Annotated in this window: 52 protein-coding genes (2 of these 52 cut by a window edge); 31 read left to right on the forward strand and 21 right to left on the reverse strand. The window is 70.6% G+C overall.

Translation table 11 applies throughout. From position 1 onward, the window contains the following. Positions 1-129, reverse strand: the beginning of a protein-coding gene (locus ACFYW5_RS21730; RefSeq protein ID WP_389418681.1) for a carbohydrate kinase family protein. It extends 786 nt beyond the left edge of the window; 129 of the gene's 915 nt are visible here — the first part of the coding sequence; its start codon is at positions 127-129; its stop codon lies beyond the left edge, outside the window. Continuing rightward, entirely contained in the window at positions 126-1,034 is a 909-nt protein-coding gene (locus ACFYW5_RS21735) for a pseudouridine-5'-phosphate glycosidase (RefSeq protein ID WP_389418682.1), read from the reverse strand. Before ACFYW5_RS21735 ends, ACFYW5_RS21730 begins: the two co-directional genes overlap by 4 nt. A gap of 100 nt (positions 1,035-1,134) precedes the next feature. Between ACFYW5_RS21735 and ACFYW5_RS21740 the strand changes: the two genes are divergently transcribed. Beyond that, entirely contained in the window at positions 1,135-1,563 is a 429-nt protein-coding gene (locus ACFYW5_RS21740; protein ID WP_389418683.1) for a VOC family protein, read from the forward strand. Between the two features lie 33 nt (positions 1,564-1,596). Here ACFYW5_RS21740 and ACFYW5_RS21745 read toward each other — a convergent pair whose 3' ends face one another. Together ACFYW5_RS21745 and ACFYW5_RS21750 are read right to left on the reverse strand one after the other, a co-directional pair. Next, positions 1,597-2,151, reverse strand: a complete 555-nt coding sequence (locus ACFYW5_RS21745) for a methylated-DNA--[protein]-cysteine S-methyltransferase (RefSeq protein WP_389418684.1) — start codon at positions 2,149-2,151, stop codon at positions 1,597-1,599. A 51-nt stretch (positions 2,152-2,202) separates the two neighbouring features. Then, a complete protein-coding gene (locus ACFYW5_RS21750) occupies positions 2,203-3,075 on the reverse strand; it encodes a glycerophosphodiester phosphodiesterase (RefSeq protein WP_389418685.1) in 873 nt (290 codons plus the stop codon). Positions 3,076-3,353: 278 nt separating this feature from the next. On the opposite strand from ACFYW5_RS21750, the gene ACFYW5_RS21755 reads away from it, so the two are divergent. The 6 genes from ACFYW5_RS21755 (at position 3,354) to ACFYW5_RS21780 (ending at position 11,708) form a co-directional block, all read left to right on the forward strand. Continuing rightward, a complete protein-coding gene (locus ACFYW5_RS21755) occupies positions 3,354-4,220 on the forward strand; it encodes an MHYT domain-containing protein (RefSeq protein WP_389418686.1) in 867 nt (288 codons plus the stop codon). A gap of 39 nt (positions 4,221-4,259) precedes the next feature. Further along, on the forward strand, positions 4,260-6,392 hold the full coding sequence (gene uvrB / locus ACFYW5_RS21760; protein WP_389418687.1) for an excinuclease ABC subunit UvrB: 2,133 nt from the start codon (positions 4,260-4,262) through the stop codon (positions 6,390-6,392). Between the two features lie 151 nt (positions 6,393-6,543). Further along, on the forward strand, positions 6,544-7,122 hold the full coding sequence (locus ACFYW5_RS21765; protein WP_250070511.1) for a TerD family protein: 579 nt from the start codon (positions 6,544-6,546) through the stop codon (positions 7,120-7,122). A 58-nt stretch (positions 7,123-7,180) separates the two neighbouring features. Continuing rightward, the gene (locus ACFYW5_RS21770) at positions 7,181-9,178 is read left to right on the forward strand and encodes a TerD family protein (RefSeq protein ID WP_389418688.1); all 1,998 of its coding nucleotides are present in this window, start codon (positions 7,181-7,183) and stop codon (positions 9,176-9,178) included. A gap of 253 nt (positions 9,179-9,431) precedes the next feature. Continuing rightward, entirely contained in the window at positions 9,432-10,433 is a 1,002-nt protein-coding gene (locus ACFYW5_RS21775) for a TerC family protein (RefSeq protein ID WP_389418689.1), read from the forward strand. A 174-nt stretch (positions 10,434-10,607) separates the two neighbouring features. Next, positions 10,608-11,708, forward strand: coding sequence for a calcium:proton antiporter (locus ACFYW5_RS21780; protein WP_389418690.1), 1,101 nt, complete (start codon positions 10,608-10,610; stop codon positions 11,706-11,708). Here ACFYW5_RS21780 and ACFYW5_RS21785 read toward each other — a convergent pair. Together ACFYW5_RS21785 and ACFYW5_RS21790 are read right to left on the reverse strand one after the other, a co-directional pair. Beyond that, entirely contained in the window at positions 11,698-12,969 is a 1,272-nt protein-coding gene (locus ACFYW5_RS21785; protein WP_389418691.1) for an MFS transporter, read from the reverse strand. The genes ACFYW5_RS21780 and ACFYW5_RS21785 overlap by 11 nt on opposite strands. Before the next feature lie 89 nt (positions 12,970-13,058). After that, on the reverse strand, positions 13,059-14,105 hold the full coding sequence (locus ACFYW5_RS21790; protein WP_389418692.1) for a S66 peptidase family protein: 1,047 nt from the start codon (positions 14,103-14,105) through the stop codon (positions 13,059-13,061). 104 nt (positions 14,106-14,209) lie between these two features. Here ACFYW5_RS21790 and aroQ point away from each other — a divergent pair, with 104 nt between their 5' ends. After that, on the forward strand, positions 14,210-14,683 hold the full coding sequence (aroQ, locus tag ACFYW5_RS21795; RefSeq protein ID WP_389418693.1) for a type II 3-dehydroquinate dehydratase: 474 nt from the start codon (positions 14,210-14,212) through the stop codon (positions 14,681-14,683). Positions 14,684-14,946: 263 nt separating this feature from the next. Here aroQ and ACFYW5_RS21800 read toward each other — a convergent pair whose 3' ends face one another. Continuing rightward, positions 14,947-15,603 (reverse strand): MBL fold metallo-hydrolase, encoded by a 657-nt coding sequence (locus ACFYW5_RS21800; RefSeq protein ID WP_389418694.1) that lies wholly within the window; start codon positions 15,601-15,603, stop codon positions 14,947-14,949. A gap of 9 nt (positions 15,604-15,612) precedes the next feature. Beyond that, a complete protein-coding gene (locus ACFYW5_RS21805; RefSeq protein ID WP_389418695.1) occupies positions 15,613-16,299 on the reverse strand; it encodes a maleylpyruvate isomerase family mycothiol-dependent enzyme in 687 nt (228 codons plus the stop codon). 223 nt (positions 16,300-16,522) lie between these two features. Here ACFYW5_RS21805 and uvrA point away from each other — a divergent pair, with 223 nt between their 5' ends. Continuing rightward, positions 16,523-19,567: an excinuclease ABC subunit UvrA gene (gene uvrA, locus ACFYW5_RS21810; RefSeq protein ID WP_389418696.1), complete on the forward strand. Its 3,045-nt coding sequence runs from the start codon at positions 16,523-16,525 to the stop codon at positions 19,565-19,567. Positions 19,568-19,850: 283 nt separating this feature from the next. Here uvrA and ACFYW5_RS21815 read toward each other — a convergent pair whose 3' ends face one another. Both ACFYW5_RS21815 and ACFYW5_RS21820 read right to left on the reverse strand, forming a co-directional pair. After that, the gene (locus ACFYW5_RS21815; protein WP_389418697.1) at positions 19,851-20,774 is read right to left on the reverse strand and encodes a carbohydrate kinase; all 924 of its coding nucleotides are present in this window, start codon (positions 20,772-20,774) and stop codon (positions 19,851-19,853) included. Further along, a complete protein-coding gene (locus tag ACFYW5_RS21820) occupies positions 20,771-21,823 on the reverse strand; it encodes a LacI family DNA-binding transcriptional regulator (RefSeq protein ID WP_389418698.1) in 1,053 nt (350 codons plus the stop codon). The genes ACFYW5_RS21815 and ACFYW5_RS21820 overlap by 4 nt, the downstream gene beginning before the upstream one ends. A 199-nt stretch (positions 21,824-22,022) precedes the next feature. On the opposite strand from ACFYW5_RS21820, the gene ACFYW5_RS21825 reads away from it, so the two are divergent. Then, positions 22,023-22,451, forward strand: a complete 429-nt coding sequence (locus ACFYW5_RS21825; protein WP_389418699.1) for a Rieske (2Fe-2S) protein — start codon at positions 22,023-22,025, stop codon at positions 22,449-22,451. A 33-nt stretch (positions 22,452-22,484) separates the two neighbouring features. Here ACFYW5_RS21825 and ACFYW5_RS21830 read toward each other — a convergent pair whose 3' ends face one another. Next, the gene (locus ACFYW5_RS21830; RefSeq protein WP_389418701.1) at positions 22,485-23,474 is read right to left on the reverse strand and encodes a hypothetical protein; all 990 of its coding nucleotides are present in this window, start codon (positions 23,472-23,474) and stop codon (positions 22,485-22,487) included. 201 nt (positions 23,475-23,675) lie between these two features. Between ACFYW5_RS21830 and uvrC the strand changes: the two genes are divergently transcribed. The 12 genes from uvrC to ACFYW5_RS21890 all read left to right on the forward strand — a co-directional run bounded on the left by uvrC (position 23,676) and on the right by ACFYW5_RS21890 (position 38,803). Next, positions 23,676-25,721, forward strand: a complete 2,046-nt coding sequence (gene uvrC, locus ACFYW5_RS21835; RefSeq protein ID WP_389418702.1) for an excinuclease ABC subunit UvrC — start codon at positions 23,676-23,678, stop codon at positions 25,719-25,721. Then, complete coding sequence (rapZ, locus tag ACFYW5_RS21840; RefSeq protein WP_389418703.1) at positions 25,718-26,719, forward strand: RNase adapter RapZ; 1,002 nt, start codon at positions 25,718-25,720, stop codon at positions 26,717-26,719. Before uvrC ends, rapZ begins: the two co-directional genes overlap by 4 nt. Next, positions 26,716-27,783, forward strand: coding sequence for a uridine diphosphate-N-acetylglucosamine-binding protein YvcK (gene yvcK, locus ACFYW5_RS21845; RefSeq protein WP_389418704.1), 1,068 nt, complete (start codon positions 26,716-26,718; stop codon positions 27,781-27,783). Before rapZ ends, yvcK begins: the two co-directional genes overlap by 4 nt. After that, the gene (gene whiA, locus ACFYW5_RS21850) at positions 27,774-28,763 is read left to right on the forward strand and encodes a DNA-binding protein WhiA (protein WP_250070529.1); all 990 of its coding nucleotides are present in this window, start codon (positions 27,774-27,776) and stop codon (positions 28,761-28,763) included. The genes yvcK and whiA overlap by 10 nt, the downstream gene beginning before the upstream one ends. A gap of 169 nt (positions 28,764-28,932) precedes the next feature. Beyond that, positions 28,933-31,890 carry a M14 family zinc carboxypeptidase gene (locus ACFYW5_RS21855; protein ID WP_389418705.1) on the forward strand — a complete coding sequence of 986 codons (2,958 nt, stop codon included), beginning with the start codon at positions 28,933-28,935 and terminating at the stop codon, positions 31,888-31,890. 195 nt (positions 31,891-32,085) lie between these two features. Further along, positions 32,086-33,096: a type I glyceraldehyde-3-phosphate dehydrogenase gene (gene gap, locus ACFYW5_RS21860; protein WP_389418706.1), complete on the forward strand. Its 1,011-nt coding sequence runs from the start codon at positions 32,086-32,088 to the stop codon at positions 33,094-33,096. 134 nt (positions 33,097-33,230) lie between these two features. Beyond that, positions 33,231-34,442, forward strand: a complete 1,212-nt coding sequence (locus ACFYW5_RS21865; protein WP_389418707.1) for a phosphoglycerate kinase — start codon at positions 33,231-33,233, stop codon at positions 34,440-34,442. Positions 34,443-34,448: 6 nt separating this feature from the next. Then, positions 34,449-35,225, forward strand: coding sequence for a triose-phosphate isomerase (tpiA, locus tag ACFYW5_RS21870; protein ID WP_389418708.1), 777 nt, complete (start codon positions 34,449-34,451; stop codon positions 35,223-35,225). 102 nt (positions 35,226-35,327) lie between these two features. After that, the gene (gene secG, locus ACFYW5_RS21875; protein ID WP_105869397.1) at positions 35,328-35,558 is read left to right on the forward strand and encodes a preprotein translocase subunit SecG; all 231 of its coding nucleotides are present in this window, start codon (positions 35,328-35,330) and stop codon (positions 35,556-35,558) included. A 199-nt stretch (positions 35,559-35,757) separates the two neighbouring features. Beyond that, positions 35,758-36,093 (forward strand): RNA polymerase-binding protein RbpA, encoded by a 336-nt coding sequence (locus ACFYW5_RS21880; RefSeq protein ID WP_003957010.1) that lies wholly within the window; start codon positions 35,758-35,760, stop codon positions 36,091-36,093. Between the two features lie 151 nt (positions 36,094-36,244). Continuing rightward, positions 36,245-37,897, forward strand: a complete 1,653-nt coding sequence (gene pgi, locus ACFYW5_RS21885; RefSeq protein ID WP_389418709.1) for a glucose-6-phosphate isomerase — start codon at positions 36,245-36,247, stop codon at positions 37,895-37,897. An 84-nt stretch (positions 37,898-37,981) separates the two neighbouring features. Further along, positions 37,982-38,803: a hypothetical protein gene (locus ACFYW5_RS21890; protein WP_389418710.1), complete on the forward strand. Its 822-nt coding sequence runs from the start codon at positions 37,982-37,984 to the stop codon at positions 38,801-38,803. On the opposite strand, the gene ACFYW5_RS21895 is transcribed toward ACFYW5_RS21890, so the two are convergent. Genes ACFYW5_RS21895 through tkt form a run of 6 tightly spaced genes read right to left on the reverse strand, consistent with a single transcriptional unit; the run spans position 38,791 to position 45,845 of the window. Then, positions 38,791-39,177: a hypothetical protein gene (locus ACFYW5_RS21895; protein ID WP_389418711.1), complete on the reverse strand. Its 387-nt coding sequence runs from the start codon at positions 39,175-39,177 to the stop codon at positions 38,791-38,793. The two genes, ACFYW5_RS21890 and ACFYW5_RS21895, sit on opposite strands and share 13 nt — an antisense overlap. A 60-nt stretch (positions 39,178-39,237) precedes the next feature. Then, the gene (pgl, locus tag ACFYW5_RS21900; RefSeq protein WP_389418712.1) at positions 39,238-40,020 is read right to left on the reverse strand and encodes a 6-phosphogluconolactonase; all 783 of its coding nucleotides are present in this window, start codon (positions 40,018-40,020) and stop codon (positions 39,238-39,240) included. Beyond that, complete coding sequence (opcA, locus tag ACFYW5_RS21905) at positions 40,017-41,081, reverse strand: glucose-6-phosphate dehydrogenase assembly protein OpcA (protein WP_389418713.1); 1,065 nt, start codon at positions 41,079-41,081, stop codon at positions 40,017-40,019. The genes pgl and opcA overlap by 4 nt, the downstream gene beginning before the upstream one ends. Further along, a complete protein-coding gene (zwf, locus tag ACFYW5_RS21910) occupies positions 41,078-42,601 on the reverse strand; it encodes a glucose-6-phosphate dehydrogenase (RefSeq protein WP_389418714.1) in 1,524 nt (507 codons plus the stop codon). The genes opcA and zwf overlap by 4 nt, the downstream gene beginning before the upstream one ends. A 4-nt stretch (positions 42,602-42,605) precedes the next feature. Beyond that, positions 42,606-43,724 carry a transaldolase gene (tal, locus tag ACFYW5_RS21915; RefSeq protein WP_389418715.1) on the reverse strand — a complete coding sequence of 373 codons (1,119 nt, stop codon included), beginning with the start codon at positions 43,722-43,724 and terminating at the stop codon, positions 42,606-42,608. Between the two features lie 33 nt (positions 43,725-43,757). Further along, a complete protein-coding gene (tkt, locus tag ACFYW5_RS21920) occupies positions 43,758-45,845 on the reverse strand; it encodes a transketolase (RefSeq protein WP_389418716.1) in 2,088 nt (695 codons plus the stop codon). Positions 45,846-46,199: 354 nt separating this feature from the next. On the opposite strand from tkt, the gene ACFYW5_RS21925 reads away from it, so the two are divergent. From ACFYW5_RS21925 to ACFYW5_RS21935, 3 genes are all read left to right on the forward strand, one after another. Continuing rightward, the gene (locus ACFYW5_RS21925; protein WP_389418717.1) at positions 46,200-47,153 is read left to right on the forward strand and encodes a heme o synthase; all 954 of its coding nucleotides are present in this window, start codon (positions 46,200-46,202) and stop codon (positions 47,151-47,153) included. Between the two features lie 55 nt (positions 47,154-47,208). Then, positions 47,209-47,541, forward strand: coding sequence for a hypothetical protein (locus ACFYW5_RS21930; RefSeq protein ID WP_389418718.1), 333 nt, complete (start codon positions 47,209-47,211; stop codon positions 47,539-47,541). 89 nt (positions 47,542-47,630) lie between these two features. Then, positions 47,631-48,737 (forward strand): amidohydrolase family protein, encoded by a 1,107-nt coding sequence (locus ACFYW5_RS21935; protein ID WP_389418719.1) that lies wholly within the window; start codon positions 47,631-47,633, stop codon positions 48,735-48,737. 11 nt (positions 48,738-48,748) lie between these two features. Here ACFYW5_RS21935 and ACFYW5_RS21940 read toward each other — a convergent pair whose 3' ends face one another. The 4 genes from ACFYW5_RS21940 to ACFYW5_RS21955 are packed head-to-tail and all read right to left on the reverse strand — an operon-like array spanning position 48,749 to position 52,325. Next, positions 48,749-49,744: a heme A synthase gene (locus tag ACFYW5_RS21940; protein ID WP_389418871.1), complete on the reverse strand. Its 996-nt coding sequence runs from the start codon at positions 49,742-49,744 to the stop codon at positions 48,749-48,751. Between the two features lie 53 nt (positions 49,745-49,797). After that, complete coding sequence (locus ACFYW5_RS21945; RefSeq protein ID WP_389418720.1) at positions 49,798-50,565, reverse strand: ABC transporter permease; 768 nt, start codon at positions 50,563-50,565, stop codon at positions 49,798-49,800. Next, positions 50,562-51,485, reverse strand: a complete 924-nt coding sequence (locus ACFYW5_RS21950; protein ID WP_389418721.1) for an ABC transporter ATP-binding protein — start codon at positions 51,483-51,485, stop codon at positions 50,562-50,564. The genes ACFYW5_RS21945 and ACFYW5_RS21950 overlap by 4 nt, the downstream gene beginning before the upstream one ends. A 45-nt stretch (positions 51,486-51,530) precedes the next feature. After that, positions 51,531-52,325, reverse strand: a complete 795-nt coding sequence (locus ACFYW5_RS21955; RefSeq protein ID WP_389418722.1) for an aminoglycoside N(3)-acetyltransferase — start codon at positions 52,323-52,325, stop codon at positions 51,531-51,533. Between the two features lie 173 nt (positions 52,326-52,498). Here ACFYW5_RS21955 and ACFYW5_RS21960 point away from each other — a divergent pair, with 173 nt between their 5' ends. The 6 genes in view from ACFYW5_RS21960 to ACFYW5_RS21985 are tightly spaced (at most 60 nt apart) and all read left to right on the forward strand, a layout consistent with a single transcriptional unit that may run on beyond the window. Continuing rightward, positions 52,499-53,209: a helix-turn-helix transcriptional regulator gene (locus ACFYW5_RS21960; RefSeq protein WP_389418723.1), complete on the forward strand. Its 711-nt coding sequence runs from the start codon at positions 52,499-52,501 to the stop codon at positions 53,207-53,209. Next, positions 53,206-54,627: a Fe-S cluster assembly protein SufB gene (gene sufB / locus ACFYW5_RS21965; RefSeq protein WP_389418724.1), complete on the forward strand. Its 1,422-nt coding sequence runs from the start codon at positions 53,206-53,208 to the stop codon at positions 54,625-54,627. Before ACFYW5_RS21960 ends, sufB begins: the two co-directional genes overlap by 4 nt. A gap of 60 nt (positions 54,628-54,687) precedes the next feature. Then, a complete protein-coding gene (gene sufD / locus ACFYW5_RS21970; protein ID WP_389418725.1) occupies positions 54,688-55,869 on the forward strand; it encodes a Fe-S cluster assembly protein SufD in 1,182 nt (393 codons plus the stop codon). Continuing rightward, positions 55,869-56,186 carry a non-heme iron oxygenase ferredoxin subunit gene (locus tag ACFYW5_RS21975; RefSeq protein ID WP_389418726.1) on the forward strand — a complete coding sequence of 106 codons (318 nt, stop codon included), beginning with the start codon at positions 55,869-55,871 and terminating at the stop codon, positions 56,184-56,186. The genes sufD and ACFYW5_RS21975 overlap by 1 nt, the downstream gene beginning before the upstream one ends. A gap of 7 nt (positions 56,187-56,193) precedes the next feature. Next, positions 56,194-56,958, forward strand: a complete 765-nt coding sequence (sufC, locus tag ACFYW5_RS21980; protein ID WP_389418727.1) for a Fe-S cluster assembly ATPase SufC — start codon at positions 56,194-56,196, stop codon at positions 56,956-56,958. Beyond that, a protein-coding gene (locus tag ACFYW5_RS21985; RefSeq protein ID WP_389418728.1) for a cysteine desulfurase crosses the window boundary here: on the forward strand, positions 56,955-57,165 show its 5' end (the start). The gene runs 1,046 nt beyond the window's last position; 211 of the gene's 1,257 nt are visible here — the first part of the coding sequence; its start codon is at positions 56,955-56,957; its stop codon lies beyond the right edge, outside the window. The genes sufC and ACFYW5_RS21985 overlap by 4 nt, the downstream gene beginning before the upstream one ends.

Raw genomic sequence — 57,165 nt, forward strand, 5'->3', positions numbered from 1 at the left:
GCCGCCGGGCACCGTACGGATCACGGCGGCCGTGTCCGTGCCCGAGGCGAGCGTCCCCCGGTGCCGGGCGATCACGTCCGTGACGACGTCGCCGACGACCAGCAGGGCACCGTCCGGCACAGTCGTCATGCCCGGGCCCAGGCCGCCGCGATCCGCGCCGCCAGCCCTACGTTGCCGCGTACCGCCGCCAGATTGGCGTTGAGCGAGGCCCCGTCGGTGTGCCGGACCAGGTAATCGAGCAGGAACGGGGTGACCGCCTGACCGGTGACTCCCTCCTCCTCGCACGCGTGCAGCGCTTCGGCGAGCACACGTGCGTGCAGCTCGGGGTCCAGTTGCTCGGCCTCCGGGACGGGGTTGGCGACGATCAGCGCCGACTCCGGGCCGCCAAGGGCGTCCTGAGCGCGCATCACCTCCGCCGCCTCCTCGGGCGACCGCAGCGTCCAGTCCACAGGATGGCCCGAGTCCGACAGGTAGAAGCCGGGGAAGCGGTCCGTGCCGTACCCGGCCACCGCGACACCCAGCGTCTCCAGCCGCTGGAGCGTGGCCGGCACGTCCAGGATCGACTTCACGCCCGCGCAGACCACCGTGATGCGGGTGCGGGCCAGCAGGCCCAGGTCGGCCGACTCGTCCTGGGTCACCGTCCACTCCCGGTGCACCCCGCCGAGTCCGCCCGTCGCGAAGACCCGCACGCCCGCCAGGGCCGCCAGCAGGGCCGTCGCCGACACCGTGGTCGCCCCGCTCGCCCCGGCCGCCACCGCGAGCGGCAGATCGCGGTGGCCCAGCTTGCGGATCCCGTCCTCGTTGGCGACCCGTTCCAACTGCTCCTTGTCCAGGCCGACATGGGGGCGCCCGTCGAGCACGGCGACGGTCGCGGGCACGGCGCCCTCGCGCCGTACGACGTCCTCGAGCTCCAGGGCCACCTGGAGATTGCGCGGGCGGGGCAGCCCCTGCGCGATGATCGTGGACTCCAGGGCCACCACGGGTCGCCGCGCGTCGATCGCGTCCCGCACCTCTTCCGACACCACCAGCACCACGCGCCCGCCTCCTGTCCGTCGGTTCTCCCTCATCCCTGGCGGGCCCGGCGCCCGGTCAAACCACTTGCGGCCGGTGAGGGACGACACCAGCCTGGGACGCATGACCGACCACACCGCACGACTCGACCATGTCGTCCTCTGGGTGAGCGACCCGATCGGCTCGGCCGAGTTCTACGAGAAGACGCTCGGCACGGAGCCCGTACGACTCGCGGACTATGCCACCGGACAGGTGCCCTTCCCCTCGGTGCGGCTCAACGAGGAGACCATCCTCGACCTCATGCCGCTGGCCATGGCCGAACGCATGAAGATGCTCGCGGGAGCCGCGCAGAGCGCGGGCCACCCGGTCAACCACATCTGCGTCGCCCTCTCGGCGGACGCCTTCGACGCGCTCCTCGGCCGCCTTGAGGAGCACGAGGTCCCGGTCTCCGACGTCACCTTCGACTCCTTCGGCGCCCGCGGCCTGGCCAAGCGCAGCTTCTACTTCCGCGACCCGGACGGGAACGTCTTCGAGGCCCGGCACTACGACTAGCGGCCGGACGCACCGCACGCGGCGCCGAGGGGCTCAGAACAGCGGCTCGGGCAGTACACCTTCCAGGGCGAGCAGCTTCCGCTTGGTCTCCAGGCCACCCCCGAAGCCGCCGATGCCGCCGTCGCTCTCCACCACCCGGTGGCAGGGCACGACCACCGGCAGCGGATTGGCGCCCATCGCCATGCCGACCGCCTGCGCGGCGCCCGGCTGCCCGGCCCGCGCGGCCAGATCGCCGTAACCGACGACCGAGCCGTACGGCACACCGGCGGCCAGTTCGCGCAGCACCTGCCGGTGGAAACCAGAGATCAGCGACCAGTCCAGCGGCAGCTCGAAGTCATGGCGCTCGCCCGCGAAGTAGGCCGTCAGCTGGCGTATCGCCTCGGTGAGCAGAGGGGAGCCGGGCGCCTGGACCGGCTCGGCGCCCAGCCGGGACGCGAGCCGGTCCAGGGCCCTCTCGCGCACCGCGTCGGTGGCGTGGAAGACGACGCTGACCAGACCCTCGCGGGTCGCGGCCAGCAGCAGCGGACCGATGTCGGTGCCGACGACCGTCCATACGACCTGCCGCTCGTACTGCCCATGGCTGTCCATGTCTCCCACCGTACGGTCCGGCACTGACAACGCCGGGCTCCCTTCAGCCCGTCACCTGCCGCGCACCGCGTTCCGCACCACGTCCGGCTTGTTGGTGATGATGCCGTCGACGCCGTACCCGGCCACCCGCCGGGCGTTCACCGCGTCGTCGACGGTCCAGGTGAAGACCTCCAGCGGCTTGCCGTGCGCCCCGGTGAAGCCGTGCACGGCGGCGATGTAGCCCGTGGAGAGCGAGGTGTGGGAGGGGTTGATCTGGTCGGTGAACTCTGCGTACCGGGGCAGGTCCGCCACGGACGGTGTGCCGAGGAACCCGGTCTTCACCGCCGGCTTGAGCTCGTGGACGGTCCGCACGCTGTCGGCGCTGAAACTCTGCACGATCAGCCGGCCCAGGTGACGCCGGTCGAGCCAGCCCTCGGTGCCGAGCACCTTCAGGGTCTGCCGTTCGATGCCCGGGTACAGGCCGGGGTTCTTGATCTCCAGGAGCAGTTTCTGGCGGTGCCGTTCGACGCGGTCCATGTACTGCTCCAGCGTCGGCACGCGCGCGCCCGCGTATGCGGGGCCGAACCAGCTCCCGGCGTCCAGGCGGGCGATCTCGGCGGCCGTGAAGTCCTTCACCTTCCAGGGTGCCCGGCCGGGGAAGACCTCCTCCACGTCGGTCGTCCGCCGCAGGTTGTCGTCGTGGAGGACGACCAGCACGCCGTCCTTGGTGCGCTGGACGTCGTTCTCGACCCACCGGATGCCGAGCCGGGCCGCCGCGTCGACGGCGGCGAGGGTGTTCTCGGGCGCGTAGGCCGAGGCGCCCCGGTGGGCGAGGACGGTCGGCGGTGTGCCGGTGACGTCCGCGCGGGCGTCGGCGGGCGGCAGCAGGAAGGCGACGGTTCCCAGAAGCGCGGTGGTCGTGACGGCAACAACGCGCGCGGGCATGGGTACTCCTTTTGACGAGCGTCACGGACGGCTCCACTCTGACAGCAGCGCGTCAACATCAGGGGGTTGCAGAATGGCCATCGACTGAAGGGGTTGCCCAGGTCCGTTCACCACTGCCGCACAACTGGGGCAGGGCCGTGTTTCTTTGCCGGAAAGTCGTTCGACCATTCCGGTTGAGGTCATACTCTCTGCCTCGGCCCTGGCCGCTCGGGCGGTCCTGGGAGGGGGGCGGATATCAGCACATTCCGGGACGCAAGAGGGCGGAAGGACAGCCGCGCATGCAGGGCACGGTCGACGGATTCAGCTACGGCCTCGTCACACCGCTGGTGGCCTACGTCATGGCCTGCCTCGGCGGTGCCCTCGGCCTGCGCTGCACCACCAGAGCGATGCTCGTCACCCGCTCCTGGCGCCCCGGCTGGCTCGCCCTCGGCTCGGCGGCCATCGGGTCCGGCATCTGGACCATGCACTTCGTCGCGATGATGGGGTTCACGGTCCAGGAAACCCCGATCCACTACGACAGGCCGATGACGTTCGCGAGCCTCGCCGTCGCCGTCGTCATGGTCGGCATCGGGATCTTCATCGTCGGCTACCGGGGCGCGCGCGGCGCCGCCCTGTTCACCGGCGGCACCATCACCGGACTCGGCATCGCCTCCATGCACTACCTGGGCATGGCGGGCCTCCAGCTCAACGGCAAGCTGGAGTACAACACCCTCACCGTCGCCGCCTCGGTCGCCATAGCCATGGCCGCGGCCACCGCCGCCCTGTGGGCCGCCGGACAGGTCAGGGGCTTCCTGTGGAGCGTGGGCGCGAGCCTCGTCATGGGGCTCGCCGTGAGCGGCATGCACTACACCGGCATGGCCGCCCTCAGCGTCCATCTGCACACCGCCCAGGACACCACCACGGGCGACTCACCGGCGTCCCTGCTCGCGCCCATGATGATCGGCCCGCTCACCTTCCTGCTGCTGGCCGGAGTCGTGGTGATGGTCGACCCCCTGATGGTCATGGGCAAGCCCGCCCTGGCCCCCGTGGACGACAAGCCCGGCATCCCCGCCCACACCGCCGCCGCCCACACCGCCCGCCGGCCCCCGCTCCGCACGCGCCGCACCCTCGGCGGGAACCGCCCCCGCACCCCGCAGAACCGCTGATCGGGACGCGTTGTCAGTGGGGGGCCGTACGGTGGATGCATGCGGCCCGTTTCCAGCATCGAACGCACGGTGGCGCCCTTCGAGGTCGTCAGCTCCTACCAGCCCAGCGGCGACCAGCCGCAGGCCATCGCCGATCTCGCCCGGCGCATCAAGGCAGGTGAGAAGGACGTCGTCCTGCTCGGCGCGACCGGCACCGGCAAGTCCGCCACCACCGCGTGGATGATCGAGCAGCTCCAGCGCCCCACCCTGGTCATGGCGCCGAACAAGACCCTGGCCGCCCAGCTGGCCAACGAGTTCCGCGAGCTGCTGCCGAACAACGCCGTCGAGTACTTCGTCTCGTACTACGACTACTACCAGCCCGAGGCGTACGTCCCGCAGTCGGACACCTACATCGAGAAGGACTCCTCGATCAACGAGGAGGTCGAGCGACTGCGCCACTCCGCCACCAACTCGCTGCTCACCCGCCGCGATGTCGTCGTGGTCGCCTCGGTCTCCTGCATCTACGGCCTCGGCACCCCGCAGGAGTACGTGGACCGGATGGTCCCCCTCAAGGTCGGCGAGGAGATCGACCGCGACCAGCTGCTGCGCCGCTTCGTGGAGATCCAGTACACCCGCAACGACCTGGCCTTCAGCCGCGGCACCTTCCGCGTGCGCGGCGACACCATCGAGATCTTCCCGGTCTACGAGGAGCTGGCCGTCCGCATCGAGATGTTCGGCGACGAGATCGAGGCGCTGTCCACCCTGCACCCGCTCACCGGCGAGATCATCAGCGACGACCAGCAGCTGTACGTCTTCCCGGCCTCGCACTACGTCGCCGGCCTCGAGCGCATGGAGCGGGCCGTCAACGACATCGAGAAGGAGCTGGCGGAGCGCCTCGCCGAGATGGAGAAGCAGGGCAAGCTGCTGGAGGCCCAGCGCCTGCGCATGCGCACCACCTACGACCTCGAGATGCTCCGCCAGATCGGCACCTGCTCCGGTGTCGAGAACTACTCGATGCACTTCGACGGCCGCCTGCCCGGCTCCCCGCCCAACACCCTGCTCGACTACTTCCCGGACGACTTCCTGCTCGTCATCGACGAGTCCCATGTGACCGTGCCGCAGATCGGCGCGATGTACGAGGGCGACGCCTCCCGCAAGCGCACCCTGGTGGACCACGGCTTCCGGCTGCCCTCCGCCCTGGACAACCGCCCGCTGAAGTGGGAGGAGTTCCAGGAGCGCATCGGGCAGACGGTCTATCTGTCGGCGACCCCGGGCCAGTACGAGCTCTCGCGCTCCGACGGCGCCGTGGAGCAGATCATCCGCCCCACCGGCCTGATCGACCCCGAGGTCGTGGTCAAGTCCACCGAGGGTCAGATCGACGACCTGGTGCACGAGATCCGCAAGCGCACCGAGAAGGACGAGCGGGTCCTGGTCACCACGCTCACCAAGAAGATGGCCGAGGACCTCACCGACTACTTCCTCGAACTCGGCATCCAGGTGCGCTATCTGCACAGCGACGTCGACACCCTGCGCCGCGTGGAACTGCTGCGCGAGCTGCGCGCCGGTGAGTACGACGTGCTGGTCGGCATCAACCTCCTGCGCGAGGGCCTGGACCTGCCCGAAGTCTCCCTGGTGGCCATCCTCGACGCGGACAAGGAGGGCTTCCTTCGCTCGGGCACCTCCCTCATCCAGACCATCGGCCGCGCCGCGCGCAATGTCTCTGGCCAGGTCCACATGTACGCCGACAAGATCACCCCGGCGATGGAGAAGGCCATCGACGAGACCAACCGCCGCCGGGAGAAGCAGATCGCGTACAACAAGGCCCGGGGCATCGACCCGCAGCCGCTGCGCAAGAAGATCAACGACATCGTCGCGCAGATCGCCCGCGAGGACGTCGACACCGAGCAGCTGCTCGGCTCCGGCTACCGCAAGACCAAGGACGGCAAGGGCGCCAAGGCGCCGGTGCCCGCGCTCGGCGGCAAGGCAGCCAAGGGCGGCGCGAAGGGCAAGGCCAAGCAGACGGCGCCCACCGACCGGCCCGCCGCCGAGCTCACCGAGCAGATCGAGGAGATGACCGCGCGGATGCGCGCCGCCGCGGCCGACCTCCAGTTCGAGATCGCGGCCCGGCTGCGCGACGAGGTCTCCGAGATGAAGAAGGAACTGCGCCAGATGAAGGAGGCGGGCCTGGCCTGAAGGGACACCGGGGACCGCGCGGGCGCGCGAGTGTTGCAAGACCGACACAAAGTGCGGCCCTGGGTACGGCACTGTCAGTGCCCCTGCGTAGGGTTCTCGTCATCCGCGGACTCCGCGGCAACAGGGGACAGTTCGAGAGGGGAATCAGCGCGTGACCGTCAACATGACCAAGGGTCAGGCCATCAGTCTGCAGAAGAACGACGGCGGCAGCCTGACCGCGGTGCGCATGGGTCTCGGCTGGCAGGCGGCCCCCCGGCGCGGCCTGTTCGGCTCGCGCACCCGGGAGGTCGACCTCGATGCCTCCGCCGTTCTGTTCGCCGACAAGCAGCCGGTCGACGTGGTCTTCTTCCGTCACCTGGTGAGCGACGACGGCTCGGTCCGGCACACCGGTGACAACCTGGTCGGCGGTGTCGGCCAGGGCGGCGACGACGAGGCGATCCTCGTCGACCTGCAGCGCATCCCGGTCCACATCGACCAGATCGTCTTCACCGTGAACTCCTTCACGGGCCAGACGTTCCAGGAGGTGCAGAACGCGTTCTGCCGCATCGTCGACGAGACCAACGGCCAGGAGCTGGCCCGCTACACCCTCGCCGGCGGTGGTGCCTACACCGCGCAGATCATGGCGAAGGTGCACCGCAACGGCCCGGGCTGGACGATGACCGCCATCGGTACGCCGGCCAACGGCCGTACCTTCCAGGACCTGATGCCGGCGATCCTGCCGCACCTGTAGGCCCACCGGGCGAGCAGCACACACCACCAGAGATCAGCGACACAGGGGGACTAAGGCGATGACGGCCGAGCTGGTGCGGGGGCAGAACCACCCGCTTCCCCAGTCCCGTCTCGAGATCCGGGTCTCGGCCGGCGCGCCGGTCGTGGCGGGCGCCACGCTCAGCGACGAGAACGGCAAGGTCCAGGGCAGCGAGTGGGTGGCCCATCCGGGCGCGCCCACCCTGCCGGGCCTGGAGGTCTCCCGGCAGGCGGCGGCCGACCATCGCCTCGCGGTGGACCTGGACGCCGTGCCGGAGGCCGTGCACCGGGTCAGTGTGCTGCTCGCCCTGCCCACCGGCGTGGGGGGCCCGGTCCGCTTCGGCGCGGTCGCCGCCCCCTTCGTCGCGGTCACCGGCCTCGACGGCTCCGAGGTGGCCAGCTACACCATCACCGGACTGGACGCCGAGTCGGCCGTCGTCGCCCTGGAGCTCTACCGCCGCCAGGGCGCCTGGAAGGTGCGTGCCATCGGCCAGGGCTACGCGGGCGGCCTCGCCGAACTCCTCGCCGACCAGAACCTGCCCGAGGCGGGTCTGCTGGCCGGCGGCATCAACGACGCGGTGGCCCAGGGCGTGGCCCGCTCGGTCCAGGCCCCCCTCCAGGGCGACCGCTCCCGGCAGCCGGCGGCCCCGGCCGTCGGCCCCGACCCGGGCGGCACCGCGCCCACCTCGCCGTACGCCACCCAGGGCGGCCCGGCCGTACCGCCGACGCCCGCCACCTCGCCGTACGGCGGACAGCCGCCGCAGCACACCCCCGCGGCCGGCTACCCATCCGCGCCCGCCGACCCGCCCGCCACCGGCGGCATCAACTACAGCCACCCGGGCCGGCAGAGCACCGCCCCGCCGCCGCCCGCCCCGCCCGCGCCCCCGGCCCGGCCGGGCCGGCCCGGGCAGCCCGTCGCGGGCGACGCCACCGGCTGGTCCATGGAGGAGCGGCTCTACAACCAGGTCTGGGGGATGTTCGAGGACCTGGCCCGTTCGACGGCCGCGTACCGCAGCGCCGTCGACTTCGCCGACTCGCGCATGGAGAAGGAGCTCGACCAGGTCCTGTCCGACCCGCGCAGCCGGATCGGCGGCCAGGGCGACGCGGCGCGCGAGGCGGCCCAGGCCAAGCACGCCCAGCTCGTGGACCAGGCCAGGGCCACCCTCGACCGGGACCTCGCCCAGCTCACCGCCGAGTCCGACGTCGTCGAGCCCGCCCTGCCGGCGGCGTACGCCCGCTGGGACAACCCCGTCTGGCACGCCTACCGGGTGCCGATGGAGACGCCCATGGCACTGCGCCTGGGCGATCTGCACCTGCCCGAGAGCGACCCGCTGCGCATACCGATGCTGGTCCGGCTGCCGCTGGAGCGCGGTCTGTGGATCGACAGCGGAGCGTCCGGGTCGCTCGACGACGCCTTCCACGACTCCCACGACCTGCGTCGGCTCGCGCTGGAGACGGCCGTGGCCCACGCGGCCCGGCTGCTCGCCGTCTACCCGGCGGGGGACTTCACGGTCCATGTGATCGACCCGGCCGGTTCCGGCGCCCAGGCGCTCGCCCCGCTGGTGCAGACCGGCGTGCTCGCGGCGCCGCCCGCCGTGGGGGCGGCGGGGGTGACGGAGGTCCTCGGCAAGCTCACCCAGCGCGTGGACCTGGTGCAGATGGCGGTGCGCGGCGGTGCGTCCGAGTCGCTGCCGCCCGGCTTCGACACCGCCGAGCAGCTGCTGATCGTCCATGACTTCCCGCACGGCTTCGACGACCGCGCCGTGAACCAGCTGCGCTACCTCGCGGACGAGGGGCCGTCCGTCGGCGTCCACCTGATGATGGTCGCCGACCGCGAGGAGGCCTCCGCATACGGGCCGCTGCTGGACCCGTTGTGGCGTTCGCTGCTGCGACTGACCCCGGTGGCCGAGGACCATCTCGCCGACCCCTGGGTGGGCCACGCTTGGACCTACGAGCCCCCGCTCGTGCCGCCCGGCAGTCAGGTGCTCCAGCAGGTGCTCACCCAAGTGGCGGCAGCGCGCCGTTCTTGGAACCGATGAGCTGATCCAGGCTTTACAAAGCAACCGTAAAGCCACGCTGACCTGGCTTTTTGGGTCTTCCTTTACTTCCCCCTTTACCAATCCTTGGTGATTGGGTACTCTCGTTGGTGCGGAGGGGAGTACTCCCTGACTACTGCGGCGTCCCGTCAATACGGATCAGGCCAGATCCCGGGGCGTCGGCCCGTGCGCGGGTGGAAGAGACCTCCGGCAGCGACGACGCTGACATTTGCCGTTACGTACTGCCGGAGGCGCAGTGGATGTTTCCCTGACCCTGTGGGTCCTGACGATCGTGGGCCTTGGCGCCCTCATCGCGGTCGACTTCTTCATCGGCCGCAAGCCGCACGACGTGTCCATCAAGGAAGCCGGGATCTGGACCGCCGTCTGGATCATCCTGGCCGGTCTCTTCGGCCTCGGCCTGCTGATCTTCGGCGGCGGCCAGCCCGCCGGTGAGTTCTTCGCCGGCTTCATCACCGAGAAGTCGCTGAGCGTCGACAACCTCTTCGTCTTCGTCCTGATCATGGCGAAGTTCGCCGTGCCCTCGCAGTACCAGCAGCGAGTGCTCCTCATCGGTGTGCTGATAGCGCTGGTACTGCGCGCGATCTTCATCGCCGCCGGTGCCGCGATCCTCGCCAGCTTCTCCTGGGTGTTCTACCTCTTCGGAGCCTTCCTGATCTGGACCGCCTGGAAGCTCATCCAGGAGGCCCGGGCCGACGCCGACGACGAGGAGTACGAGGAGAACAAGATCCTCAAGGCCGCCGAGCGCCGCTTCGGAGTCGCCGACCGCTACCACGGCACCAAGCTGTGGATCCAGGAGAACGGCAAGCGGGTCATGACCCCGATGCTGGTCGTGATGCTCGCGATCGGTACGACGGACGTCCTGTTCGCCCTGGACTCCATCCCCGCGATCTTCGGCCTGACCCAGGACCCGTACATCGTCTTCACCGCCAACGCCTTCGCCCTGATGGGTCTGCGGCAGCTGTACTTCCTGATCGGTGGCCTGCTCAAGAAGCTGGTCCACCTCAGCTACGGCCTGTCGATCATCCTCGGCTTCATCGGCGTGAAGCTGGTGCTGCACGCGCTGCACGAGTCCGGGGTGCACGTCCCGGAGATCAGCATTCCGGTCTCGCTGGGCGTGATCTGCTCCGTCCTGATCGTCACCACGATCACCAGCCTCCGTGCTTCCAAGAAGCAGGCGGCGGCCGAGGCGGCGCAGAAGGGGAGCGAGGGCGCTTCGAAGGACAGCATCGAGGCCTGACGGCTTCGGGCGTAGAAGCAACCATCACCGGGAGGGGTGCGCGGCGATTGCCGAGCATCCCTCCCGGTGCTTTGCGTCGTTCGGATACCGCGACACCCAGCAGCCCCGGCCCAGGAGCACGGACCCCGGCACGACCGACATGCGGCGCCCGTCCGCCTTTGCGACGATCACTGCATGATCGCTCGGCTCAGGTCGCTCGCCACCCGGTGGACGTCCGTCGTGCCGGTGCTCGCGGTGATCCTGCTGGTCCTCACCTGGGGCCGGGACCTGCCGGGCGCGGTCGTCGCGCTGGTGACCGTGGTGCTCGCCGGAGCCGTACTCGCCGCCGTCCACCACGCCGAGGTCGTCGCCCACCGGGTGGGCGAACCCTTCGGTTCCCTGGTTCTCGCCGTCGCGGTGACGGTCATCGAGGTCGCCCTGATCGTCACCCTGATGGCGGACGGCGGCAGCAAGGGCGCGACGCTGGCCCGGGACACGGTCTTCGCCGCCGTGATGATCACCTGCAACGGCATCGTCGGCCTGTGCCTCCTGGTCGCCTCCCTGCGCCACGGCATCGCGGTCTTCAACCCCGAGGGCACCGGCGCGGCCCTGGCGACCGTCGCCACCCTGGCCACCCTCAGCCTGGTCCTGCCGACCTTCACCACCAGCCAGCCGGGCCCGGAGTTTTCCAGCCTCCAGCTGACCTTCGCCGCGCTCTCCTCGCTCGTCCTGTACGGCCTGTTCGTGGCGACCCAGACCGTGCGGCACCGCGACTACTTCCTGCCCATCACCCGGCACGGCGAAGTGATCACCGCGGACGACCACGCCGACGCGCCCTCCGCCCGCACCGCGCTGATCAGCCTGGGCCTGCTGGGTCTGGCCCTGATCGGCGTCGTCGGACTGGCCAAGGCGGTGTCGCCCACCATCGAGGCCGGGGTGGAGTCGGCCGGCCTCGGGCCCGCCGTCGTCGGTGTGATCATCGCCCTGCTGGTGCTGCTGCCGGAGACGATCGCCGCGGTGCGCTCCGCCCGCCGTGACCGGGTGCAGACCAGCCTGAACCTCGCGCTCGGCTCGGCGATGGCCAGCATCGGCCTGACCATCCCCGCGGTCGCCCTGGCGACGATCTGGCTCTCCGGCCCGCTCGTCCTCGGTTTGGGCGCCACCCATATGGTGCTGCTCGCCCTGACGGTCGTGGTGAGCTCCCTGACCGTGGTGCCGGGGCGCGCCACGCCCCTCCAGGGCGGGGTGCACCTGGTGATCTTCGCCGCCTACCTGGAACTCGCGATCAATCCATGACCGGCGCCGGCGCCATCACCCGCGCCGGGCGCGTCTCCGGCAGCAGCGCGAAGCAGCCCAGACTGACCAGCGCGATCCCGGTCAGATACGCCCCCACCCCCCACGGCACCCGCCCGCCCTGCTCGGCCAGCGCGGTCGCCGCGATCGGAGTGAGCGCGCCGCCCAGGACCCCGCCGAGGTTGTAGCCGACCGCGGCGCCCGTGCAGCGCACCCGCGGCTCGTACAGCTCCGGCAGATAGGCGGCGATGACGGCGAACATCGTGATGAACGCCAGCATCGCCCCGAGGAAGCCGAGGAACATCAGCAGCGGCGCGCCGGTGGCGAGCAGCGCGACCATGGGGAACATCCACACCGCGGCCGCCGCGCACCCGGCCAGACACATCGGCCGCCGCCCGTACCGGTCCCCGAGCAGCGCCGCCACCGGGGTGAGCGACCCCTTCACCAGCACCGCGCCCATGATGCAGACCAGCATCACCGTACGGCTGACCCCGAGCCGTTCCGTCCCGTAGGCGAGGGACCAGGTCGTCACCGCGTAGAAGATCGCGTACCCGACCGCCAGGGCGCCGGCCGTCAGCAGGACGAGCCGCCAGTGGTCGCGCACCACCTCGGCGAGCGGCATGCGCGCGTGGTCGTCGATCTTCAGGAACTGCGGGCTCTCGGTGAGCGACGACCTGAGCCACAGCCCCGCCACGGCCAGCACCCCCGCCGCCCAGAACGGCACCCGCCAACCCCAGGCGGCGAACTGCGCCTCGGACAGGGTCGCCGCCAGCGCCAGCGTCACCCCGTTCGCGAGCAGAAAGCCGACCGCCGGGCCCACCTGCGGAAAGCTCGACCACAGCCCGCGCCGCTCGGCGGGCGCGTGCTCCGCGGTCAGCAGGACGGCCCCGCCCCACTCCCCGCCGAGCCCGAGCCCCTGCAGAAAGCGCAGCACCAGCAGCAGTACGGGCGCGGCCACCCCGATCGTGTCGTACGTCGGCACACAGCCGACCGCGACCGTGGAGGCGCCGGTCAGCAGCAGGGAGGCGACGAGGACCGGCCGCCGGCCGTGCCGGTCCCCGATGTGCCCGAACAGCACCGAGCCCAGCGGCCGGGCGAAGAACCCCACCCCGAACGTCCCGAACGCGGCCAGGGTTCCCGCCACCGGCGAGAAGGTGGGGAAGAACAGCGGCCCCAGAACCAGCGCGGCGGCGGTCCCGTAGACGAAGAAGTCGTAGAACTCGATGGCGGTCCCGGCGAGCGAGGCTGCCGCGAGCCGGAGCATGGAGGGCGCCCTTACGGTGCGTACATCGTGCATGCCGCGTCAACTACCCACGGTGACGGAGGGTTACGGGGAGGCAGGAGCGCCGGGCCTCAGTACGTGACGGTGATGCGCCGGGCCGGTCCGTCGACGCGGACCAGACCGCCGTAGGGGATCACCAGCTGCGGATCGGTGTGCCCGAAATCCACGTCGAAGACGATGGTGGTGGTGGGGGCATACACCTCCACGGCGCGCTGGACGGCCTCGCGCTGCTCCTCGGCGTAACGGGCCGCCTCCCGCGGAGCGTTGGGGCGCTCGAAGGACCAGGTCCGCGCGCGGCCCATCAGCAGCGCGGAGAAGCGCTGGAGAAGGCCGCGCTCGCCCATGGCGCGCAGGGTGCGGAAGACCTCGGCGCCGCTCGGCAGCTCCTCCGAGGTCTCCAGGAGCAGCACGCCGCCGTCGAACTCGGCGAGGTCGCGCGGGATCTCCCGGTCGGCCATCAGCAGCCAGGCGAGGATCTCCAGACAGCCGCCCCAACTGCGGCCCTCCACCACACGGTCGGCGTTCACCCACGTCCAGTCGGCGGCGGGCCGCATCTCCGGCTCGGCGTCGAAGGTGGCGGGGTCGGCCCAGTCGCCGTTGATGTCGTTCCAGCGCTCGGCGGGCCGCAGTTCATAGGCCCCGGAGGTGAACAGCGCCGCGCGCAGGGAGTCGGCGGTCTGCGGGTGCATGGCGCCGGGGCGGCCCAGCTCGCACATCACGGACCCGCCGTGATAGCTGACGATGCCGGTGGCGCGCAGGAAGGCGAGGAGGTTGGTGTTGTCGCTCATCCCGAAGAACGGCTTGGGGTTGGCGCGGATCAAGTCCCGGTCCAGGAAGGAGAGCACGGTGATCTGGTCGTCGCCGCCGATGGACGCGATGACCGCCTTGATGTCCGGGTCGGCGAAGGCGGCGTGGATGTCGGCGGCCCGCTCCTGGGGCGACGAGCCCATCCGGCGGGTCGCCGGGTACTCCACCGGTTCCAGGCCGTACTCCTCGCGCAGCCGCTCCAGGCCCAGTTCGAAGGGGCGCGGGAAGAGGCCGGGCAGGCCGCTCGAGGGGGAGATGACGGCGATGCGGTCGCCGGGGGAGGGCTTGGCGGGATACGAGATCGTCGTCATGCCGGGCAGCGTACGGGCCGTCGCCGCGCCCGCGCACCGTGATAAACCGGGTCTGAGCAGCGGTCCCCCCGAGGCCGCTGGACCCCGAACGGACCGGAGGAACCGTGCCCCGCACCCTGGCCAACGCCCCGATCATGATCCTCAACGGCCCCAACCTGAACCTGCTCGGCCAGCGTCAGCCCGAGATCTACGGCTCCGACACCCTCGCCGACGTCGAGGCGATGTGCGCCAAGGCGGCGGCCGCGCACGGCGGGACGGTGGACTTCCGCCAGTCCAACCACGAGGGCGAGCTGGTCGACTGGATCCACGAGGCGCGGCTGGACCACTGCGGGATCGTCATCAACCCGGCCGCCTACTCGCATACGTCGGTCGCGATCCTGGACGCGCTCAACACCTGTGACGGGATGCCGGTGTTGGAGGTCCACATCTCCAACATCCACCAGCGCGAGTCCTTCCGCCACCACTCCTATGTCTCGGCGCGCGCCGACGGGGTGATCGCGGGATGCGGTGTGCAGGGGTACGTCTTCGGCGTCGAGCGGGTCGCGGCGCTGGTGGGGGCGGCACAGGCCACGGCGTAAATGCCCCACCGCATAACCGGCCACGGTGTAACAGGCGCTGCCCATGGACGCGCGCCCCTTACCGGCGCCCGAGCCGGGCCGCCGGTCGAGGGCGGGGAAAGAGACCGGCGGCCCGTACCGCGCAGGAGCCGTCATCCTGAGCGGGCCGCTTCCAGTGGACCGCGCAAGGGCGTGCGCCGGGAGCGCGCGCAGTACGCGGATGCGTGCGAAGGCTTCACACGGGGCGCGCGCAGGAGAGACCGCGCCCCGCGCGTACCCGCCGTTCACCACCCGCGTGCGCGCCACTCCGGCAGGTGCGGCCGCTCCGCGCCCAGGGTCGTGTCGTTGCCGTGGCCCGGGTAGATCCAGGTCTCGTCCGGCAGCACGTCGAAGAGCTTGGTCTCGACGTCGTGGAGCAGGCTGGCGAACGCCTGCGGATCCTTGCGGGTGTTGCCCACGCCGCCCGGGAACAAGCAGTCCCCGGTGAAGACATGGGGATGGCCGTGCGGGTCGTCGTAGACGAGGGCGATCGAACCCGGGGTGTGCCCGACCAGGTGGCGCGCGGTGAGCTCCACGTGCCCCACCCGGATCACGTCCCCGTCGTCGACCAGGACGTCGGTCGGCACCGGAATGCCCTCGGCGTCCGCACGCCCCGCGTACGTGCGCGCGCCCGTGGCCGCGACGACCCGCGCGAGCGCCTGCCAGTGGTCGCCGTGCTGGTGGGTGGTGACGACGGCGGCGATGCCGTCGTCACCGATCATGCCGATCAGCGCGTCCGCGTCGTTCGCCGCGTCGATCAGCACCTGCTCGTCCGTCGCCCGGCAGCGCAGCAGATAGCAGTTGTTGTCCATCGGACCGACCGCGATCTTGGTGATCATCAGGTCCTTGAGCTCGTGCACGTCCGCCGGGCCCCCGACCGTCACCTCTCCGCTGTACGTCATGGCGGCAGCCTATAGCGGGGGAAGCGCCGGCAGGGGTCCGCCGGCCGCCGTGAGCGCCGATCCGTCGCGTCGGCCGCAGAGCCAGCCGAGCACGTCCGTCGGACGCCCGCCGACCGTGATCGCCGCCCCCTCGGCACGGCCGCTGCGCAGCACCGGACCGCCCTCCGCCTCGATCACCAGAGAGGGGACGTCCGGGTGGCCCAGGAACCGCTCGGCGAGGAAGTGACTCTCGCGCCGGACGAACTCCTCGGGGAGATCCTCCAGCTCGTACCCGATCCCGAGGTCCACATGGTGCAGCTCCACCTCGACCCACCGCCGGAACGGCACCCGGGACGCGGAGTCGGTGACGCCGTTGCGCAGCTCCACGGTCCGGGACCAGTCCGCGGGCGCCTCCCCGGTCCGCGCGAACCGGGCCGCGCTCTCGCGGACGTCCGCGAGCTGGACGTCCAGCGCGCGCGGTGCGTCCCGCTCGATGTCGGCGTCCCGCGCGTCGGCGGAGACGTACATGGGGCGCCCTTCGAGCACGTTCACCAGGGCGTCCGCGTTGCGGGCGAGGTGGGCGAGGACATGGCCGCGGGTCCAGCCGGGCAGCCGTGACGGCTGGGCGACCGCGGCGTTGTCCAGCTTGGCGGCAGCGGTGAGCAGTCGTTCGGTCGCGTCACGTACAGACGCCAGGTCATGAGCGTGATCAATCATGCTGCTGACCTTAGTCCGGCCACACCTTCGGGTGAAGGTGGTGAAGCGGTGCCGGAATTCGAATGCACGTGCTATATGGTCGGAAGCGGCGTCGGGCATGCTGGAGAGCCGGGGATTGTTAACGCATCCAGGAATCCGACCGGCGTTGTCAGTGGCTCCCCCTAGTCTGGGAAAGACGGGGGCCTCGCCCCTGTCACTTCTCTCAAGAAAGGTGCGGACCGGCGTGGCCGACCGTCTCATCGTCCGTGGCGCGCGCGAGCACAACCTCAAGAATGTCTCGCTCGACCTGCCGCGCGACTCGCTCATCGTCTTCACGGGCCTGTCGGGGTCGGGCAAGTCCTCGCTGGCTTTCGACACCATTTTCGCGGAGGGCCAGCGGCGCTATGTGGAGTCGCTCTCCTCGTACGCCCGCCAGTTCCTCGGCCAGATGGACAAGCCCGACGTCGACTTCATCGAGGGCCTGTCGCCCGCGGTCTCCATCGACCAGAAGTCGACCTCGCGCAACCCGCGCTCCACGGTCGGCACCATCACCGAGGTCTACGACTATCTGCGCCTGCTCTTCGCGCGCATCGGCAAGCCGCACTGTCCCGAGTGCGGCCGCCCCATCGCCCGCCAGTCGCCGCAGGCCATCGTCGACAGGGTCCTGGAGCTGCCCGAGGGCAGCCGCTTCCAGGTGCTGTCCCCGCTGGTGCGCGAGCGCAAGGGCGAGTTCGTCGACCTCTTCGCCGACCTTCAGACCAAGGGCTACTCCCGCGCGCGGGTGGACGGCGAGACGATCCAGCTCTCCAGCCCGCCCACGCTGAAGAAGCAGGAGAAGCACACCATCGAGGTGGTCGTCGACCGCCTCACGGTGAAGGACACCGCCAAGCGCCGGCTCACCGACTCCGTGGAGACCGCCCTCGGCCTGTCCGGCGGCATGGTCGTGCTCGACTTCGTCGACCTCCCCGAGGACGACCCCGAGCGCGAGCGCATGTTCTCGGAGCACCTGTACTGCACGTACGACGACCTCTCCTTCGAGGAGCTGGAGCCGCGCTCCTTCTCCTTCAACTCGCCCTTCGGCGCCTGCCCCGAGTGCACCGGCATCGGCACGCGCATGGAGGTCGACCCCGAGCTGATCGTCCCGGACGAGGACAAGAGCCTCGACGAGGGCGCCATCCACCCCTGGTCCCACGGGCACACCAAGGACTACTTCGGCCGGCTGATCAGCGCCCTCGCGGACGCCCTGGGATTCCGGACCGACATCCCCTTCGCGGGGCTCCCGCAGCGCGCGAAGAAGGCGCTGCTGTACGGGCACAAGACACAGATCGAGGTCCGGTACCGCAACCGGTACGGCCGGGAGCGCGTGTACACCACGCCCTTCGAGGGCGCCGTCCCGTTCGTCAAGCGCCGGCACGGCGAATCCGAGTCCGACGCCAGCCGGGAGCGCTTCGAGGGCTATATGCGCGAGGTGCCCTGCCCCACCTGTGAGGGCACGCGCCTGAAGCCGATCGTCCTCGCGGTCACCGTGATGGAGAAGTCGATCGCCGAGGTCGCCGCGATGTCCATCAGCGACTGCGCGGACTTCCTGGGCAAGCTGAAGCTCAACGCCCGCGACAAGAAGATCGCCGAGCGCGTGCTGAAGGAGGTCAACGAGAGGCTCAGGTTCCTGGTCGACGTCGGCCTGGACTACCTCTCGCTGAACCGCGCGGCCGGCACCCTCTCCGGCGGCGAGGCCCAGCGCATCCGCCTGGCCACCCAGATCGGCTCCGGCCTCGTCGGTGTGCTGTACGTCCTCGACGAGCCGTCCATCGGTCTGCACCAGCGCGACAACCACCGGCTGATCGAGACCCTGGTCCGGCTGCGCGACATGGGCAACACGCTCATCGTCGTGGAGCACGACGAGGACACCATCAAGGTCGCCGACTGGATCGTCGACATCGGCCCCGGCGCGGGCGAGCACGGCGGCAAGGTCGTGCACAGCGGCTCGCTGAAGGAACTGCTCGCCAACACCGAGTCGCAGACCGGCCAGTACCTCGCGGGCAAGAAGGCCATCCCGCTGCCCGACATCCGGCGTCCGCAGGACCCGTCCCGCCGGCTCACGGTGCACGGCGCCCGGGAGAACAACCTCCAGGACATCGACGTGTCCTTCCCGCTGGGCCTGTTCACCGCCGTCACCGGCGTGTCCGGCTCCGGCAAGTCGACGCTGGTCAACGACATCCTTTACACGCACCTGGCGCGCGAGCTCAACGGCGCCCGCAGCGTTCCGGGGCGGCACACGCGCGTGGAGGGCGACGACCTCGTCGACAAGGTCGTGCACGTCGACCAGTCGCCCATCGGCCGCACCCCGCGGTCCAACCCGGCGACGTACACCGGCGTCTTCGACCACGTCCGCAAGCTGTTCGCCGAGACCACCGAGGCGAAGGTCCGCGGTTACATGCCGGGCCGGTTCTCCTTCAACGTCAAGGGCGGCCGCTGCGAGAACTGCGCGGGCGACGGCACCATCAAGATCGAGATGAACTTCCTCCCGGACGTCTACGTCCCGTGCGAGGTCTGCCACGGCGCCCGGTACAACCGGGAGACCCTGGAGGTCCACTACAAGGGCAAGAACATCGCCGAGATCCTGAACATGCCGATCGAGGAGGCCATGGACTTCTTCGAGGCCGTCCCGGCGATCAACCGCCACCTCAGGACGCTCAACGACGTCGGTCTCGGCTACGTCCGCCTCGGCCAGTCCGCGACCACCCTGTCCGGCGGTGAGGCCCAGCGCGTGAAGCTCGCCAGTGAGCTCCAGAAGCGTTCCACCGGCCGTACGGTCTACGTTCTCGACGAGCCGACCACCGGTCTGCACTTCGAGGACATCAGCAAGCTGCTGAAGGTCCTGTCCGGCCTGGTCGAGAAGGGCAACACGGTCATCGTCATCGAGCACAACCTCGATGTGATCAAGACCGCGGACTGGGTCGTCGACATGGGCCCCGAGGGCGGCGCCGGCGGCGGCCTGGTCGTCGCCGAGGGCACGCCCGAGGAGGTCGCCGCGGTCCCGGCCAGCCACACCGGCAAGTTCCTGCGGGAGATCCTCGGCGCCGACCGGATCAGCGACGCGTCCTCCGTGCGGGCCCCGCGCAGGGCGGCGGCGAAGAAGACGGTCGCGGCCAAGTCGGTGGCGAAGAAGACGGCCACCGCCCGGACCACCAAGTCCAAGGCCGCCGACGGCACAGCCGCCAAGAAGGCCGCCGGAGCCACCAAGAAGGCGGCACCGGCGAAGAAGGCGACCCGGGCCCGCAAGGCCTGAGCCCGTCCGACCCCACCCGGCCACGCGCCCCCGCGGAATCCTCCCGCGGGGGCGCGCCGCATCTTGGCTTGCGCCGACTGGGGGGTGTGCCGTGGCGTCCGGGGTGGGTGTGCCGTCTCTGCGGGTGTCGGGCGTGGGGCGCTCCGCGTTTCGACTGACGTCGGCGGCGGGGCGCGCTGACCCTCTTCAGGCGTCGGCTGGAAGTGCGCCGAGCCTCTTCCTGCGTCGACCGCGAGAGCGCGCCGAGCCTCTTCCTGCGTCGACCGCGGAAGCGCGCCGCGTCTCAGCCGGCGTCCGGCACCCCGTCCAGTTCGGAGGCGTACGGCGGTTCCGCGCCCGCGCGCGAGCAGGTGATCGCCGCCGCGCGGGCCGCGAACCGCAGCAGGCCCGTCCAGTCGTCCGCGCCGAGCCCCGTCAGCGCCCGAGGAGACAGCGCGCCGCGGACGGCCAGCCCGTGCAGCAGGGCCGCGTTCACCGTGTCCCCGGCCCCGATCGTGTCCACGACGTCGACCTTCTCGCCCGGCACCGCGTGCTCCCCGCCGTCCCGGGTGAAGACGGTGAGCCCGTCACCGCCACGGGTGACCACCACGGCCGCGGGGCCCTCGGCCAGCCACTCGCGCGGGGTGCCGCCGAGCCACTCGGCGTCCTCCGCGGACAGCTTGAGCAGCGACACCGACGGCAGCCAGCCGCGGAACCGGGCCCGGTAGGCGTCCGGGTCGGGGATCAGCCCCGGGCGGATGTTCGGGTCGAGGGCGGTGAACACACCCTGCGCGGCGGCCGCCCGCATCAGCTCCTCGTAGGCGGTGGCGCCCGGCTCCAGGACGAGCGAGCAGGTCCCGAAGGACACCGCGCGCGTGCCCTGCGGCAGCGCGGCGGGCGCGGTGAACAGCCGGTCGGCGGTGCCGTCGACGTAGAAGGAGTAGGCGGCCGAACCTCCCTCGTCGACGGTGGCGACCGCGAGCGTCGTCGGCTCGGGTCCGCGCTGGACGGCCGACACATCCACCCCGTCCCGCCGCAGTCCGTCCAGCAGGGCCTCGCCGAAGGCGTCGAAGGACGTGCGGGAGCAGAAGGCGGTGGGGGAGCCGAGGCGGCCGAGGGCGACGGCCGTGTTGAAGGGGCCGCCGCCGAGCGCCGGCCGCAGGCTCGCCAGGGCGCCCGTGCCCTGCGGCACGAGGTCGATCAGTGCCTCACCGGCGACGACGATCACGAGGCGGTTCCTTTCGGCAGGTGCGGGAGGTCCGGCGGCTGCTCGGGGCAGCCGCACGAGGTGCGGTGGACGAAGGCGCAGTCGAGCCGCACGGTCCGGGCGGGCCGGTCCGGCTCGGCGAGCCGGTCCAGCAGAACCCGTACGGCCTGGGCGCCGAGCTCCTTGCTGGGCTGGGCGATCGCGGTGAGCCGGGGTGAGAACAGGTCGGCCCAGGCGAAGTCGTCGAAGCAGCACAGGGCGATGTCGTCGGGCACGGACAGGCCGCGCTCGCGCAGGGCGCGCAGGGCGCCGATGGTCATCGCGTTGTTGGCGGTCACCAGGGCCGTGGGCGGCGCGGCGAGGTCCAGCAGGGCGGCGGTCGCGCGTTCGCCGCCGGGGGACTCGGAGTCGCCGTGCGCGATCAGGCGCTCGTCGTGGGCGAGACCGGCGTACGCCAGACCGTGCCGGTAGCCGGTGATCCGCTCGCTGGTGGTGCTGAGCCCGGGGCGCCCCGCGACCAGGCCGATCCGCCGGTGACCCAGCTCCGCGAGATGGGTGACCAGCCGGGTCGTGGGTTCGGCGCCCGCCGCGCACACCTGGTCGAAGTGCGGCGCGGCCCCGTCGTCGACCAGCCGGTCGAGGAACACCGTCGGGACGTCGTGCCGCCGCAGATAAGCCAGCAGCTCGCGCGGGTCCGCGGACGGCGCGACGATCATGCCGTCCACCCGCCGCTCGTGCAGCAGCTGCACGACCTTGCACTCGTGGCCGGGGTCGTCGTGCGGGTCGGCGATGAGCAGGCTGTAACCGTGCTCCAGGGCACCCGCCTCGACGCCCTGCAGGATCTCCGTGAAGTAGGGGTTGCTGATCGCCGACACCGCGAGGCCGATGGACCGGGTGCGCGCGGTCACCAGGGAGCGGGCCAGGGAGTTCGGGGTGTAGCCGAGCCGGTCGATGGCGTCCAGGACGGCCTGCCGGGTGTGGGGGAGCACCGGGCGGGTGTCGTTGAGCACATGCGAGACGGTCGCCACGGAGACACCCGCGTCACGGGCCACGTCGGCCATCGTCGGCATCGGGTTCCTCTCCCTCCGGGCGCTGCTCTCGCTGCTTCTGGCCGGGAAGGTATCCCATTCAGCGGCAGACGTAAACGCTTGCGCAAGCGTTTACGTCACGGGTATCGCCGTCCCTCGTCTCCGCTCGCCCCGCCGCCGGGCCCGCCCTCCCCGGCCGGGTATCGTCGCCCTGCCCGCCCTCTGACCAGTGGAGCCCCCTATGCCCGGCCGCCCGACCCCGACCCGTCGTACCGTCCTGCGCGGAGCGGCCCTCACCCCAGTCGCCGGGCTCGGCCTGGCCGCCTGCTCACCGGGCGGCGGGACGACGGACGCCGAGCCGAGCGCGCCCGTCGACCTCGGCGCGGAGAGCGAGGTCCCCAAGGGCGGCGCGAAGCTGTACCGCGAGCACAAGGTGGTCGTCAGCCGGGACGCGAACGGCGCCCTGAAGGCGTACAGCACGATCTGCACGCACGCGTTGTGCCCCATCAACAAGCTGGACGGGACGAAGCTCGTCTGCCCCTGCCACGGCAGCGAGTTCGACGCCACGAGCGGCGAGGTGCTGCACGAGCCGGCGAGCGCGCCGCTGAAGGAGCTGCCGGTACGGGCCGAGGGCGGCCGGATCGTGGCGGGCCCGGCCCCCACCGCCTAGCCGGGGCCGGCCGGGGCTCTCGCCCCGGCCCGCTCACTCCGCCCAGTCCCAGCCGATCCCCACGATCCCCGTCCGCAGCCGGGGCTCGACGAGGTGGACCGAATGGTGCCGCGGGCTGAGCGGGAGCTCCTGACGCCCGCTGCGCGGGGCCGCGGCCGAGTGCTGGGCGAACCGGTGGCAGCGCACCGGCGGACAGTGCTCGTCGAAGCGGATCTGCAGTGCGTACTGGCCGCCCGGGAGGCCGAACCCGCGCGCGTACTCGTGGGACACCCCGGCGGTGCCGTCCTCGACGCCGTACCGGAAGAGGAAGGTGTCGCCGGAGCGCAGGCGGGTGTCGAAGAGCAGCTCGGCGACGAGGACGCCGGTGTCGTGGTGATACCGGACGCGGCCCGTGCGGCAGTTCTCCAGGGCCTGCACGCGCATGAGGTCCGGCGTGCAGCCGGGGTCGCCGTGGTACACGGCCGTGCAGCGGTCGACGCCGTCCCGGTGGGCGCGCACGATGTGGTGCGCCTCGCGGCCCGCCAGTTCCCGCCGCGCGCCGATCCGCACCCGCTCGTGCAGCCCCAGGGTGTGCAGCCCGCCGTCGACCGGCGCGTCCAGCTCGGCCAGCAGCCCCGCCAGGACGCCGTCGGCCTCGACCAGGGAGCGGTAGGAGCGGACCGCGGGCCGCCCCGCGGCCGGCTCGTCGCCCTCCGCCAGCAGCCGGATCAGCGACTCCTCCGGCAGCTGGAGGATCTCCTCCAGCGCCCGCACCGCACGCAGCGACTCGGGGCGCTGCGGCCGGCGGGCGCCCTGCTGCCAGTAACTGAGGCTGGTGACGCCAACCTTGACCCCGTAGCGCGACAGATGGTGCTGCACGCGCTGGAGCGGCAGCCCGCGCGCGGCGATGGCGGCGCGCAGGGCGACGTGGAAGGGGCCGCCGCTGAGAACCGCGTCCAGGGCCGGGTCCGCGTGCGTGACCCCGGCCACGTCCGGCACCGCGGTGACGGCGGCGACGTCCGCCTGCTGAGTGGCGTGCGGCATGCGGGGGCCTTTCTGGGCAGCGTTCACGACGGCTGGTCGGACCGTTCGCGCGGGCGGCAGAGGCCGGGCCCGAGTTCCCCCGCATTGAAGCGTGTTGACCAAGCCCCGACAACACCTGATGCCCAACCGTGCCCATGGCGGTCCGTCGGCGTTGTCCACAGCCTCGTCGCGCTGTCACCCCTCGCCAGTAGGGTGTGAAACATGGCCGACCCCTCCAGCTACCGCCCCAGGCCGGGACAGATCCCGGACTCCCCCGGGGTCTACAGGTTCCGTGACGAGCACCGCAGGGTGATCTACGTCGGAAAGGCGAAGAGCCTGCGCCAGCGCCTGGCGAACTACTTCCAGGACCTGGCGGGCCTGCACCCCCGCACCCGCACCATGGTCACCACGGCGGCGTCCGTGGAGTGGACGGTGGTGTCCACGGAGGTGGAGGCGCTCCAGCTGGAGTACTCCTGGATCAAGGAGTACGACCCCCGGTTCAACGTCAAGTACCGCGACGACAAGAGCTACCCCTACCTTGCGGTGACGATGAGCGAACAGTTCCCGCGGGTGCAGGTGATGCGCGGTCACAAGAAGAAGGGCGTGCGCTATTTCGGGCCGTACGCCCACGCGTGGGCGATCCGCGACACCGTGGATCTGCTGCTGCGCGTCTTCCCGGTGCGCACCTGCTCGGCCGGGGTCTTCAAGAACGCCGCCCGCACTGACCGCCCCTGTCTGCTCGGCTACATCGGCAAGTGCTCAGCGCCTTGCGTCGGCCGGGTCTCGCCCGAGGAGCACCGCGAACTGGCCGACGAGTTCTGCGACTTCATGGCCGGCCGCACGGGCACGTATCTGCGCCGGCTGGAGAAGCAGATGGTCCAGGCGGCCGACGAGATGGAGTACGAGCGGGCCGCGCGCCTGCGCGACGACATCGGGGCCCTGAAGAAGGCCATGGAGAAGAACGCGGTCGTGCTGGCCGACGCGACCGACGCCGACCTGATCGCCGTCGCCGAGGACGAGCTGGAAGCCGCCGTGCAGATCTTCCACGTCCGCGGCGGACGCGTGCGCGGCCAGCGCGGCTGGGTCACCGACAAGGTCGAGGAGATCACCACCGGCGCCCTCGTCGAGCACGCCCTCCAGCAGCTCTACGGCGAGGAGAGCGGGGACTCCGTGCCCAAGGAGGTCCTCGTCCCGGCCCTGCCCGACCCGGTGGAGCCGGTCCAGGAGTGGCTCACCGAGCGCCGCGGATCGTCCGTCTCGCTGCGCATCCCGCAGCGCGGCGACAAGAAGGCGCTGATGGAGACCGTCGCGCGCAACGCTCTTCAGGCCCTCGGACTGCACAAGACCAAGCGCGCCTCCGACCTGACCACGCGCTCGCGCGCCCTGGAGGAGATTGCCGACGCCCTCGGCCTGGACAGCGCCCCGCTGCGGATCGAGTGCTACGACATCTCCCACCTCCAGGGCGAGGACGTCGTGGCCTCCATGGTCGTCTTCGAGGACGGCCTCCAGCGCAAGGGCGAGTACCGCCGCTTCCAGATCAAGGGCTTCGCGGGACAGGACGACGTCCGGTCCATGCACGAGGTGATCTCCCGCCGCTTCAAGCGGTACCTGGCCGAGAAGGAGCGGACGGGGGAGTGGGCCGAGGGGGAGGACGCCCTCGCCGAGGACGACGGCCGCCCCAGGAAGTTCGCCTACCCGCCCCAGCTCGTCGTCGTCGACGGCGGACAGCCCCAGGTCGCCGCCGCCAAGCGGGCCCTGGACGAGCTGGGCATCGACGACATCGCCGTGTGCGGCCTGGCCAAGCGCCTGGAGGAGGTCTGGGTGCCCGGGGAGGACGACCCGGTGGTCCTGCCGCGCACCAGCGAGGGCCTGTATCTGCTCCAGCGCATCCGTGACGAGGCCCACCGCTTCGCCATCACCTACCAGCGCACCAAGCGCGCCCAGCGCTTCCGGTCCAGCCCCCTGGACGACGTACCGGGCCTCGGCGAGACCCGCAAGCAGGCGCTGATCAAGCACTTCGGTTCGGTGAAACGGCTGCGATCGGCGACAATCGACCAGATCTGCGAAGTTCCGGGCATAGGTCGTAAAACGGCCGAGACCATTGCCGCGGCCTTCGCCCAGGCGGCCCCGGCCGCGCCCGCCGTGAACACGGCGACTGGAGAGATCATGGAAGACACCGAGGACGGGGCGCCCGAGACGACCGCGGGCACCCCGGGGGAGCCCGTGACCGCGGGCACCCCGGACGAACGACGGGGGCAGGAGACATGACCGAGCAGGAGAAGCCCACAGCGGAGCGAGATCAGGCCCACATGGAATCGGGCGATGATCGGACCCCGCAGCAGACACCCCAGGAGAACGGAGCACAGGTGAGTACGGCCGGCGACACCGCCGCGGTCCCCGAGGCCACCATCCCCGAGCTGGTGATCATCTCCGGCATGTCCGGAGCCGGCCGCTCGACCGCCGCGAAGTGTCTGGAGGACCTCGGCTGGTTCGTCGTCGACAACCTGCCGCCGGCGCTGATCCCCACCATGGTGGAGCTCGGCGCCCGCTCCCAGGGCAATGTCGCCCGGATCGCGGTCGTCGTCGACGTCCGCGGGCGCCGCTTCTTCGACAACCTCCGCGAGTCGCTCGCCGACCTCGACACCCGGGGCGTCACCCGGCGGATCGTCTTCCTGGAGTCCTCCGACGAGGCGCTGGTACGCCGCTTCGAGTCGGTGCGCCGCCCGCACCCGCTCCAGGGCGACGGCCGGATCGTCGACGGCATCGCAGCCGAGCGCGAGCTGCTGCGCGAGCTGCGCGGCGACGCCGACCTGGTGATCGACACCTCCAGCCTGAACGTGCACGAGCTGCGCGCCAAGATGGACGCCCAGTTCGCGGGCGAGGAGGAGCCCGAGCTGCGGGCCACCGTGATGTCCTTCGGCTTCAAGTACGGCCTGCCCGTCGACGCCGACCTGGTCGTCGACATGCGGTTCCTGCCGAACCCGCACTGGGTCCCGGAACTGCGGCCGTACACCGGTCTGAACGAGGAGGTGTCGGCGTACGTCTTCAACCAGCCCGGCGCCAAGGAGTTCCTCGACCGGTACACCGAGCTGCTGCAGCTGATTGCCGCAGGCTACCGTCGTGAGGGCAAACGCTATGTGACCATCGCGGTCGGCTGCACCGGAGGCAAGCACCGTTCGGTGGCCACCTCGGAGAAGCTCGCCGCACGGCTCGCCGCGCAGGGTGTGGAGACAGTGGTCGTCCACCGGGACATGGGACGCGAATGACAGGACGTACTCCGCGGCTGATCAGGGTCGGCCGGGTGGTGCCGGAAGGACGGATCGGCCGGCCCGTCGAGGCCCGTGGCGGCCGACCGCGCCGCCGGGGCACCCAGCCCAAGGTCGTCGCCCTCGGCGGCGGCATGGGGCTGTCCGCCTCGCTCGCCGCGCTGCGCCGGATCACCGGTGACCTGACCGCCGTCGTCACCGTCGCCGACGACGGCGGCTCCAGCGGGCGGCTGCGCGACGAGCTGGGGGTGCTGCCACCCGGCGATCTGCGCAAGGCGCTGGCCGCGCTGTGCGGCGACGACGACTGGGGCCAGACCTGGTCGCGGGTGATCCAGCACCGCTTCGCCTCCCAGGGCGACCTGCACGACCACGCGGTCGGCAATCTGCTCATCGTCGCCCTGTGGGAACAGCTCGGCGACCATGTCCAGGCCCTGGACCTGGTCGGCAAGCTGCTCGGCGCGCACGGGCGCGTGCTGCCCATGTCCGCCGTACCCCTGGAGCTGCAGGCCCTGGTCAAGGGGCACGACCCGGAGCGGCCCGAGGACGTGGACACCGTGCGCGGCCAGGCCACCGTCGCCCTCACCCCCGGTGAGGTGCAGTCCGTGCACCTGGTGCCGCTCGACCCGCCCGCCGTCCCCGAGGCCGTCGAGGCCGTGCGGGACGCGGACTGGGTGGTGCTGGGCCCGGGGTCCTGGTTCTCCTCGGTCATCCCGCATCTGCTGGTGCCCCAGCTGCTGGACGCGCTGACGGAGACGAAGGCCCGCCGGGTGCTCTCGCTGAACCTCGCCCCCCAGCCCGGAGAAACCGAAGGCTTCTCCCCGCAGCGTCATTTGGAGGTTTTGGGACGACACGCCCCTAAACTCGCCCTGGACGTGGTGCTGGCCGACGAGGCAGCCGTGCCCGACCGCGAGGTGCTGACCGAGGCCGCCAAGCGGCTCGGGGCCGCGGTCGAGCTGGCTCCGGTCGCACGGGGGGACGGATCTCCACGGCACGACCCGGAGCTGCTGGCCGCCGCGTACGACCGTATTTTTCGGATGCATGGAAGGATCGGCCCATGGCGATGACGGCAGCGGTGAAGGACGAGATCTCCCGGCTCCCCGTCACCCGGACCTGCTGCAGGAAGGCGGAGGTCTCCGCCATTCTGCGGTTCGCCGGCGGCCTTCACCTGGTCAGCGGGCGCATCGTGATCGAGGCGGAGCTGGACACCGCGATGGCGGCCCGCCGGCTCAAGCGGGACATCCTGGAGATCTTCGGCCACAGCTCCGAACTGATCGTGATGGCACCGGGCGGACTGCGCCGCGGCTCGCGCTACGTCGTGCGCGTGGTCGCCGGCGGGGACCAGCTGGCCCGGCAGACCGGCCTGGTCGACGGACGGGGCCGCCCGATCCGGGGGCTGCCCCCGCAGGTCGTCTCCGGCGCCACCTGTGACGCGGAGGCCGCCTGGCGCGGCGCCTTCCTGGCGCACGGCTCGCTCACCGAGCCCGGCCGCTCCTCCTCCCTGGAGGTGACCTGCCCGGGCCCCGAGGCCGCGCTCGCGCTCGTCGGCGCCGCCCGCCGGCTGTCCATCGCCGCCAAGGCCCGTGAGGTGCGCGGGGTGGACCGGGTCGTCGTCCGCGACGGCGACGCGATCGGCGCCCTGCTCACCCGGCTCGGCGCCCATGAGTCGGTGCTGGCATGGGAGGAGCGCCGGATGCGCCGCGAGGTCCGCGCCACGGCGAACCGCCTCGCCAACTTCGACGACGCCAACCTGCGCCGCTCCGCGCGGGCGGCCGTCGCCGCCGGTGCCCGCGTCCAGCGCGCCCTGGAGATCCTCGGTGAGGAGGTCCCCGAGCACCTCGCCGCCGCCGGCCGGCTGCGCATGGAGCACAAGCAGGCCTCCCTGGAGGAGCTCGGCGCGCTCGCCGACCCGCCGCTGACCAAGGACGCCGTCGCCGGCCGCATCCGCCGGCTGCTCGCGATGGCCGACAAGCGCGCCCAGGACCTCGGCATCCCCGGCACCGAGTCCAGCATCACCGAGGAGATGGCCGACAACCTCGTGGGCTGACGCCCCGCTCGACACGCCGGTGACCGCGCCCCAACGGGCGACGGTCACCGGCGTTTTCGGGTTCTCGACACACCCCTGACTCGATCATGAGGCACCCTTGACTCGATCATGAAGTGTCATGAGCCTGGCATCTGTTCGCTGACGTGGCGAACCCACGCAAGGGGGGTTCATGAGACACAGAGCGAGATCGATCCTCGCTGTCGGCGCGCTCCTGATCGGCGGAGCGAGCATCGCACCCATCGCCCAGGCACAGAACGGCAGTTCGGACGCACCGGACGCCGACGAGGTCAAGGTCTTCCGCGCCGAGGTCACCAAGAAGCAGATCCCGCTGCTGCTGGCCGCCGGGCAGGACGGCCACGAACTCAGTGAGCAGGCGCCCGAGAAGGGCACCGCCACCATCGAGGTCTACCTCACCGACCAGCAGGCCGAGAAGCTGGAGAAACAGGGCGTCGAACTCACCGAGCACACCCTGTCCGCCAAGGCCGAGCGGCGCGTCGAGGCGGCTGCCGAGGGCGTCTACCGGCCCTACAGCGGCAGCGGCGGCCTGAAGGAGGAGATCCTCCGCGCCGGGCAGGAGAACCCCGGCCTCACCAAGGTCGTCTCCCTCGGCAAGACCGTCCAGGGCCAGGACATCCTGGCGCTGAAGCTCACCAAGAACGCCAAGAAGTCCAAGGACGGCGCCAAGCCCTCCGTGCTCTACATGTCCAACCAGCACGCGCGGGAGTGGATCACCCCGGAGATGACCCGGCGGCTGATGCACCACTACCTGGACAACTACCGGACCGACAAGCGGATCAAGAAGATCGTCGACACCACCGAGCTGTGGTTCGTGATCTCGGCCAACCCCGACGGCTACGACCACACCTTCGAGGAGGCGGGCGACCGCCTGTGGCGCAAGAACATGCGGGACGTCAACGGCGACGGCACCATCAGCACCGGCGACGGCGTCGACCTGAACCGCAACTTCGCCTACAAGTGGGGCTACGACGACGAGGGTTCGTCCCCGAACCCCACCAGCCAGACCTACCGCGGTGACGCCCCCGGCTCCGAACCCGAGACCAAGGCGATCGACGCCCTCCAGAAGCGCATCGGCTTCGAACTCGGCATCAACTACCACTCGGCCGCCGAACTCATCCTCTACGGCGTCGGCTGGCAGGTGGCCACGCACACCCCCGACGACGTGATGTACAAGGCGCTCGCGGGCACCCCCGAGAACCCCGCCGTCCCGGGCTACCACCCGCAGGTCTCCTCCGAGCTGTACACCACCAACGGCGAGGCGGACGGACACGCCGCCAACGTCAATGGCCTGGCGATGTTCACGCCCGAGATGTCGACCTGCCAGACCGTCTCGAACGTCGACCCGAACGACGCCTGGCTGCCCGGCGACTGCCAGTCCATCTTCAACTTCCCGGACGACGAGAAGCTGATCCAGCAGGAGTTCGCCAAGAACGTCCCCTTCGCGCTCTCCGTCGCCGAGTCCGCCGCCCACCCGGACCGGCCGTCCTCCTCGGTCGGCCTGAAGGTCGCCGACTTCACCCCGGCGCCGTTCACCACCTCCTACTCCCGCGGCGCCGACCAGGAGGTCTCCGTCGTCGCCCGCAAGTCCGTGCGCGACAAGGAGCTCAAGTACCGCGTCAACGGCGGCCGTACGCACGACATGACGCTGCGGCCGTGGAAGGGCGGCGAGACCTACGGCGGTGAGGACAACCTGTACTTCGACGAGTACCGGGCCAAGGTCGCCGACGGCGATGCCGGGGACAAGGTCGATGTGTGGTTCACCGGCGAGACCAGGAGCGGAAAGCCGGTCTCCAGCGAGCGCTTCACCTACACCGTGGCCGAACGCCCGCGCGCGGACACCCTGGTCGTAGCCGAGGAGGGCGCGGCCGCCACCCAGGCGCAGCTCTACGTCGACGCGCTCAAGGCCAACGGCCGCAGGGCCGCCGTCTGGGACGTGGCCACCCAGGGCGCGCCCGACGCGCTCGGCGTGCTCGGCCACTTCGACACCGTCGTCCACTACACGGGCGCCGGCGTCCCGGGCAACGCCACCCAGCTCCAGCTGCGCGCCTTCCTCAACGAGGGCGGCAGGCTGATCGAGGCCGGCGAACAGGCCGGCGGCAGCGTCGACCTCGGCGGCGGCAACCTGTCCAACGACTTCAGCCAGTACTACCTGGGCGCCTACAGCCGTACGTCCCTTCCCGGGGCCACCGCCTTCGAGGGCGCCGGTGAACTCGCGGGCACCAAGGGCGCGCTGGCCGGGGCGCCGGGCAACCCGCTGAACGCGGCCGGTTCCTACAGCGTGACCTCCGAGACCCTGCCCGTGGACCGGTTCCCGCAGTTCGCGAGCGCCGGAGCGGGCCGCTACCCGGGCACCGTCAACCCCTACGGCCCCTTCGAGGGCAGCTCCATGGCGGCCGTCACGCACAGCGACTACGCCTGGAACCGCCTGACCCGCACCATCGACCTGACCTCGGTGACCGCCGCGCAGGCACCCACCCTGCGCACCCGCATGCTGTGGAGCACCGAGCCGGGCTACGACCACGCGGTCCTGGAGGCCCGTACGGCGGGCGGCGACGACTGGACGACGCTGCCGGAGCAGGGCGGCGCGACCGGCACCGCGGTGCCCGAGGAGTGCTCGGCCGGGTACTTCATCCAGGCCCACCCCGCGCTCGAGCGGTATCTGACGCTCGCCGACGGCGCCTGCACGCCGACCGGCACCAGCGGCTCCTGGAACAGCTTCACCGGGGCGTCGGCCGGCTGGCAGGAGGTCTCCTTCGACCTGTCCGCCTACGCGGGCCGGACCGTCGAGGTCTCGCTCGGCTACATCAGTGACCCCGGCTCCGGTGGCCGAGGCGTCCTCGTCGACAACGCCTCGGTCGTGATCGGCGGCACCGCCGTCGAGACCGAGGGCTTCGAGACGTCGCTCGGCGCCTGGCGCGTCCCGGGTCCGCCCGCGGGCAGCCCCGCGGTCGTCAAGGACTGGGCGCGGGTCGGCCGGCTCTTCCAGACGTACGGCGCGGTCACCACGGACGACACCGTGCTGCTGGGCTTCGGCCTGGAGCACGTCGTCGCCCCGGCCGACCGTGCGGCCCTGATCCGCAAGGCCCTCACCTCTCTCGACACTCCGTGATCGCACGATGACGGGGCGATAGCACGAACGGGCGGTCCGTACCCCTACTGGCGGGTACGGACCGCCTGCCCGTGTATGGGGCATCTCGATGTCACCTCGGGGGCCGCAGAGAGGTAGGGTCGTAGGCGGTCGGGGACATCCCAAATACAGCTCGCCGGCACCGCATGGCCGGCGTACCAACGAGGAGATCGGTTCGTGACGATCCGCGTAGGCATCAACGGCTTCGGTCGTATCGGTCGCAACTACTTCCGCGCACTGCTGGAGCAGGGTGCTGACATCGAGATCGTGGCTGTCAACGACCTGGGTGACACCGCTACCACCGCGCATCTGCTGAAGTACGACACGATTCTGGGCCGCCTCAAGCAGGAGGTCACCCACACCGCCGACACGATCACGGTCGACGGTCACACCATCAAGGTCCTGTCCGAGCGCAATCCCGCCGACATCCCGTGGGGCGAGCTCGGCGTCGACATCGTCATCGAGTCGACGGGCATCTTCACGAAGAAGGCCGACGCCGAGAAGCACATCGCCGGCGGCGCCAAGAAGGTCCTCATCTCGGCTCCGGCCTCGGGCGAGGACATCACCATCGTGATGGGCGTCAACCAGGACAAGTACGACGCGGCCAACCACCACGTCATCTCCAACGCCTCCTGCACCACCAACTGTGTGGCGCCGATGGCCAAGGTCCTCGACGAGAACTTCGGCATCGTCAAGGGCCTGATGACGACGGTGCACGCGTACACCAACGACCAGCGCATCCTGGACTTCCCGCACAAGGACCTGCGCCGCGCCCGCGCCGCCGCCGAGAACATCATCCCGACCACGACGGGTGCCGCCAAGGCCACCGCTCTGGTCCTGCCGCAGCTCAAGGGCAAGCTCGACGGCATCGCGATGCGCGTCCCGGTTCCCACCGGTTCCGCCACCGACCTGGTGGTCGAGCTCCAGCGTGAGGTCACCAAGGACGAGGTCAACGCCGCGTTCAAGAAGGCCGCCGACGACGGCGACCTGAAGGGCTACCTGTTCTACACCGAGGACGAGATCGTCTCCTCTGACATCGTCAGTGACCCGGCCTCCTGCACCTTCGACTCCTCCATGACCATGGTCCAGGAGGGCAAGACGGTGAAGATCCTCGGCTGGTACGACAACGAGTGGGGCTACTCCAACCGCCTCGTCGACCTCACGGTCTTCGTCGGCAACCAGCTCTGATCCCCGGAGCAGGCACTTCGATGTGACAGCAGGGCTCGGGCGGCGCAGGGACGCGCCGCCCGGGCCCTGTGTCACGTACCGACCGGCCCTCTTAGGATCACGAGCATCACGAACACTTCTCGGGAGCCCTCTCAATGAAGACGATCGACGAACTCCTCGCCGAAGGCGTCACCGGCAAGCGGGTCTTCGTCCGCGCCGACCTCAACGTGCCGCTGGACGGCGCCACGATCACCGACGACGGCCGCATCCGCGCCGTCCTGCCCACCGTCAAGGCCCTCGCCGAGGCGGGCGCCCGCGTGGTCGTGGCCTCCCACCTGGGCCGCCCCAAGGGCGCCCCGGACCCCGCCTTCTCGCTCGCCCCGGCCGCCGCCCGGCTCGGTGAACTCCTCGGCGTGGAGGTGGCGTTCGCGACCGACACCGTCGGCGAGTCCGCCCAGGCCGTCGTCGCGGGCCTCGCCGACGGCCGCGTCGCCGTCATCGAGAACCTGCGCTTCAACGCCGGCGAGACCGCCAAGGACGACGCCGAGCGCGCCGCCTTCGCCGACCGGCTGGCCGCCCTCGCGGACGTCTACGTCGGCGACGGCTTCGGCGCCGTGCACCGCAAGCACGCCTCCGTGTTCGACCTCCCGGGCAAGCTGCCGCACTACGCCGGCCACCTCATCGCCACCGAGGTCGGCGTCCTGAAGAAGCTCACCGACGACCTCCAGCGCCCGTACGTGGTCGCGCTCGGCGGCGCCAAGGTCTCCGACAAGCTCGCCGTCATCGACCAGCTGCTCGGCAAGGCCGACCGCATCCTCATCGGCGGCGGCATGGCGTACACCTTCCTCAAGGCCAAGGGGTACGAGGTCGGCGGCTCCCTCCTCCAGGAGGACCAGGTCCCGGCCGTGCGGGAGTACATCGAGCGCGCGGAGGAGAACGGCGTCGAGCTGGTCCTCCCCGTCGACGTCCTCGTCGCCGGCGAGTTCCCGGACCTGAAGGCCAAGGCCCCGACCCACCCCACGACCGTCGCCGCGGACGCCGTCCCCGCCGACCAGCAGGGCCTGGACATCGGTCCGGAGACCCGCAAGCTGTACGCCTCGAAGCTCGCCGACGCGGCCACCGTCTTCTGGAACGGCCCCATGGGCGTCTTCGAGCACCCCGACTACGCCGAGGGCACCAAGTCGGTCGCCCAGGCGCTCATCGACTCCCCGGCCTTCACGGTCGTCGGCGGCGGCGACTCCGCGGCCGCCGTCCGCACCCTGGGCTTCGACGAGACCGCATTCGGCCACATCTCGACCGGCGGCGGCGCCTCCCTCGAATACCTCGAGGGCAAGACGCTCCCCGGCCTCGCCGCACTGGAGGACTGACCCTCAATGAGCACCCGTACGCCGCTGATGGCGGGCAACTGGAAGATGAACCTCAACCACCTCGAGGCCATCGCCCACGTCCAGAAGCTCGCCTTCGCCCTGGCCGACAAGGACTACGAGGCCGTAGAGGTCGCCGTCCTGCCGCCCTTCACCGACCTGCGCTCCGTACAGACCCTGGTCGACGGCGACAAACTGAAGATCAAGTACGGCGCCCAGGACCTGTCCGCCCAGGACTCCGGCGCCTACACCGGCGAGATCTCCGGTGCGATGCTGGCCAAGCTGAAGTGCACGTACGTGGCCGTCGGCCACTCCGAGCGCCGCCAGTACCACGACGAGACCGACGAGATCGTCAACGCCAAGGTCAAGGCCGCCTACAAGCACGGCCTGACCCCGATCCTGTGCGTCGGCGAGGAGCTGGACGTCCGTGAGGCGGGCAACCACGTCAGCCACACCCTCGCCCAGGTCGAGGGCGGTCTGAAGGACCTCCCGGCCGAGCAGGCCGAGACCGTCGTGATCGCCTACGAGCCCGTGTGGGCCATCGGCACCGGCAAGGTCTGCGGCGCCGAGGACGCCCAGGAGGTCTGCGCCGCCATCCGCGCCAAGCTCGCCGAGCTGTACACCCAGGAGCTGGCCGACAAGGTCCGCATCCAGTACGGCGGCTCGGTCAAGTCCGGCAACGTCGCCGAGATCATGGCACAGGCCGACATCGACGGCGCGCTGGTCGGCGGCGCCTCGCTCGACGCCGACGAGTTCGTCAAGATCGTGCGCTTCCGCGACCAGTAAGTATGCGGTAGCGGCGATCCGTCGTACCCTTGCGGGGGCACAGCCCGGTGGCTGTGCCCCTGTCGTCCATCCAGATCCGAGGAAGTTGGTCCAGCCGTGGTTATGGGGTTCTCGATCGCCCTGATCGTGTTCAGCGGTCTGCTGATGCTGCTGGTGCTGATGCACAAGGGCAAGGGCGGCGGCCTCTCCGACATGTTCGGTGGCGGCATGCAGTCGTCCGTCGGCGGCTCCTCGGTCGCCGAGCGCAACCTCGACCGGATCACCGTCGTGGTCGGTCTGCTCTGGTTCGCGTGCATTGTCGTGCTCGCCCTTCTGATGAAGGTGAACAACTGACCGGCACGCACAATCCGTACGTAAGGCCCCATGTTCGGTACGCGCAGCTGAGCGCCGCCTATCATGGGGCTTGCGTCTAGATGTGGGAGCTGTAACTCCAACCACTGGACGCGCGTTGGGCCTTACGTAGACTGAGGCGCTCGCAACGAAGCGAAACGCCGACTCGCTTCGCGGCACCATCACGCAGGGAGTTACGACCGTGGCAAGTGGCAACGCGATCCGAGGAAGCCGGGTCGGGGCGGGGCCGATGGGCGAGGCCGAGCGTGGCGAGTCCGCGCCCCGGCTGCGCATCTCCTTCTGGTGCTCCAACGGGCACGAGACCCAGCCCAGCTTCGCCAGCGACGCGCAGGTTCCCGACACCTGGGACTGCCCGCGCTGCGGCTTCCCCGCAGGGCAGGACCGGGACAACCCGCCGGACCCGCCGCGCACCGAGCCGTACAAGACGCACCTGGCGTATGTACGGGAGCGGCGCAGCGACGCGGACGGCGAGGCGATTCTCGCCGAGGCGCTCGCCAAACTGCGCGGCGAGATCTAGGAGTCGATGAACGGCCAGGCACCGGACGGTGCCTGGCCGAAGCTGTTTCACGGCCGCCTTCTTCGTCCTGTCGTTCCTCGCGCTCATACCTGTGCTGATCAATTAGGTTGGGAACAGCGGGGACAGGTACGAAAGAAGGCTGAAGTCCGAGATGAACCAAGACGGCCGTACCAGGCTCAACCAGACGCCCGAGTGGACCGCTCTGGCCAAGCATCGCGAGGAACTCGGCGAGCTCGCCCTGCGCGAGATCTTCGCCGCCGACCCCGGCCGCGGCACCGGCTACACGCTCCAGGTCGGCGATCTGTACATCGACTACTCCAAGCACCTCGTCACCGACGAGACGCTGCGCCTGCTGCGTGAGCTGGCCGCCGCCACCGACGTGTTCGGGCTGCGCGACGCCATGTTCCGCGGCGAGAAGATCAACGTCACCGAGGACCGGGCGGTACTGCACACCGCGCTGCGCGCCCCGCGGGACGCGGTCATCGAGGTCGACGGGGAGAACGTGGTGCCGGGTGTGCACGCGGTCCTCGACCGGATGAGCGACTTCGCCGACCGGGTCCGCTCCGGCGCCTGGACCGGACACACCGGCAAGCGCATCAAGAACGTCGTCAACGTCGGCATCGGCGGCTCCGACCTCGGCCCGGCGATGGCGTACGAGGTGCTGCGCGCGTTCACCGACCGCGAGCTGACGGTCCGGTTCGTGTCCAATGTCGACGGCGCCGACCTGCACGAGGCCACCCGCGACCTGGACGCGGCGGAGACGCTGTTCGTCATCGCCTCGAAGACCTTCACCACCATCGAGACGATCACCAACGCCACCTCGGCGCGCAACTGGCTGCTGGGCGAGCTGAACGCCGGGCAGGAAGCGGTCGCCAAGCACTTCGTGGCGCTGTCGACGAACACCGAGAAGGTGGCGGAGTTCGGCATCGACACCGCGAACATGTTCGAGTTCTGGGACTGGGTCGGCGGACGCTACTCCTACGACTCGGCGATCGGCCTCTCCCTGATGATCGCCATCGGCCCGGACCGCTTCCGCGAGATGCTCGACGGCTTCCGGCTGGTCGACGAGCACTTCAGGACCGCCCCCGCCGAGTCCAATGTGCCGCTGCTGCTGGGCCTGCTGGGCATCTGGTACGGCAACTTCCATGACGCGCAGTCGCATGCCGTGCTGCCCTACAGCCACTACCTGTCCAAGTTCACCGCCTACCTCCAGCAGCTAGACATGGAGTCCAACGGCAAGTACGTCGGCCGGGACGGGCGACCCGTGGACTGGCAGACCGGGCCGGTGGTGTGGGGCACGCCCGGCACCAACGGGCAGCACGCCTACTACCAGCTGATCCACCAGGGCACCAAGCTGATCCCGGCCGACTTCATCGGCTTCGCCGAGCCGGTCGCCGAACTGAGCGAGGAACTGAAGGCGCAGCACGACCTGTTGATGGCGAACTTCTTCGCCCAGACCCAGGCGCTGGCCTTCGGCAAGACTCCCGAGGAGGTGCGTGCGGAGGGGGTGCCGGAGGAACTGGTCAGCCACAAGACCTTCCAGGGCAACCACCCGACCACCACGATCCTCGCCCGGGAACTGACCCCGTCGGTGCTCGGCCAGCTGATCGCCCTCTACGAGCACAAGGTGTTCGTCCAGGGCGCGGTGTGGAACATCGACTCCTTCGACCAGTGGGGCGTCGAACTCGGCAAGGTCCTCGCCAAGCGCGTCGAGCCCGCCCTCACCGAGGGCGCCGACGTCCCCGGTCTGGACGCCTCCTCCCGGGCACTGGTCGCCAAGTACCGGGAACTGCGCGGACGGTGAGCCGGAAAGCGGGCGGCGAAGCGCCGCCCGCTTCCACTAGACTCCCCCGACGATCAAGGAGACGATCACTCGGGGGAGTGCAAGTTGACCAGTCCTCAGGGGAGTTGGACCGGCGGCACGCTGACCGCGCGGGACTTTCTGAAGCCGCAGCGGGTGGCGCGGGCGATGTTCCACCCGCGGTGGATACCGGCCTCGCTCGATGCGTCCGTCGAGACCCTCAAGCGGATCAGGATCATCGCCGGGGCGGTCGCGGCGGTGGGCGTCTACACCTTCGTCGAGGGCGGGTTCGCCTTCGACGAGATCCTGGAGAACGCGCTGACCGCGTCCGCGGTGCTGCTGCTGATCACGCCGCTCACGGTCGGCGTGATGCTCTACCGCTGGCGGCGCGCGGGCAACTGGCGGCTGGTGCGGCAGCCGTTGATGAACTCGCTGAAGCTGCTGTTGCTGTTCATCGGCTCGGTCGTCACGACGGTGCTGCTGTTCCAGCTGTCCACGGCGATCGGGGGCCTCGCGATGCTGCCGGTCGGCCTCGCGGCGCTGTGGATGACCGGCTTCGTCGCCGCGGGCGCCTTCCGGATCTCCGGCAACTTCTTCGGCACGGCCGCGGTGCACCGGTGTCTGCCGCCGCTGCTCGCCACGGTGACGACCTGGCTGATGGCCCTTCCCGATCTCCTCACGGGTGATCTGCACGGCCTCGGCCTGGCGATGGGCATCCTGTTCATCCTGGGGGCGCCGGTGACTGTCACGAGCATCGCGCTGCTGGAGATGGGGCGGCTGAAGCGGTACTACGGCATCCGGCTGGACGCGCATCCGGCGACCCTGCCCACGGTGATTCCGCCGATGCCGTCGGCTCCGCCGCCGTACGTTCCTCAGCAGGGCCATCCGTACGGGCCCTACGGGGTGTGACGGCCGTCGGGGTGCGTCAGGCCACGGCGCTCAAGGTGTCCGTCAGCCGGCGCCGGGCGGCCCGAGCCGCCGGAAGCGCGGCGAGCGGCCCCGATGCCGCTCGAACTGCCCTGGGCGTCGATCAGCCACCGCCCGAGCGGCGCCCCCAGGGCCGTGCCGACGACCACCGCGGCCAAGCCGTGCAGGCCGTCGAACTGAGCGGAGTTGTCTGGCTGGACTTCACCGCCGGCGGGGGAGGGCAACAGGGCAAGGTCGACCAGTGGGAGAGTGGGCTGCCCGAGATCACCGTCGAGGCGGTGCGCGAAGGACGCACCGCCGCAGGTGCCGGTGGTGGTCTTCTTCGCCTTCCAGCGGCACTTCGTGCAGGGCGTCATGGCCGGGTCGGTGAAGTAGAAGGAGCGGTGGGGGAGTTGCCTCCCCCACCGCTCTTCGTCCTACGCGGACGCCGGCGGGTACAGCGACCGCGGGAGCCGGCCGGCCGCCGCCGTGTCCAGCAGCCACAGGGTGCGCTGCCTGCCGTGCGCGCCCGCCGCCGGGGCCTGGACCTCGCCCGCGCCCGACAGGGCGATGGCCGCGGCCTGGGCCTTGTCCTCGCCGGCCGCCAGCAGCCACACCTCACGGGCCGCCCGGATCGCCGGGAGGGTGAGGGTGATCCGGGTCGGCGGGGGCTTGGGCGCGCCGTGCACGCCGACCACCGTCCGCTCGGTCTCGCGGACCGCCGGCAGCTCCGGGAACAGCGACGCCACGTGCGTGTCCGGCCCGACGCCCAGCATCAGGACGTCGAACGTCGGAACCGCGCCGTGGTTCTCGGGGCCTGCCGCGCGGGCCAGTTCGGCGGCGTAGGCGGCCGCCGCCGCGTCCGCGTCGGCGCCGTACGGGCCGTCCGAGGCGGGCATGGCGTGCACCCGCTCGGGGGCCAGGGGCACCGAGTCCAGCAGGGCCTCGCGGGCCTGCGTGACATTGCGCTCCGGATCCCCCTCGGGCAGGAACCGCTCGTCGCCCCACCACAGGTCCAGGCGCCCCCAGTCGATGGCGTCCCGGGCCGGGGCCGCCGCCAGCGCGGCCAGCACGCCGTTGCCGTTGCGGCCCCCGGTGAGGACCACCGACGCGGAGCCCCGGGAGGTCTGGGCGTCCACGATCTTCGTGATCAGCCGGGCCGCCGCGGCCTGCGCCATCAGCTCCTTGTCGTGGTGCACGACCAGCTGCGGAGTGCTCACTTCGCCGTCGCCTTCTTCGCGGGGGCCTTCTTCGCCGGAGCCTTCTTCGCGGCCTTCTTGGCGGGGGCCTTCGCGGCCTCCTCCACGGGTGTCTCCACCGCGACGGGCCCCTCTTCGGCCACCGCCTTCTCGGCCTCCGCGTTCAGCCGCTCCACCCCGAACTTCAGCGCCGAGGCGTAGGTGTCGTCCGGGTCGAGCCGCCGCAGCTCCTCCGCGATCAGCTCGGCCGTGTCCCGCCGCTTCAGCGCCACGGCACGGTCGGGCTGGCCCTCGATGGACAGCGTCGCCAGCGAGCCGTCCGCCCGGTCCAGCACGATCGGACCGCAGTCGGTGGTCATCCGTACCGCCGTCAGACCGGGGCCCGCCGACAGCGACCGCTTCACGGGGACGTCGAGCCGGTCCGCGAGCCACATCGCCAGCAGCTCACAGCTCGGGTTGAACTCCTCGCCCTCCACCTCGACGCCCTTGACCTCGCAGGTGACCTGGTCCAGCGCCGCGGCCAGCATCGAGCGCCAGGGCGTGATGCGGGTCCACGACAGGTCCGTGTCGCCGGGGGTGTAGGCGCCGGCCCGGGCCTCCAGGTCCCGTACCGGCTGCTCGGAGGCGTAGGTGTCGGTCACCCGGCGCTGGGCCAGGGCGCCCAGCGGGTCGCTGGCCGGGTCCAGCGGCGCGTCCACCGGCCACCAGACCACGACCGGCGCGTCCGGCAGCAGCAGCGGCAGGACCACCGACTGGGCGTGGCCGACGACATCGCCGTACAGCCGCAGCACGATCGTCTCGCCGGTGCCCGCGTCCGCGCCCACCCGCACCTCGGCGTCCAGCCGGGACTTCGTGCGGTCCCGGGGGGAACGCGAGACGCGCTTGATGACCACGAGCGTGCGCGAGGGATGCTCGCGCGAGGCGTCGTTGGCGGCCTTGAGCGCGTCGTACGCGTTCTCCTCGTCCGTCACGATGACCAGCGTGAGCACCATGCCCACGGCAGGCGTGCCGATGGCCCGGCGGCTCTGGACGAGGGCCTTGTTTATCTTGCTGGCCGTGGTGTCCGTCAGGTCTGTCTTCATGGCCGGCGCCAGCTCCGTCCGTCTCGCTCGAGCATCTCGTCCGCCTCGACGGGCCCCCAGGTACCGGCCGGGTACTGGGCCGGAGTGCCGTTCTTGTCCCAGTACTCCTCGATCGGGTCGAGAATCTTCCAGGACAGCTCGACCTCCTCCGTGCGCGGGAAGAGGTTCGAGTCGCCGAGCAGGACGTCCAGGATGAGGCGCTCGTACGCCTCCGGGCTGGACTCCGTGAAGGACTCGCCATAGGCGAAGTCCATGGACACGTCCCGGATCTCCATGGAGGTGCCGGGCACCTTGGAGCCAAAGCGGACCGTGACGCCCTCGTCCGGCTGGACGCGGATCACGATCGCGTTCTTGCCCAGCTCCTCCGTCGCCGTGTGGTCGAAGGGGGAGTGTGGCGCCCGCTGGAACACCACCGCGATCTCGGTGACCCGGCGGCCGAGGCGCTTTCCGGTGCGCAGGTAGAAGGGGACGCCCGCCCAGCGGCGGTTGTCGACCTCCAGCTTGACCGCGGCGTAGGTGTCGGTCTTCGACTTGGCGTCGATGCCCTCCTCCTGGAGGTAGCCGACCGCCTTCGCACCGCCCTGCCAGCCGGCCGCGTACTGCGCGAACACGGTGTCCCGGCCCAGGTCCTTCGGCAGCCGTACGGCACCGAGCACCTTGGTCTTCTCGGCGGCCAGCGCGTCCGCGTCGAAGGAGGCGGGCTCCTCCATGGCCGTCAGGGCCATCAGCTGGAGCAGGTGGTTCTGGATGACGTCACGGGCGGCGCCGATGCCGTCGTAGTAGCCCGCCCGGCCGCCGATGCCGATGTCCTCGGCCATCGTGATCTGCACATGGTCCACGAAGGACCGGTTCCAGATCGGCTCGAACATCGTGTTGGCGAAGCGCAGCGCCAGGATGTTCTGGACGGTCTCCTTGCCCAGGTAGTGGTCGATGCGGAAGACCTGGTCCGGGGCGAAGACCTCGTGCACCACCTTGTTGAGCTCCTCGGCCGACTTCAGGTCGTGGCCGAAGGGCTTCTCGATGACCGCGCGGCGCCAGGAGCCGCCCGTCTGGTCGGCGAGACCGTGCTTCTTCAGCTGCTGGATGACCACCGGGAAGGAGCGCGGCGGCACCGACAGGTAGAAGGCGAAGTTGCCGCCCGTGCCCTGCTGTTTGTCCAGCTCCTGGATGGTGTCGCGCAGCCGCTCGAAGGCGTCGTCGTCGTCGAACGTGCCCTGGACGAATCGCATGCCCTGGATGAGCTGGTGCCAGACCTCCTCGCGGAAGGGGGTCCGGGCGTGCTCCTTGACCGCGTCGTGGACCTCCTGGGCGAAGTCCTCGTGCTGCCACTCACGCCGGGCGAAACCGACCAGCGAGAAGCCCGGTGGCAGCAGACCCCGGTTCGCGAGGTCGTACACGGCGGGCATGAGCTTCTTTCGTGACAAATCGCCCGTGACGCCGAAGATGACCAGGCCCGACGGCCCCGCGATACGCGGGAGCCGTCGGTCGGCGGGGTCACGCAGCGGGTTGCTGCTCGACAAGATGTCAGCCCTCCGAGGGGGCGAGGCGCTGAAGCTCCGCCTCGGTCGACTTCAGCAGGTCGTTCCAGGACGCCTCGAACTTCTCGACGCCCTCTTCCTCCAGCAGCTGCACCACCTCGTCGTACGAGATCCCGAGCTTCTCGACGGCGTCGAGTTCGGCGCGGGCCTGCTCGTAGGTCCCGGCGACGGCGTTGCCGCGGATCTGGCCGCTCTCCTCGGTGGCCTGCAGCGTGGCCTCCGGCATGGTGTTCACCGTGTTCGGCGCGACCAGCTCGTCGACGTACAGGGTCGCCTTGTAGGCCGGGTCCTTCACGCCGGTGGAGGCCCACAGCGGACGCTGCTTGTTGGCGCCCGCCTTCTCCAGCGCCAGCCAGCGGTCCGAGGAGAAGACCTCCTCGTACGCCTGGTAGGCGAGCCGGGCGTTGGCGACGCCGGCCTTGCCGCGGGCGGCCTTGGCCTCGTCGGTGCCGAGCGCGTCCAGCCGCTTGTCGATCTCGGTGTCCACGCGGGACACGAAGAAGGAGGCCACCGAGTGGATCTTGGAGAGGTCCAGACCCCTCTCCTTGGCCTGCTCCAGGCCCGACAGGTAGGCGTCCATGACCTGGCGGTAGCGCTCCAGCGAGAAGATCAGCGTGACGTTGACGCTGATGCCGAGGCCGATCACCTCGGTGATGGCCGGCAGGCCGCCCATCGTGGCCGGGATCTTGATCAGCGTGTTGGGCCGGTCCACCAGCCAGGCCAGCTGCTTGGCCTCGGCGACCGTCGGCTTGGTGTGGTGGGCCAGACGCGGGTCGACCTCGATCGACACGCGGCCGTCCTGGCCGTTCGTGGCGTCGAAGACCGGGCGCAGGATGTCGGCGGCGTCGCGGACGTCCGCCGTGGTGATCATGCGGACGGCCTCTTCGACGGTCACCTTGCGGGCGGCGAGGTCCGACAGCTGCTGGTCGTAGCCGTCGCCCTGCGAGATGGCCTTCTGGAAGATGGACGGGTTGGTGGTGACGCCCACGACGTGCTGCTGGTCGATCAGCTCGGCGAGGTTGCCGGACGTGATCCGCTTGCGCGACAGGTCGTCCAGCCAGATCGCGACGCCCTCCTCGGAGAGGCGCTTGAGTGCGTCTGTCATGGAATTACATCTCCTACGTGTCGTATGTGAGCGTCAGCGCTGGGCGGCAGCGAGGGATTCCCGCGCCTTCGCGGCCACGTTCTCCGCAGTGAAGCCGTACTCCTCGAAAAGGACCTTGCCGTCGGCCGAAGCACCGAAGTGCTCCAGGGAAACGATCCGACCGGCGTCCCCGACGTACTTGTGCCAGGTGAGCCCGATGCCGGCCTCGACCGCGACACGCGCCCTGACCGCGGGGGGCAGAACGCTGTCCCGGTACCCCTGGTCCTGCTCCTCGAACCACTCCACGGACGGCATCGACACGACCCGCGTCGGCACCCCGTCGGCCTCGAGCTGCTCGCGCGCCGCGACGGCCACGTGCACCTCGGAACCGGTCGCGATCAGGATCACCTCGGGCGTCCCCGTCGAGGCCTCGAACAGGACGTAACCGCCCTTGGCGGCGTCCTCGTTGGGCTCGTACGCCGGCACGCCCTGGCGGGTCAGCGCCAGACCGTGCGGGGCACCCTTGCCGAAGACCTTCGTGTACCGCTTGAGGATCTCTCGCCAGGCGATGGCGGTCTCGTTGGCGTCGGCCGGGCGGACCACGTTCAGGCCCGGGATGGCGCGCAGCGAGGCCAGGTGCTCGACCGGCTGGTGGGTGGGGCCGTCCTCGCCGAGACCGATGGAGTCGTGCGTCCACACGTACGTCACCGGCAGGTGCATCAGGGCCGACAGCCGTACGGCGTTGCGCATGTAGTCGGAGAACACCAGGAAGGTGCCGCCGTAGACGCGGGTGTTGCCGTGCAGCGTGATGCCGTTCATCTCCGCGGCCATGGAGTGCTCGCGGATGCCGAAGTGGATCGTGCGGCCGTACGGGTTCGCCTCCGGCAGCGGGTTGCCCGCCGGGAGGAACGACGACGTCTTGTCGATCGTCGTGTTGTTGGAGCCGGCCAGGTCGGCCGAGCCGCCCCACAGCTCCGGGAGCACCGGGCCGAGCGCCTGGAGCACCTTGCCGGACGCGGCACGGGTGGCGACACCCTTGCCGGGCTCGAACACCGGGATCGCCGACTCCCAGCCCTCGGGCAGCTCGCCCTTGCTGATGCGGTCGAACTCGGCGGCGCGCTCGGGGTTGCTGTTGCGCCACTCCTGGAAGGACTTCTCCCACTCCGCCTTGGCCTGACGGCCGCGCTCCAGCGCCTGGCGGGTGTGGTCGATCACCTCGTCGGCGACCTCGAAGCTCTGCTCCGGGTCGAAGCCGAGGACGCGCTTGGTGGCCGCGACCTCGTCGTCGCCGAGCGCCGAGCCGTGCGCGGCCTCGGTGTTCTGGGCGTTCGGGGCCGGCCAGGCGATGATCGAGCGCATCGCGATGAACGACGGCCGGTCCGTGACGGCCTTGGCCTGCTGGATCGCGGCGTAGAGGGCGGCCGGGTCGAGGTCGCCGTTGGCCTGCGGCTCGACACGCTGCACATGCCAGCCGTAGGCCTCGTAGCGCTTGACGGTGTCCTCGGAGACGGCCGTCTCGGTGTCGCCCTCGATCGAGATGTGGTTGTCGTCCCACAGCAGGATCAGGTTGCCGAGCTGCTGGTGCCCGGCGAGCGAGGATGCCTCGGCGGAGATGCCCTCCTGGAGGCAGCCGTCACCGGCGATGCAGTAGATGTAGTGGTCGAACGGCGACTCACCGGCCGGAGCCTCCGGGTCGAACAGACCGCGCTCGTAGCGGGCGGCCATCGCCATGCCCACCGCGTTGGCGACACCCTGGCCGAGCGGGCCGGTGGTGGTCTCCACGCCCGTGGTGTGGCCGTACTCCGGGTGACCGGGGGTCTTCGAGCCCCACGTCCTGAAGGACTTCAGGTCGTCCAGCTCCAGGCCGAAGCCGGCCAGGTACAGCTGGGTGTAGAGGGTCAGGGACGAGTGGCCCGCGGACAGCACGAAGCGGTCCCGGGCGACCCAGTCGGCGTCCGCCGGGTCATGCCGCATCACCTTCTGGAAGAGGGTGTACGCGGCGGGCGCAAGGCTCATCGCCGTACCGGGATGGCCGTTGCCGACCTTCTGTACGGCGTCGGCGGCCAGGACGCGGGCGGTGTCCACGGCCCGCTGGTCCAGTTCGGTCCACTCGAGGTCTGTGGTGGTCGGCTTGGTGCTCACCCTGGGTCAGGGCTCCTCTCCACATGTCACGCATGTCGAATTGCCGGTGCACGGGGCGCCCCGGCCGTTGTCGAGCCTACCCCCGTATGTACGTGCGTTTTTTCGAGTCATTCCAGACTGCCGGGACTCGTCGGCATCCGCCTCCCGACTGGTCCGTACCGCGTTCGGCAAGTGAATGCGAAGCCGCTCGAACGAGTGCTCAATCGAGTGCCGACCGGCTCTTCCAGCGGAGCGTGCCAACACGAAGCCACCCCCGCGAATGCCGGGGTCTGGGCAACGTCTACAGTGGCGTGGTACGCGCGAGCCTTTACCGGGACTTCACACCGGGAGGCTTGCTGGGAGTCTCTGTCAGGGGTGTGCGTGACGGCCGTTGAATCCCGTCCAGCGGGGATTATCGGGGCGAGCCAGAGCCCGAGCCGGCGGCCGATCGGGGCCCGGGTCAAGGCGTTCGTGGCGCTGACCAAGCCGCGGATCATCGAACTGCTGCTGATCACCACCGTTCCGGTGATGTTCCTGGCGCAGCAGGGCGTGCCCGACCTCGGCCTCGTCCTCCTGACCTGCCTCGGCGGCTATCTCTCCGCGGGCGGCGCCAACGCGCTCAACATGTACATCGACCGCGACATCGACGCACTCATGGACCGCACCTCGCAGCGCCCCCTGGTCACCGGCATGGTCAGCCCGCGCGAGTGCCTGGCCTTCGGCATCACCCTGGCGGTCGTCTCCACGCTGCTGTTCGGCCTGACCGTCAACTGGCTGAGCGCCTGGCTCGCCCTCGGCGCGCTTCTCTTCTACGTCGTCGTCTACACGATGATCCTCAAGCGCCGCACCTCGCAGAACATCGTGTGGGGCGGCATCGCGGGCTGCATGCCGGTGCTGATCGGCTGGTCCGCCGTCACGAACTCGCTGTCGTGGGCGCCGGTCGTGCTGTTCCTCGTCATGTTCTTCTGGACGCCGCCGCACTACTGGCCGCTGTCGATGAAGGTGCGCGAGGACTACGCGCGCGTGGGCGTGCCGATGCTCCCCGTCGTCGCCTCCAACAAGACCGTCGCCAAGCAGATCGTGCTCTACAGCTGGGTCATGGTCGCGGTCTCGCTGCTGCTGACCCCGCTCGGCTACACGGGCTGGTTCTACACGCTGGTCGCCCTGGTGGCGGGCGGCTGGTGGCTGTGGGAGGCGCACGCCCTGCAGAACCGGGCGAAGGCCGAGGTGACGGGCGCGAAGCTGAAGGAGATGCGGCTGTTCCACTGGTCCATCACCTATGTCTCGCTGCTGTTCGTGGCCGTCGCGGTGGACCCCTTCCTGAGGTAAGGGTCACTCCGCCCCGGGATCGCCCTTTGATCTACTCGTCGGTAGCATCCTGGCCATGGCAGACACGCAAGCGGTTGACGCGAAGGCCGAGCGCCGGGCGGCCAAGCTGGCCAAGCAGATCGGCGCCTTCTCCAAGGCACACGGCGGCGCCGAGGGCCAGGTGGCCTATCTCGGCGAGCGCGGCGCCCGGATCGTCCTCGTCGGCGAGGACGGCGCCTGGGGCGACCTGGTGGCCCCGACGTACGCGATCGCCGAACAGGCGGTGCGGCAGGCCGGCATCACTGTTCACGAAGAGTTCGACGGCGAGTTCGCGGCGAAGGTGAAGACGGGGCCGTACGAGTGGTCCCGGATGGCCGGAATCCAGGTCGGCGGCCCGAAGAACGGCTGAGGAAATACCGGCCGGCTGAGGAATCCCGGCCGCACCCCTGGCACCGGTTCACCCGTTAAGCCCCGTAAAGGCGAGCACGGGGAGTCCGGATGATCGAAACGTCGTCCCTCGTGGACCAGTACTGCCACGGAGTGCTCCGCACCGAGCTGGGCCTCGGCACCTTCGAGGCCCGACTCGCCCGTACCGAGGGCCCGCCCGCCCCCGGCACGACCCTCTTCGACACGCAGACCGGTTTCGCCGTACGGCGCTGGTGCCCCCCGCTGCTCGGCCTGGAACCGCACTGCCCACCCGCCCGCTATCTCGCCCGGCGCCGTGAACTGGGCGTCCTGGAGGCGGGCCGGCGACTGCTGCGCGGCAGCGGCATCACCACGTACCTGGTCGACACCGGCGTCCCCGGCGACCTCACCGGACCCGACGAACTGGCCAGCACCGGGGCCGCGCGGGCGCACGAGATCGTGCGCCTGGAACTCCTCGCGGAACAGGTCGCCGACACCTCGGGAACCGTCGAGTCCTTCCTGGCCAACCTCGCCGAATCGGTGCACGGCGCCGCCGCGCACGCGGTCGCCTTCACGTCGGTCGCGGGCGTACGGCACGGCCTCGCGCTGGCGCCGGAGCCGCCGGGGCCCGGCGAGGTGCGCGGCGCGGCGGGGCGCTGGCTGGCCGCCCGCCGGGTGGGCGGCGAGGTGACCGACCCGGTACTGCTGCGGCACCTGCTGTGGAGCGCGGTGGCCTCGGGGCTGCCGCTCCAGCTGCACGCGGGCCTGGGCGAGCCGGGCCTGCGCATCGACCGTACGGATCCGGTGCTGCTCACGGACTTCGTCCGCGCCACGGCGGGCCTCGGCACGGACCTGGTCCTGCTGCACGGCTACCCGTACCACCGGCACGCCGCCCACCTGGCCGGCGTCTTCCCCCATGTCTACGCCGACTCGGGCGCCACCCTGGTCCGCACCGGCGCCCGCGCGGCGACCGTCCTCGCGGAGATCCTGGAACTCGCCCCCTTCGGCAAGATCCTCTTCTCCAGCGGCGGCCAGGAACTCCCGGAACTCCACGTCGTGGGCGCCCGCCTCTTCCGCGAGGCCCTCGCCCGGGTCCTCGGCACCTGGGTCGCGGACGACGCCTGGTCCCTGGCGGACGCCCAGCGGGTGGCGGGCCTGATCGCGGCGGGGAACGCCCGGCGGGTGTACGGGCTGGACTGATCGCGCCGCGGTCAGCCGGAGGCGGGTTCGAGCCGGTCGGTGAGGGCCGGGGCCGGGACGGCCGGGTCGGTGACCGGACGCTCGCGCAGCGACAGCAGCACCCGCAGGACAGCGATCCACACCAGGCAGGAGCCGAACATATGGAGGCCGACCAGGACCTCGGGCAGGTCCGTGAAGTACTGGATGTAGCCGACGGCACCCTGGGCCAGCAGGATTAGGAACAGGTCCCGGGTGCGGGCCGGCGGGCCCTTCGGCGCGTCGACCGCCTTGAGGACGAACCACAGGGCGAAGGTCAGGGTCACCACGATCCAGGCCAGGACCGCGTGCAGCTTGCTCACGCTCTCCCAGTCCAGGGGCATGCGCTCGACCTCGCTGGAGTCGCCCGCGTGCGGTCCGGCCCCGGTGACGACCGTGCCGACCGCGATCAGCAGCACGCTCGCCGCGACCAGGACCCAGACCAGCTGCTGCACCGCCTTGCCCACCAGCGGACGGGGCTCGGTGTCACCCTCCCGGGTGCGCTGCCACATCACCGTGGCGACCGCGATCAGCGCCGAGGAGAGCAGGAAGTGCGCGGCGACCGTGTACGGGTTCAGGCCGACGAGCACGACGATCCCGCCGAGAACGGCGTTGCCCATCACCACCCAGAACTGCGTCCAGCCCAGCCGGGTCAGGCTGCGCCGGTACGGCTTCTGCGAGCGGGCGGCGATGATCGCCCAGCCGACGGCCGCGCACAGCACGTACGTCAGCAGGCGGTTGCCGAACTCGATGTAGCCGTGGATGCCCATCTCGGCGGTGTTGTTGATCGAGTCCTCGGTGCACTTCGGCCAGGTCGGGCAGCCGAGCCCGGAGCCGGTCAGCCGCACCGCTCCGCCGGTGACCACGATGACCACCGACATGACGAGCGCGGCGAGCGCCGCCCGCCGGACCGTCCTGGGATCCGGGGTCCAGCGTGCGGCGATGAAGGCGAGCGGGTTGCGCACGGCCGCTACGGCGTCGGCGCGGGTCAGATTCGGCACGCGACCTATCGTAGGCCCGGGCTTGTGCACGCTTTCACGAGGGGTTACTCCCAGCGGAAGAACTTCCCGGCCGCGGCCAGCCCGGCCACCGCCCACACCGCGAGGATCCCCAGATCGGCCCAGGGCATCCCGGTCCCGTGCCGCAGCACGTCCCGCAGCCCGTCCGACAGCGCCGCGATCGGCAGCAGCCCGAGCACGTCCTGCGCCGCGTCCGGGAACCTGTCCAGCGGCACGACGACCCCGCCGCCCAGGAGCAGCAGCAGGAAGACCAGGTTGGCGGCGGCGAGCGTGGCCTCCGCCGGGAGCGTGCCCGCCATCAGCAGGCCCAGGCCGGAGAAGGCGGCCGTGCCCAGGATCAGCAGGAGCACCACGGCCGCCGGACTGCCCTGCGGGTCCCAGCCGAGCGTGAAGGCGATCACCGTCACCAGGAGCACCTGGAGCACCTCGGTGACCAGGACCGACAGCGTCTTCGCCGTCATCAGGCCCCAGCGCGGCAGCGGGGAGGCGGCGAGCCGCTTCAGCACGCCGTAGCGCCGCTCGAAGCCGGTGGCGATGGCCTGGCCGGTGAACGCGGTCGACATCACCGCGAGCGCGAGGATGCCGGGGGCGAGGAAGTCCACGGCCTCGCCCTCGCCGGTGTCGACGATGTCCACCGTGGAGAACAGCACCAGCAGCAGGGTCGGGATGATCACGGTGAGCAGCAGCTGCTCGCCGTTGCGCAGGAGCATCCTCGTCTCCAGCGCGGCCTGCGCCATGATCATGCGGGGGAGCGGGGCGGCCCCGGGCCTCGGTGTGTAAGTACCGGCGGTCATGAGCGCAGTTCCTTGCCTGTGAGCTCCAGGAAAACGTCTTCCAGGGTGTGCCGCTCCACCGAGATCCGGTCCGGCATCACCCCGTGCTGGGCGCACCAGGAGGTGACCGTGGCGAGCAGTTGCGGGTCGACCTTCCCGGCCACCCGGTACGAGCCCGGGGTCAGCTCGGCGGCCGTGCACTCGGCGGGGAGCGCCTTGAGCAGGGAGCCGACGTCCAGGCCGGGGCGGCCGGAGAAGCGCAGGGTGTTCTCGGCGCCGCCGCGGCACAGCTCCTCGGGGGAGCCCTGGGCGATGACCCGGCCGGCGTCGATGATCGCCACGTCGTCGGCGAGCTGCTCGGCCTCGTCCATGTAGTGGGTGGTGAGGATGACGGAGACCCCGTCGGCGCGCAGATCGCGGACCAGGTCCCAGGTCGAGCGGCGGGCCTGCGGGTCGAGCCCCGCGGTCGGCTCGTCCAGGAACACCAGCTCGGGGCGGCCCACGACGGCCATGGCGAGCGCGAGCCGCTGCTGCTGGCCGCCGGAGAGCCGACGGTAGGTGGTCCGGCCGCAGCCGCCCAGGCCCAGCCGCTCGATGAGGGCGTCCACGTCCAGGGGGTGGGCGTGCAGCCTCGCCACGTGGCGGAGCATCTCGTCGGCGCGGGCGCCGGAGTACACGCCGCCGGACTGGAGCATGACGCCGATCCGCGGGCGGAGTTCGGCGGACTGCCGCACCGGGTCCAGGCCCAGCACCCGTACCGTCCCGGAGTCCGGCCTGCGGTATCCCTCGCAGGTCTCGACCGTGGTCGTCTTGCCCGCGCCGTTGGGCCCCAGTACGGCGGTCACGCCCGCCCGGGCCACCAGGTCGAGGCCGTCCACCGCGGTCTTCGTGCCGTACCGCTTCACCAGGGCCCGGACCTGGACCACGGGGTCAGTTCGCATGGCTCAAGAGTCTAGGTAGCCGCCCGCCCGCCGGGAGCGCCGGGTTCAGGTCTCCTCCCAGGGACGGTGCGTCTGGAGCCACCGCCGCGCGTAGCCCACCGCGTCCGCCATGGGGAACAGCCGCACACCGGCCGCGCCCACCCGGCCACGGACGACGGGACGGTCCCGCTCGAAGTCGTGACCCAGCTCGTCGAAGCGGTCCGAGCTGATCGACACCTCGGTGACGGTCTCCCAGCCGCGCAGGCCGGGGCGGCCCACCGTCACGCGGGGAGCGGGGATGCGGTATTCGGCGAGGTGGAAGCTGGTGCAGGCGTCGTAGCCGGCACCGAGCAGCAGCACGCGCGCGTGCAGCGCCTCCAGCCGCGCCAGCGGGCTCCGCTCGCCGAGCCGGCAGTCCGGGGCGTGTCCGTCCAGGATCTCGGCCGCGCGCGGTCCGAGAGCGGCGAAGGAGGTCTGCGGGTGTGCGCTGCGCAGGGCGCCGGGCCAGGTCCGTACGGTCTCCGGGATCACGCCGACCCCCCGGGTGGGCGTGACCAGCGGGTCGTACGCGGGCATGGTGGCCCGGATCGTCTCCCACCACTCCTCGGGGACCGGGGGATTTCCCCAGACGGCGGGGTCGGACAAGTCGCCGGACTGGGCGGGGACCACCACCGTGCCCTCGGGGCCGAGCGCGTCGAGCAGTCCCTGGACGACCGCGACGGCGCCGCCGCAGACCCAGCCGAGCGAGCTGAGCGAAGCGTGCACGAGGAGGATTTCACCGGGTTTGACGCCCAGGTCGCGAAGGCCGTCGGCGACGGTCGTCCGAGTGACAAGTGGGCCGGTCGGAGGGGGTGTGGGCATGTCTGGGGAGTGTCCTCGAAGGGGGTGCGCGGCGCCAGTGGATTCCGGTCGGGTGTGATCGATCAAAGATCGTTTGCCCAGGTCACGTTAGGTTTACCTAAGTGACGCAGGGCACCGTCCACGGGTTCGAGTGCCGCTTGCCGGAGTCTGAGGAATTACGCAACAATGGCGTTGTGAAAAACGTCGGCGAGGCCCATGAGGAGCTCGCGACCGGTGAGCGGTCCACCCGCAACCGGGTCGCGCGGTCCATCCTGGATCACGGCCCGTCGACCGTCGCCGAGCTGGCCGTCCGGCTGGGGCTCACCCAGGCCGCCGTACGACGGCATCTGGACGCCCTCGTCGTCGACGACGTCGTGGAAGCGCGCGAGCAGCGGGTGTACGGCGCCCGGACCCGGGGTCGCCCCGCCAAGGTCTTCGCGCTCACCGACTGCGGACGTGACGCCTTCGACCAGTCCTACGACAAGCTCGCCACCGACGCCCTGCGCTTCATCCAGGAGCGGTTCGGCGGGGACGAGGCCGTCGTCGCCTTCGCCCGCGCGAGGATCGCCGAGCAGGCGACCGCGTACCGCGAGGCCATCGAGGCCGCCGCCCCCGAGGAGCGGACCGAAGCCCTGGCCAGGGCCTTGAGCGCGGACGGGTACGCTGCTACCGCGCGTAGCGCCCCGGTCGGCGAACAGCTGTGCCAGCACCACTGCCCCGTCGCCCACGTCGCGGAGAAGTTCCCGCAGCTCTGCGAGGCGGAGACCGAGATCTTCTCCCAGCTGCTCGGAACCCACGTCCAGCGACTGGCGACCATCGCGCACGGCGACGGCGTCTGCACGACGTTCATCCCCAAGATTTCCCACAACGCATCTGCAAGCACGGCCGGGAGGAACCCCGCATGACTCTCCCCACGGAGACTGCCCACCCTGAGCTCGAGGGCCTGGGCAAGTACGAGTACGGCTGGGCCGACTCCGACGTAGCCGGTGCTGCGGCCAAGCGCGGTCTCAACGAGGACGTCGTCCTGGACATCTCCTCGAAGAAGTCCGAGCCGGAGTGGATGACCAAGCTCCGCCTCAAGGGTCTGAAGCTCTTCGCGAAGAAGCCCATGCCGAACTGGGGCTCGGACCTGTCGGGCATCGACTTCGACAACATCAAGTACTTCGTGCGCTCGACGGAGAAGCAGGCGGAGTCCTGGGAGGACCTGCCCGAGGACATCAAGAACACCTACGACAAGCTGGGCATCCCCGAGGCGGAGAAGCAGCGCCTCGTCGCCGGTGTCGCCGCCCAGTACGAGTCGGAGGTCGTCTACCACCAGATCCGCGAGGACCTGGAGGAGCAGGGCGTCATCTTCCTCGACACCGACACCGCGCTGAAGGAGCACCCGGAGCTCTTCAAGGAGTACTTCGGCACCGTCATCCCGGTCGGCGACAACAAGTTCGCCTCCCTGAACACCGCCGTGTGGTCGGGCGGCTCCTTCATCTACGTGCCGCCGGGCGTCCACGTCGAGATCCCGCTCCAGGCCTACTTCCGGATCAACACGGAGAACATGGGCCAGTTCGAGCGGACCCTGATCATCGTCGACGAGGGTGCCTACGTGCACTACGTCGAGGGCTGCACCGCCCCGATCTACAAGTCGGACTCGCTGCACTCCGCGGTCGTCGAGATCATCGTCAAGAAGAACGCCCGCTGCCGCTACACGACCATCCAGAACTGGTCGAACAACGTCTACAACCTGGTCACCAAGCGCGCCGTGGCGTACGAGGGCGCGACCATGGAGTGGATCGACGGCAACATCGGCTCCAAGGTGACGATGAAGTACCCGGCCGTCTACCTGATGGGCGAGCACGCCAAGGGCGAGACCCTGTCCATCGCCTTCGCCGGCGAGGGCCAGCACCAGGACGCCGGTTCCAAGATGGTCCACATGGCGCCGAACACCTCCTCCAACATCGTCTCCAAGTCGGTGGCGCGCGGCGGCGGCCGCACCTCCTACCGCGGTCTGGTGGAGATCGGGGAGGGCGCCCACGGCTCCAAGTCGAACGTGCTGTGCGACGCGCTGCTCGTCGACACCATCTCCCGCTCCGACACGTACCCCTACGTGGACGTCCGCGAGGACGACGTGTCCATGGGCCACGAGGCGACCGTCTCCAAGGTCTCCGAGGACCAGCTCTTCTACTTGATGAGCCGCGGTCTGAGCGAGTTCGAGGCGATGGCGATGATCGTGCGCGGTTTCGTCGAGCCGATCGCCAAGGAGCTGCCCATGGAGTACGCCCTCGAGCTCAACCGGCTGATCGAGCTGCAGATGGAAGGCGCGGTCGGCTGACGCCCGCCCTCCGGAACAGCTAGCGAATATCTGACGTAGGAAGAGAGCAGACCGACAGCCATGGCTGAGGCTCAGAACATCCCGGTGGGCTCGACCACCGCCGGCCAGATCGCGGTGGCCGCAGAGTCGACCGTCGCCACGCGCATGAGCGCGCCCCCCTCCTTCGACGTGGCGGACTTCCCGGTCCCGCACGGCCGTGAGGAGGAGTGGCGGTTCACCCCGCTGGACCGCCTGCGCGGCCTGCACGACGGCACCGCCACCGCCACCGGCGACGGCGTGAAGGTCACCGTCGAGGCGCCCGAGGGTGTCGTCGTCGAGACCGTCGGCCGCGACGACGCGCGGCTCGGCCGGGCGGGCACCCCCGTGGACCGCATCGCGGCCCAGGCGTACTCCGCCTTCGAGAAGGCCTCCGTGGTGACCGTGCCGAAGGAGACCGTGCTCACCGAGCCGATCCGCATCGCGGTGCACGGCGAGGGCGGCACCGCCTTCGGCCACCAGGTCATCGAGCTGGGCGCCTTCGCCGAAGCCGTCGTGGTCATCGACCACACCGGTGACGCGGTGCTCGCCGCCAACGTCGACTACCTCCTGGGCGACGGCGCCAAGCTCACCGTCGTCTGCGTTCAGGACTGGGACGACAAGGCCGTGCACGTCGCTCAGCACAACACCCTGATCGGGCGGGACGCGAGCTTCAAGTCGGTCGTGGTGACCTTCGGCGGCGACCTCGTACGGCTGCACCCGCGCGTCACCTACGCGGGCCCCGGCGGCGAGGCCGAGCTGTTCGGGCTGTACTTCACCGACGCCGGTCAGCACCAGGAGCACCGCCTCCTGGTCGACCACAACACCCCGCACTGCAAGTCGAACGTCGTCTACAAGGGCGCGCTCCAGGGCGACGCTGCGCATGCGGTCTGGATCGGCGACGTGCTCATCGAGGCCAAGGCCGAGGGCACCGACACCTACGAGATGAACCGCAACCTGGTCCTCACCGACGGCGCCCGCGTCGACTCGGTGCCGAACCTGGAGATCGAGACCGGCGAGATCGTCGGCGCCGGCCACGCTTCGGCCACCGGCCGCTTCGACGACGAGCAGCTCTTCTACCTGATGGCCCGCGGCATCCCGGAGCACGACGCCCGCCGCCTCGTGGTCCGCGGCTTCTTCGCCGAGCTGGTCCAGCAGATCGGTGTCGACGACATCGAGGAGCGGCTCCTCGTGAAGATCGACGAGGAGCTGGAGGCCACGGTCTGATGGCTTTCGTACGCGCCTGTGGGCTGAGCGAGCTGGAGGAGGACACCCCGAGGCGGGTGGAACTCGACGGCACGCCGGTCTCGGTCGTCCGTACCGAGGGGGAGGTGTTCGCCATCCACGACATCTGCTCCCACGCGAACGTCTCGCTCTCCGAGGGCGAGGTGGAGGACTGCCAGATCGAGTGCTGGCTGCACGGCTCCGCGTTCGACCTCCGCACCGGCAAGCCGTCCGGCCTTCCCGCGACGCGCCCCGTCCCCGTATACCCCGTAAAGATCGAAGGGGACGACGTGCTCGTCTCCCTCACCCAGGAGTCCTGAGGCACCCATGGCTACGCTTGAAATCCGAGACCTGCACGTCACCGTCGAGGTCGAGAACGGCACGAAGGAAATCCTCAAGGGTGTCGACCTCACCGTGAAGCAGGGCGAGACGCACGCCATCATGGGCCCCAACGGCTCCGGCAAGTCGACTCTCGCCTACTCGCTGGCCGGTCACCCGAAGTACACGATCACCGGCGGCACCGTCACCCTCGACGGCGAGGACGTCCTGGAGATGTCCGTCGACGAGCGCGCCCGCGCCGGCCTGTTCCTCGCGATGCAGTACCCGGTCGAGGTCCCCGGTGTGTCCGTGTCGAACTTCCTGCGCACCTCCGCCACCGCCATCCGCGGCGAGGCCCCCAAGCTGCGCACCTGGGTGAAGGAGGTCCGGGAGGCCATGGAGCGCCTCAATATGGACCCCTCCTTCGCCGAGCGCAACGTCAACGAGGGCTTCTCCGGCGGTGAGAAGAAGCGCCACGAGATCCTCCAGCTGGAGCTGCTCAAGCCGAAGGTCGCCATCCTCGACGAGACCGACTCCGGCCTCGACGTCGACGCCCTGCGCATCGTCTCCGAGGGCGTCAACCGGATCCGTGAGAGCGGCGAGGTCGGCACCCTGCTGATCACGCACTACACGCGCATCCTGCGCTACATCAAGCCCGACCACGTCCACGTCTTCTCCGGCGGCCGCATCGTCGAGTCCGGCGGCGCCGAGCTCGCCGACAAGCTGGAGAACGAGGGTTACGAGGTATACACGAAGGGTGGGGCATCAGCGTGACGCAGCTGCCGGGCCTCCTCGACACCGAGGCGATCCGCAAGGACTTCCCGATCCTGGACCGCATGGTCCACGACGACCGGAAGCTCGTGTACCTGGACAACGCGGCGACCTCGCAGAAGCCGCGCCAGGTGCTGGACGCCCTGAGCGAGTACTACGAGCGCTACAACGCCAACGTCCACCGCGGTGTGCATGTGCTCGCCGAGGAGG

It is taken from the genome of Streptomyces sp. NPDC002779, from assembly GCF_042888685.1.
Taxonomy (GTDB): domain Bacteria; phylum Actinomycetota; class Actinomycetes; order Streptomycetales; family Streptomycetaceae; genus Streptomyces.

Bases quoted from the DNA above. Each gene is read 5' to 3' on its own strand.
- ACFYW5_RS21740 (WP_389418683.1), top strand. From the start codon at position 1,135: ATGACCGACCACACCGCACGACTCGACCATGTCGTCCTCTGGGTGAGC.
- ACFYW5_RS21745 (WP_389418684.1), bottom strand. From the start codon at position 2,151: ATGGACAGCCATGGGCAGTACGAGCGGCAGGTCGTATGGACGGTCGTC.
- ACFYW5_RS21750 (WP_389418685.1), bottom strand. From the start codon at position 3,075: ATGCCCGCGCGCGTTGTTGCCGTCACGACCACCGCGCTTCTGGGAACC.
- ACFYW5_RS21755 (WP_389418686.1), top strand. From the start codon at position 3,354: ATGCAGGGCACGGTCGACGGATTCAGCTACGGCCTCGTCACACCGCTG.
- uvrB (WP_389418687.1), top strand. From the start codon at position 4,260: ATGCGGCCCGTTTCCAGCATCGAACGCACGGTGGCGCCCTTCGAGGTC.
- ACFYW5_RS21770 (WP_389418688.1), top strand. From the start codon at position 7,181: ATGACGGCCGAGCTGGTGCGGGGGCAGAACCACCCGCTTCCCCAGTCC.
- ACFYW5_RS21780 (WP_389418690.1), top strand. From the start codon at position 10,608: ATGATCGCTCGGCTCAGGTCGCTCGCCACCCGGTGGACGTCCGTCGTG.
- ACFYW5_RS21785 (WP_389418691.1), bottom strand. From the start codon at position 12,969: ATGCTCCGGCTCGCGGCAGCCTCGCTCGCCGGGACCGCCATCGAGTTC.
- ACFYW5_RS21790 (WP_389418692.1), bottom strand. From the start codon at position 14,105: ATGACGACGATCTCGTATCCCGCCAAGCCCTCCCCCGGCGACCGCATC.
- ACFYW5_RS21800 (WP_389418694.1), bottom strand. From the start codon at position 15,603: ATGACGTACAGCGGAGAGGTGACGGTCGGGGGCCCGGCGGACGTGCAC.
- ACFYW5_RS21805 (WP_389418695.1), bottom strand. From the start codon at position 16,299: ATGATTGATCACGCTCATGACCTGGCGTCTGTACGTGACGCGACCGAA.
- ACFYW5_RS21820 (WP_389418698.1), bottom strand. From the start codon at position 21,823: ATGCCGACGATGGCCGACGTGGCCCGTGACGCGGGTGTCTCCGTGGCG.
- ACFYW5_RS21825 (WP_389418699.1), top strand. From the start codon at position 22,023: ATGCCCGGCCGCCCGACCCCGACCCGTCGTACCGTCCTGCGCGGAGCG.
- ACFYW5_RS21830 (WP_389418701.1), bottom strand. From the start codon at position 23,474: ATGCCGCACGCCACTCAGCAGGCGGACGTCGCCGCCGTCACCGCGGTG.
- uvrC (WP_389418702.1), top strand. From the start codon at position 23,676: ATGGCCGACCCCTCCAGCTACCGCCCCAGGCCGGGACAGATCCCGGAC.
- rapZ (WP_389418703.1), top strand. From the start codon at position 25,718: ATGACCGAGCAGGAGAAGCCCACAGCGGAGCGAGATCAGGCCCACATG.
- yvcK (WP_389418704.1), top strand. From the start codon at position 26,716: ATGACAGGACGTACTCCGCGGCTGATCAGGGTCGGCCGGGTGGTGCCG.
- whiA (WP_250070529.1), top strand. From the start codon at position 27,774: ATGGCGATGACGGCAGCGGTGAAGGACGAGATCTCCCGGCTCCCCGTC.
- ACFYW5_RS21855 (WP_389418705.1), top strand. From the start codon at position 28,933: ATGAGACACAGAGCGAGATCGATCCTCGCTGTCGGCGCGCTCCTGATC.
- ACFYW5_RS21865 (WP_389418707.1), top strand. From the start codon at position 33,231: ATGAAGACGATCGACGAACTCCTCGCCGAAGGCGTCACCGGCAAGCGG.
- tpiA (WP_389418708.1), top strand. From the start codon at position 34,449: ATGAGCACCCGTACGCCGCTGATGGCGGGCAACTGGAAGATGAACCTC.
- secG (WP_105869397.1), top strand. From the start codon at position 35,328: ATGGGGTTCTCGATCGCCCTGATCGTGTTCAGCGGTCTGCTGATGCTG.
- pgi (WP_389418709.1), top strand. From the start codon at position 36,245: ATGAACCAAGACGGCCGTACCAGGCTCAACCAGACGCCCGAGTGGACC.
- ACFYW5_RS21895 (WP_389418711.1), bottom strand. From the start codon at position 39,177: ATGACGCCCTGCACGAAGTGCCGCTGGAAGGCGAAGAAGACCACCACC.
- opcA (WP_389418713.1), bottom strand. From the start codon at position 41,081: ATGAAGACAGACCTGACGGACACCACGGCCAGCAAGATAAACAAGGCC.
- tal (WP_389418715.1), bottom strand. From the start codon at position 43,724: ATGACAGACGCACTCAAGCGCCTCTCCGAGGAGGGCGTCGCGATCTGG.
- ACFYW5_RS21930 (WP_389418718.1), top strand. From the start codon at position 47,209: ATGGCAGACACGCAAGCGGTTGACGCGAAGGCCGAGCGCCGGGCGGCC.
- ACFYW5_RS21935 (WP_389418719.1), top strand. From the start codon at position 47,631: ATGATCGAAACGTCGTCCCTCGTGGACCAGTACTGCCACGGAGTGCTC.
- ACFYW5_RS21945 (WP_389418720.1), bottom strand. From the start codon at position 50,565: ATGACCGCCGGTACTTACACACCGAGGCCCGGGGCCGCCCCGCTCCCC.
- ACFYW5_RS21950 (WP_389418721.1), bottom strand. From the start codon at position 51,485: ATGCGAACTGACCCCGTGGTCCAGGTCCGGGCCCTGGTGAAGCGGTAC.
- ACFYW5_RS21955 (WP_389418722.1), bottom strand. From the start codon at position 52,325: ATGCCCACACCCCCTCCGACCGGCCCACTTGTCACTCGGACGACCGTC.
- sufB (WP_389418724.1), top strand. From the start codon at position 53,206: ATGACTCTCCCCACGGAGACTGCCCACCCTGAGCTCGAGGGCCTGGGC.
- sufD (WP_389418725.1), top strand. From the start codon at position 54,688: ATGGCTGAGGCTCAGAACATCCCGGTGGGCTCGACCACCGCCGGCCAG.
- ACFYW5_RS21975 (WP_389418726.1), top strand. From the start codon at position 55,869: ATGGCTTTCGTACGCGCCTGTGGGCTGAGCGAGCTGGAGGAGGACACC.
- sufC (WP_389418727.1), top strand. From the start codon at position 56,194: ATGGCTACGCTTGAAATCCGAGACCTGCACGTCACCGTCGAGGTCGAG.